Here is a 55529-nt window from a genome sequence, read left to right as displayed (position 1 = left end):
CTCGCGGGTATAGACCTTTCTTTCGTTCATGGAACCTCCAAGTTGGCGAAATCATATCGCCCTTAAGAGGTGTCCGGAATTATTAGGCCAGTTCAGTATTCCCCAATCGACTCGCTGGCACGGTCGAAGACCTCACCCTCATTCTCGCAGACGGTGCGCGTTTACCTTTGAACGAAATGCCCTACGAAGCAGAGATCGATCCCTCTGACATTCCGATCAGTCGGAATCCATCGTCATCGGGTCATCGCCCTGCTCCGACAAGCGATCAACACGGAGCTGAGGGCGTCCGGATGTCAGGTAAACATCCCTATCCAATACTCCTAGCGGCGGGCGCTGCGCTATTACTGGGAATACTGTTTGGAGTCAAACAAGCCAAACGCCTTCCTATTCGAAAGCTGAGGTAGTCGTCCTCCGTGAATTCCCTAGAGAAGCGCCCTTGGAAAGATCGGCGGTGAGAAAGTGCATCCTGTGACCCCTGACGGTCGTTACTTCGTTGTCAAAGGGCAGCTGTGGCGCTGTTCAAACCCGTCATTGGAAGAGGACGTGCGCCAGCGTCTTGTCGATGAGTTCATGGCAGCTCGACGCGAGGTGAAGAGAGCAAAGGATTCGGAAGACGAATCGCAGATGAAGCGCGCTCGGGAAAAGGTACAACTCGCCAAAGTAGCACTTGGTGAGCGGGGCCCTGTTTGGTGGGCTGATGGCAGTCCTGATTTCAATAGGTTCCGGGTCACTAACTCCCCTTATGCTGAATGGTTCAGCCTGCTTCATGAGTCTGATTAATCCTTGGCTCAAGGTAAATTTCCAGTAAATACTGCCGGCAGAAAACAAGACCTTCCAGGGCCCTTTTTCTACTTGAACCAATCTGTTCGCGCTTAAAACCTCGTCGAAAAAGCGGAAGCAAGACAAAGGATCCGCAGCGCCATTTATGCTCTGCGGCTGCTGCGTTTCGAGATTTGCGAAAGACGGAACGACTCAGACCATGTGCTTTCGAAAATTTGAGCGCTTCAAATTTCGAGGGTCGAGGAGAAATCTCATGACTGAAAAAAGCTCCGCTTCATCAAAAAAAAGCAAAGCGCTGGAGGATTCTGCCCTCGTCTCAGACGTGTCTGAAACAGGTTTAACAGATGACGAACGGGTCGTTAGGGAAGATAAGTTTCTTGGCGACGAACCACGTGTGGAACCCGGCCCAGCCGATTTGGAAAGACTTAAGGATTAACGTCAACTCCCTTGGTATTCGATGCGACCAATATTTCCAATAAGCGACATCCAGTACCTAAAATTTGCTTAATGGAGGTGTCACGTATGCGCCCGCAAACCTCATTCATATTTGATCTAGATGGCACGTTGACTGATAGCGTTTACCAGAATGTTTTCGCGTGGAAAACTGCGCTCGATTCAGAAGACATACCGTTAGCCATGTGGCGAATTCACAGAAAGATAGGTATGAGCGGTGGGCTAATGCTCAAGATGTTAGCCCGTGAGACCGGCCTGGAAATCAAACCCGACCAGGCAAAAAGGTTGAGCGATAAACATGATAAATCCTACAAAGATCTGCGGGGCCAGATTACCGCTCTCCCTGGCGCTGTAGAGCTTCTCGATACTCTAAACCGCGATCAGCTCAAGTGGTGTATTGCGACCAGCGGTGGCATGGACACTGCGGCGATAAATCTGAAGGCATTAGGACTGGATGTCGCGGAGGCCAATCTCATCACCCGTGATGACGTCAAGTATGGCAAGCCCGATCCAGACCTTTTCCTCGCCGCTGCAAGCAAACTCAATGTACCCATCGAAGATTGCTTGGTGATTGGCGACGCCATCTGGGACATGCTTGCCGCACGCCGCTGTAAGGCCACCGGTATAGGGCTGCTTTCTGGTGGCTACGATACAGGAGAGCTTGAACGCGCCGGTGCACTGCGTGTCTACGAGGATGCTCTGGCACTGCTGCGGCACCTGGACGAGGTGGCTTCCCGTCCGTGAGCAATCTGTAAGCACGCGGATAGAGTTAGTGTGCTCCCCGCTCGCGGCGACGTTCACGCATGCAGCCATGTCAGACGATTGATCGGGTAGTGCTCCAGTGTTCCTCAGAATCAACGATCCGAGGCATTGGACGCACCCGATACAACTGCGCCCCCACAAGGCACTCGTATACTTCGACAAGATTTACGCTGCGATAGAAAGTGGAAGCGCTTACAAGATCAGCCAGGCTCCACTGGCGCCGGCAGTGCCACTCTTGAACAGACAAAAAGCAGCATGCCTATCAGGATCAAGCCCCCTCCCCGCATCCATGTTTCCAGACTTTGCTGACTGAGCAGTACCAGGCACGAGACGATAGCAAGTACCGGAACCCACGTCGGCACCCGAAAGTGGTTTTCCGCAACCTCGTCACGGCGCAGGATTAACACGGACAAATTAGTGCTGAGAAACACAAACAGCAAGAGCAGGACGACGGTTTCGGCCAATGTAGCTAGCGTTCCCGTCAGCGTGAGTGCGATTGCTACAAGGGTGGTAGCGATGACTGCGATCCAAGGGGTGCGTCGCCGAGGCAGCACTTTGCTCAAGGCGGTCGGCAAAAGTCCTAGACAGGCCATACCATAAGTAAGGCGACTCGCCATTATCATGGTTAACAGCGCGCCGTTGGCTACCGCGATCAGTGCAATGAAGGCGAAGACTCGAGGCGGAATGTTTAAACCTGACGCCCGAACCACTTCAAGAAGAGGAGCCGACGTGGCCACAAGTTTTTCCATGGGCAGTACGGAAGATGCCGCGACGCCGACAGCCATGTAGACGACTCCGGCGGTTAGTAATGCGGCAAATAATGCGCGCGGATAAACTTTTCGTACGTTTCGAATTTCTTCCGCGAGATTGGCGGATGTTTCGAATCCTACGAAGGAATAGAACGCGATCAACGCGGCACCCAAAACCGCTAACATCGGGCTGATCCCCGGCTTGAACTCCAGGCTGCGACCCAAATCCGCTTCACCTGTACGGAAATACCAAGCAGCGGCAACAACGACCAAAAGAAGACCTGACAGCTCAATGACTGTCATGACTAGGTTAGCTCCTAAGGACTCTTTAATTCCCCTCGCATTTAGTAGCGCGATAACGAGAAGGAAAAGCAATGCTGCAATGTGAGACGGTACATCGATGAACGCCGCTAGGTAATCACCGGCAAACGCCAGCGATAACCCCGCCGCGCTTGTGACAGCTGCCGATAGCATGCAAAAGCCAACGAGAAACGAAATGAGCGGAGACCGGAACGCCTTCTCTGCGAAAACCGATGCGGCGCCCGCGTGAGGATATTTTGTCACCAACTCTGCGTAGGAACCTGCAGTAAGCATCGCGAAAAACAGAGCGATGAGCAGAGGCACCCATATTGTGCCACCTACCTCCCCAGCAATTGTCCCGGCGAGCGCATAAACGCCCGCCCCAAGAACATCGCCGAGAATAAATAGAAAAAGCATCGGGCCGGTAACGGCGCGGCGCAGCGAGTTCTTCGGCGGCGAGGTCTTCACGTACAACTTCCTGGCTTGAGAGTTCAACAGCGCATTCCCGGCTAGTAGCTAGGTGGCTTTACTTTCAAGCAATGGAAATTTGCGAGTGTCTAAAGTTCACATATCTTGGCAAAGTGTCGCGAAGAAAAAAGGCCCTCCCGGGGCCTTTTTTACTCAAACCGAAATCACTTGGTCAGCCAGGATTCGACGGTCGCGGAGCCGTGTTCAGCTTTCCAATCTTTCAACGTCTTGTGGTTGCCGCCCTTGGTTTCAACGACTTCGCCGGTGTGCGGATTTTTATAGACCTTCAACTGGCGAGGCTTGCGACTACCGGTTTTGGACTCGGCGGCTGGAGCGCGACGACCTGCTTGCGGATCAAGCAGGTTGATCACGTCCTTAAGGCTGTAGCCGTATTTTGCGAGCAAATCACGCAGCTTCGTTTCGAATTCGATTTCTTTCTTGAGGCCAGCGTCCCCCTTTAGGGCTTCTAGAGCCTGGAGCTGTTCGGCGAGATGTTTTTCAAGCTGGCGAAATTCGGCAAGTTTGGACATTGGAAATCTCTACGTGATGAGTTTCCTAACGTTACACCAAAACATCAATTCGCATGAAGTTGCGACGTTAAAGTTTTGAAGAATCGGAAATAGAACGTGGAATGCGATAGCGTCTCCTCTGATAAGTTTTGGGAGTAAATCGTTGGAGCTTCTCTCGGCGCCTTCTACAGCCCCAGATCTCGACTCAACTGATCCGCTTTCATTTCTTCGGTGGCCTGCCCCGCTCCCATTAGGTGCAATTGCAATTGGTCTCGCAAATGCATATTCAGACGAGACCTGAGCTCGACGTAGTCTGCGGTAGGGCCTGCATAGATATCACGACGTTTCAGGACGTCACGCAGTACTCTGATGCCATCCACGCCAATCCCTGAGGCGTGCAACCGCACGATAGGATCGAACCCAGGATCTCTTTTGAAACTACCGACCGCCTCTTCAAGCAGTCGCGCAAACGATATCTTGTTACATGCCTGCTGCGCCGAGCGCCAAACCTCAAACTCAATCTCGTCCTCCATCTACTCTCTCCAGTTGATCTACGGGCTGACTCGCACGAAGTTGTCCGACATGAGTATTTTTTAAAAAAATGACCCGTTGTTTGAAATCAAACTGGAAAGCAGCGGCTTACGCCGCACAGAGCCGATTTTGCTATGCCCATGGGGCAGTCGTACATCAGTGTCAGCAGGTTAATTCGCAGAAAAAAGCCAGAAGCAGAAGCACTGCAAGAGCAAAAACTTACACCGTTTTCCCCAGAAGGAACGGCGTAAGGAGGAGCGCCGAGATCGCTACTTTTCTGTTGTTCTCAAATATAAAGATCCGTTGCTGAAAAATTTTTTCAAGGGGCCTTCTGAAAAAATATTTTTGTTGACACAGCCCAGTAGGAATTCACGACTACTCGTTACTCGCTTTGCTCGAAGGGTGTGCGATGAGCGCATTCAAATTTAGGTGACCAGCAGCTTACAATTACACGTGCTGTAGAAACGCTTCGGTCGTCCAGGAAGATGGTGGATGAGCTTGATTCCACTCCTGCCGGTACGCGTTAGCAGGGAATGTGAATGTATTAAGGAAACTTTGATGGCGGTCGATTTGAAAAGCCTGTGGCAGCGCGAGCGTGCGAGACGTGCGGCTTTATGGGGTCTGGAGGAATTGCGACCCGGTGATGAACGCGCAAAATCTCACCTGAGCATTCTCGATGAGATTGATCAACAAGATCTCGAACAACCTCATGGGGAAGCTCAGGTCATGACAATTGAAGAGTTGAGAAATTCAGTGCCGGAAACGCCGTACGAAAGCAGCGACGGCCACCATTTCGTGATTGTTCTAGACCAGCACATTCCTCAAGTTTGGCGAACGAGATTCGAAGCAGCCAATGTACTCGCCGAACGTTTTTCGCAAGGAAGCTATGCCCACGATTGGCGTCGATTTCTGAGGGTCTGGATTCGAGACATGGAGCATCTCGTCGCCCACCGAGAGTGGCTTAAAATTGATTCGGTTTGATTTGAACGCAAACGCTGTGAGAGGTTGTTCAGACCTAGTGTGGCCACTGACGCAGTCAAGAACATGGGGAGGGTATACGCCAGAAACGAAAACCCCGGCTCTAGGCCGGGGCGGATGTTTCGTGGTCTTTGCAAAGAGTCGTAAGCTTTCGCTCATTGGAGCTCAGTGCCAACCGTAAATCGCAAATCTAGGATCAATGCTACAGATGGGTTGAAACTCGCGTCAACCCCCTTTATGCAGGCGCTTCCATACCGTGATTTCACCCATTAAAAAGCAATCCATTCAGACGACGATCCCGTGCTCAAGCCGGCCGATCAAATCAATCACGGCACGAGCGTCGCCCCCTGCATTAAGCATCTCCAGTGGTGCTTTCGAATTGAAAGCGCGCGATGGCGAACACAAGAAAACAGCTCCCGCCTGGACATCGCCCTCGAACAGCTCAACAGCTGACTGTACGACAGCAATCAACGCATCAAGGCGCGTGCTTTCGCGTACTGAAAAAAGCCCTGTCTTCGCCCTCTTCACCAACGTTTCAGCCGATATCCCCAGGTACATGCCAAGCGTTTTTTCATCCAGACACAGCAGGTCTGCCAAAGCTTGAAATGAAGAATGAGAAATCTGCCGGCGCGGGACATCATGATGTTCAGTGCCTGGCGAAGAAACACGTAAAACGGCCCAGATGTCTGTTCTCATGGGGGATGGTTGTCTACCTATAGATTCATCTTCCCTCGTCTGACAGTGACCAATTGATGTGGTCGGAACAACGTACACTCAGCCAACGTTCGCCTTCTAAAGTCCCGGCCTGCCCGCACACCTCGCAGGTCGACATCGACCGTTGTTCTGCAGCGGTAACCATTTCACGGCACGCCGAATCACCGCCAGAATAGTAGAAGCGCAATCCGCCAAACTTTTCCTTCACCTGACGCACCTGGATCTGACGCACCTCGGGGTGCGCATCCAAGTGAGCTTTCAGCGTGTGGCAGAGCTCATCGATTAAATTCAGCCAGCCTGGCAAACACCCAATCTCACGAAGCGGTGCGCTGGAAAAAAACTCCGGGTAGCGTTCACGCAAGATAGGTAATAAATTTTCAATCATAGGTTTCTTCTCCCTTTATTTGACCGGCTTGTATCGTAAAATTGGAACAACGTGGACAACTGCTCAACCAACGTAATTGCACTGACTTGACCATCCTTTCGCACTCGCCCTCAACAGTCATTTTCATCCGCTCTGACCACCGGCTGCATTCGACGTGACCATTTGGCTTGTGATCAATATCTGCGAACTTGGAAGTGGACCAATCACATCAACTTCCAACGACGAAACGTATCTTCCAGACGACTCAAAGGAATCATCGGCGCGCGCCAAGCTACCTGGGGGATCCCTAGATCCAGTAGCAAATCCGGCAACGCCAGCAGCAACCGAGCATCCGCCTGCAAGCGTTCAAACAGCCATTGCGGATCTGCCCTATGCGAGAAGCGAGCACACACAGCCTCCCAATCGACCGAACCTAATCGTTCAATCTGTGCTGGCCACCGGGTGATCCGCACTATGCCTTCAACATCCAGCAACATGGGTGCGAGGTCGTAAATGGGTGCAAAGCTCACTCGCTCTTTGCCCCGAAGGATCGAGAGATTTCCGCCATGATTGTCGGTGTTCCCGACAGCCTGGTTGATCAAATCCCGTCGCAAGTATTCGCTAATCATGTCCGGTATTTCAGACTCTTGGCCGGCAGCAATCCATGTTTCCGCTAGTCGATCCACGACGTCGAAATGATTCAAAAAACCACCTCGATCCCTGGCTCCGCATAATGAGTACATCGACTCGACTGCGATGCGCTCCACTCCTTGCGCAGAAAACTTACGATCGAATCTTTGCATCCAAATGCTAGGTATCTTCGATGCTTCGTATGCCAGCCCCTCGGCGGCGATCGTGTCGATCCTCAACTCGCCCAGCGCGCGGTAGAAGCAGTATTCGCTATGCAGGATGTCGCGATCTAATTGAGTGGCGGTGTTACGCGGAAATTTAACAAACCAGTGTTGGTACACATCAGCGTCGCGTAGCGCCCCCTCAGGATAAAGCTGCCCCGAAGGATCTTCGACCAGCAGCATTTTTGGAGCCACGCCACCGGCCCCGAGCGCGCCGATTATTGGACTTCCCGACTCCATGGCGCGGTCGAGAAAACCCATACCTTCCTGAACAACCTCTGCTCGCGTAGCCCCACCAGGTACTTTGGCTGCTGGATACAGCGGTTCGCCCGCGCTTTTTACGCGCATGTGTCCAATGGGAGCAGTTGCGAATTGCCGCAGCAGAAAGAGGTCAGTCGACATTCCTGGCGGTACTACCGCTCTAGCCAGTATGTGCCGACGTGCAGCACCAGCCGGGATGATATCGTGCAGAAAAGCTGGGGCAGGCTCACGCCGAATGTCCCATTCCAGTGGGAAGTTCGCACCGACGGCCGGCGCTTTAATCGTACCCAGCTGAATGGACTGATCGACAAGATATTCGGGCTGGTAGTGGATGTTGCACCGGCTCCGCAGGCTATCTCTAGGAGAATCGAAGCTGAGTACCAGTGCATCGCGCCAAAGGCCATCCGAGTGAATTTGAAGCGTTATGGATTCCATACTTCTCGGCAGATTACCGAAGCCTCACTGTGCCTGATCATTATGAGCCTGCAGAGCTACTTGGGGTGTTGCCGGTATCCCTAGACAGCGGCGGAATAGTTTCCCGATCAGCGTCCCTGATTCAATCCAAGGGCGAGCAAGACATTCCGCCTTTGCAGGGAGTTTCCCCAATCTTGCAAACCTAAACGGCGAGCTATGGTAAATTTGCATGCAGTGCTGCTCACGCCACTCGTTCATTAACGTCAGCATTTTTAAAAAGCACGTAACGCTTCAACAGCAGGCGCACTTACGTGCTTGCGCGCGCCACGGCCGGCCAGGATGTACAGCTTGTTTTTGCTTTCAAAAAAGCATCCGTGGAAGTCTTTCTGATAGCCAGTGACGAAACCATCGCTAGCTGGGACGCTGGCATCACTGTCGTACACAGCATGGCTGATGAAAAGTACAGTGGGCTGAAGTCCCTGCTTCCTCACTTCACGCTCCTGGGCCTCGGCGAGCATGACGTCGAGTAGCATCCAATTCCGGACAATGCAAAATGGCTGGCCCTCGAACTCCTCACGCGCCAGTTGAATGAGCTCACCGTCTTCAAGCTCAGAGCCACCTAGCATCTGGGCGGGGCCATACAGCACATCTTCAATCAAATCTGCTTGCACACTGTTGCCTTGTTTTCTAAAGATTTTCAAAGCGACACGGTTCCATACATCTAGACGCCGTGCATCGTGGGAGTTGGGTAGCCTTGGATGCCGACTGAAAAGCCTATAATTCGCTAGTGGATCATATTGATCTCGGGCATAGCGCCGTTCTCATGCCACCAGTGACAAACAACGTATCGGCTTCCGTTGTGAGTTTCACAAAGCTGATATTCCATAAGTTCGAACACCTTTACGAGCCTCGAAGTACGGATCTTTTTCCCGTCCTCAAACCGCCCGCGTGTTTCTGAAAAAACCACTCCGATCATGCAGGGAGGCTGGAACTCGGCGCAGCACAGGTAGCCTGTCACTTGTACGCCGAGATCAATTCTCTTGGCGTCCAAAACGCATGTTGGTAGAGCCATTTCTTTCTTTTCCTAAGCCTCTTTTATCGACCACGAGAAACCCACAAAGCACCTTAATGAACTCGATCGAAACGATCTAAAGCACCGTTCTGAAAAAGCCAGTGGGCAACGACAAAAATTCCACCATCGATTGTCGTAAAAACGTCGTAGCCTGCACGCTGGCTTTGATCTACAACGGGTAGTGCATGTATGGGTAAACCTTCCGGGTACCTTTGCGCTGGGTCACAGAACAGAAGACCTGTAATTTTTGGAGGGCGCTCCAGAGCGCACAAAAGGTACCCAACAACGTCTGGATCCGAGATTGCAACCTGTGCTCTCTCAATGACCGTTGGATACCTGTGAAACCTGAAGTCGGACAATTTTGCTCCGTACGTTTTGATCCAGTACATCCTGCCCCTCCTCCATCACCGATCAGATCTCTATCGTGAAATCCGAGATGAAGCCTGTGAATTCTTGGGGATAACCACGCGGATTTGAGATGAGCCGGCACCCGTCCAGTTCAATATCCACGGCACGGTGTGTATGCCCAAAAATCCAAACATCGGTCATCGGTCATCGGAAGCAGCGAGTGCCACCGGTTTGTATAAGCCGCACTCAAATGGTCAGCGTGCTTGTCCCCAGCCATTTCCGGGGTCGGAGAATTGCGTGACAACGACCTTTTTCCCCTCGAATGGATTGGCGAGTTCGCGACAAGAAATCAAAAGCCTCGTGGTTTCGTTCGATTACGTCCTACGGACGTAGCAGACGAAAGCGCTCCTCTGCTCTGATCACCTGAAAGTCATTCATCCACATACGCAGGTCACCATCGCTTCCACACCACGGGAATGGATGTCAATGTCACCGGCCAACACGACAATGTCTGCGTCAGTTAAAGGCGGCTCGAACGGGGCGAACTCGTTGTGTAGGTCTGAGTAAATCTGGATTTTCATGTCAAGCGACCAGTCTGGATTTGGCTGTATATTGAATACAGCTCTGTGGCATTGCGTGCGACCTATGGCCCCGCGTATGTGGCAAGAAAATTAGTCGCTTGCGTGATGCTACTGATTTGGCACATGAGCAGTTCTGCAAAATGGGCTGACTCTCGCAGCCAAAATCCCACACCGGAAATATATTACATGGATTGGGATTATTCAACGTGGCTTTATCCTTGAATTTGAGGATTTGTAATGCCGTTGAGAGATCCGCTCGCAGCTGTCATCCGCTTGGTAAGATCTGCGCGCGGGCTCGCGCGAGAAGATTTCCTTGGCCTTGTTGATGCCAGACACGTCTATAACGTAGAGAACGGCAAAATCAGCATCACACTGGATACGCTCGAAACACTCGCGTCCGGACTGAGCATTGACCCCATCGCTTTGCTCGTCATCGCGGCAAGCTATGAAAAGCAGCTTTCGCCCGAGGACTTTCTCAAACAGCTTGGGAAGGAAGCGAAGACTCTTCGGGAGTTGGGAGTCGTCGATGGGTTACCTAGCCAATTTAATAAGGGCGCTCTGGTACCGGGTATCGCCGGTCGACGTACCTCTGAAGAACAGATACAAGCAGTGCTCCGCTGCAAGGCTAACGGCATGACTCAGAAACAAGCAGCCGACACGTTGAGCATTTCAACGTCGACGGTGGGACGGATCTGGAAGCGGGAAAGCTGATGGAGGATCCGAAATTCGTCCTGAAATATCTGGCTTTGCCCTGCTGAATGATGATTTCGTCGATCTCTCATTTCCCCCATAATCCCCCTAAAATCACTCATATCCCATTGATTTATATCAATTTATATATGGAGTTCCAATATAGGCGGCTCTAGATAGAGCGTCTGAGGGTTGGTACAAAGCTTCAACGTTAAAGGAGTTGAGGTAAGTACCATGATTGAGTTAGCTCGCGAGATTGCTGGCATGGAACTTGGCAAAGTCATCGCCCTATTAGCATTTGCAGCTTTCGCCGTGGCTTGGAAAGCGTTGTCTGTCCTAGAAGCTCACTCCAAGAAGAAGGAGAAGGACAAATGAGGCCTTGGTCGCGGATGCCTGCCTGGTGGTCGAAGGAGATCGCAGACCTTCGCGGGGGAGCCGCGTCTGGACGATCCCAAGCGCTCCTGCGTGTAATGCTCGCGCTGGCAACAATGACTCCTAATGGCAAGTCGTATACCGTGATTTCTTCAGTCAGCGCATTGATGGATAAAACTGGTCTGAGCAGACCGATGGTGCGGCAGGCTATTGCTGATGCAACCCAACGCGGTTGGATACGCCATACCGCAGGCGGAGGCACTCTTAAATCGGAGTACACCTTGGTGTGTCCCCACTTCGAGGCGGAAGAAGACGGCTATTACTACAAAATCCCAAATTCCGAGGTAGTGAACCTGATCCCGAAGATTCCGCACCGTGGCGAGAAAGCTCTAGCTGCGTTGAAGATCTACATGATCCTGCTAATCGTCAGACCTAACCAATCACGGGTATCACTCATCAATGTGGAGAACTTGCGCGATCGGGCAGCTGTGCAGTGGCATTCGATGCGCGACGCGCTATCGATACTCGCAACTCAGGGCTTAATCATTGTTGATAAAGCGCCAGGCGATGAAGGATTCCAGGTGAAGAGCCAGTACATCATGCGCGGGAGGCTCGTGCGAGAAAGCATGCCGGCTTGAGTGCTGATAGCCTCCCACCTTTGTTGAGCCAGTAGCGGTTACTCTCGCAACCCACCACTAACAGCGCTCCGAGCTTGGTAGTCAATTCAACAAGTAGCCACGACTTAGGCTTCAATCGCAGTAGCTTGCCCATCAGCCTCATCCCAGACAGGGTAAGGCAAACCTTTCACTGACTTGTCCTCGACCACGAACGCCAGGCTATAACGAGCACGTGTAATCGCTACATACAACTTGTTTCGTGACGCCTCAGTTTTGTCCTTATCGAACACCTTGCTATCTCCACCGATAAATTTGAGATGTTTTTCTGGCGGAATGATGAGCACTCGATCAAAGCCTAGGCCTTTGCAGGAACCGAAGGTGTAACAGATAAGGTTACTTGGGAGGTACTTTGTACCAGTGGTCGACGACCAGCGCAGCACCTGAGGTTGAAAGGTTGCTAAATATTCGCTCACCTGAGACCGCTTCACGATGAATGCGCCATAGTGATGAGCCAACTCACCAGGTATCTCAGCAACGCCAGAGACGGTTTTTTCATACATCCCTGCATGGACAGTATCGGAAATATCGCAGATTTCCTGGATCGATCTGCGATTCTCTGGCATCGGATGCTTCTCGAATTTCATCTTACCCACGAAGTATTCGACCTTCTGCTGAGGCGTCTGCGGCGCCTTATGGCCAAAGGTCGTTGTATAGATTGTCTGCCGGAAATCGCCCACACAACAGATTGAGTCGACCATAACTTTGTTGAGCGATTTGATTACGTCGTAATCCCAACCGACCAAATCCTGCACTTCATCAAAAAAGACCCTCTGATAAATCTCCTTCAAACGCTTGGCCGGTGCATCTTTGGATAACTTCGCAATGAGGGTTGCGAGCTTTGCCAACAGTCCAGAGTAAGCCTTGGTTTTGCAGGGTGTCAGGTAGTGCAGCGGATTGATCGATCCGTCTTCCGATTTTTCAGACCGGCCTTCAATGTAGTAGGTCGTGCCTGGCATTAAGTGAGGGTTGTTCTCAGTGAACGAATTGGTCGTTATCCGATCTGGGAATACCTCGCTCTGATAGGGGCGCACCATGTCTTCAAGATAAAAAGAGAATAGTCCCTTGACGACGAAGTTCTCGCTGCTGGTGCCGTTGAGCTCGACAAACCGGGAGCGCAATTCCGCTTGGTTGTTGGTGGTATAGGTGACCACCAGTACCCGCCCACCGCCCTCGATGACCTTAATGGCGTCAGTGATGATCTTGTGCGTTTTGCCTGATCCAGCGCCAGCGATCCAGAGTTCGTTAGGCAAAGTCGAGCACCTCGTCCAAGAATGCTGGGTATTTGAAGTCCAGCAAACCATCAAAGAGCCTGATGGCCGAATCGACTTTGCGAGCGCCCTTGCCGTTGCCCTTTACGCTTTTAAACCACTGGATCAGATTCTCTCTTCTGTCTTCCAAGGTTACGTTTGCGTCGTACAGCTTGTAGGTCGCTGTCGATAAAACTTCTTTCGCAAACGCATCAAGGGTTTTGATATCGATCGCATTGGCATAAATCATCGCCGGCTCAAGCGAAAACTCTGCGTTGTTAACTGGAGAGAACAGTTTGACATTGGGGAACGCTGCGTACTCCAGACGTCGTTGCACAACGTTACCTTGATAGTCGCCGTCATTATCTTTGAGCACATGGATCTTCGTGCCGATCTCCTTGCCCACCTCAATGAATGTCTTGAACCCTACACCGTGCACCACGATGATATCGATCCCATCCTGCTCAGGCAGCCGGTTATGCTTTCGCTGGTAGATCTTCTTGAGAACCAATTCGTCCGACGGCCCCTCGACCAGAATGACCTTGCCAGACAATGCCACCCGCAAGGTATCGTAACCAGGGAGACGCTTGAGCGTCTTCACCACTTTGGGGTCTAGCGTGTGCAGCCTTTTGTAACCTGACTGCACAAGGCAAATCTTGTCGATGCTGAGCTTGTTCAGTACATAGGAGCTGTGGGTGGTTAGAAACAGCTGCTTGTCGCCCCGCTGACTTTCGACGTACTGCACCAGCTTGTTCAGATTGGTGTGAGACAGATGGTTTTCTGGCTCTTCCATCATCACCAGATCGATATCATGGGCCTTGTTCTGGATGGCCAGCTTGATCTGAACATTGCTTTGCTCCCCCTTACCGATGAAGTGAAACGGCACATCATCAACCTCAAGTTGCAATCCAGTCTGGATGGAGCCCGCTGGTAAAGTACTTGCCGCAATGGTGAGCTTGCTATCAGTGATGAGGTGGCCCGCATCAAGGTTGGCATTGACCGTCCTGACCTCTCCGGAGTTGTTAAACACTTGTAGGTTTTCACGATAATTGAGGGTCAGTTTTACCAACTCCTCCTTCGCCAGAGCAGTGTTAAGGATACTGGAAATGTACTGATTCTTTCCCATAGTGGGATGAATGCGTGTGGGATCTATGTACAGCGCCTTGAATTTTTTCGCGATCGATTTTATCGGGTTCCAACCGAAATCGAGCCAGTCCAGCTTGTAGAACTCAACCGGAATGCTGGTGATGTTGGGCTTGGTCAGCAGATAGCTCTCATATACCGCCTCCAACGACGCATCAAAACACGCTTGTACCACGACGCCCTGGGCGTCTGCCTTGAGGCTATTATTCGCGCCTCGGTACTCCGGTACACCTTCAATGTATGCCTCTATAATCAGGCTAGGCAGGTGCTTCGAGGACTTGTCGGAGGCGAGGAAAAGATTAACGGCATCCTGATTGAAAAGATCAGGTGAGAACTCCCCGTTGAAGGGCCGACCTCGGTGGTTGTAATTGAGCACAATTTCCAACGCTTCTAGGATCGTGCTTTTACCTGCGTTGTTATCGCCGACGAAGATATTTACGTCGTCGTTGAACTCAAGAAGTTCGTCACGAAATTTCTTGAAGTTGATCAGCTTGATCGATTTAACGTGCACTCTAAATCCCTCTAGACAGCGTTCCATGATGGCGCATCGCCAAGTCAATGGAACGGTACCTTGGGTAACGCCAACTGTCCATTTAACGAATTGCTAGCGGAGCTCAAACGCGGCATTTAAGCCTTAGGAGCTTGCGACCAATTACCACCTCCTGCCGTGCGCTGAATTTTTAGCCTTGCTCGGCTTGCAAGGTTGCAACCATTCGCCTGGTAGCCCCACACGCGTCGTACCAAGGCGTAACTTGATGTTGCCCAGTATGATCAGCGGGGGCTCGTCATCGCAACGCGGGACTCACATCAGTCGCGGCTTGCAAATACCCGTATGCTTTTCCAGAGCACGACCAATCCAGCGTGGAGGAATCGACATGTTGATCAAACTCGAACTGAACACGAATGACGCCGAAGCACTGCTGCGCCATTGCGATGCCTTTCAGCCTGGCTCCGGCGACTATCGAGAAGATGCTCGCTTGGCGGACGCCCTGGGGACTCTGGGATCTGCCATCACAGACGGCATGAACACGGAAGAGTCGATGGAGACGGTGGATCCGAGGGTGCTGGAAGCCGCGACCGCCCTGTTTGGTGACCCTGCAATCGCCATCGACTGGTTGTTCAAACCACTGCGGGCTCTCGGTGGCAAACGCCCGCTTGATGTCGATATCGAAGCAGCTCTGAACCTGATCGGAAGGCTTGAGCATGGATTTGGTGCCTGAAGACCTACCGACCTCGATAGGTCAGTAGACTTTCCAATGCCACCGGTCACTACGGGGCTGGCCGTACATCCACGGCCATGATCGCCCCGCCCTGTCTCTTACTGCAGCTCACTCACACTCGCGCCAGAGGCCTTCTGTATGGCACAGGCGAAGTTGTGCATCGAATGGTTTTTAACAATGTTGATACCACCCAGCAGGCTGTAGCGAACGCCTCGGATGGTGGGGTCGACCCCCGATGGCTCAACGAACAGGCTGGTGAACGATCGCAATAGCGCGAGAATCTCACCTCGCTCGTAGATCCTGTCGATGGACAGCCCCACACGATTCACGTCGCGGGTTGCCGGATCCACGCTGAAAAAACCCGTGACCGGGGATGGATCAAATGCGTAGACCTGAGTCACCTTCAAATGCCCGGGAGAAACAGGCAGGGCGTAGGCAAACTGCTGTGCGAGACCACCCCCTAAAGAGTGGCCTGTTGAAATGAGCGTTGCATCTTTCAACCACTGGCCCTGCTTGGATTGAGACCTCTTGGCAAACTCATCAACAAACGCGGGGCCGAACCCTCTCACCAGGAGGGTGTACTCATCGTCGACATTGAACGTGATCCAACGAATATTAGACATCCAATCCTTTCCGCTTTTGGCCTCAGTTCCACCGAACGCCACCACGACCTGTTTGAGCTCACGGTTCTCCCAAACTTCGGCACGCAGGTGGGATTCACGCATCACGTTGTCCAGATGACCATTCGCGATTGGAAAATCAGTCCAGCGCCTCCACCCATGGCTCGCCACGACTTTTTCCGCACTGGTTGCAGTACAGATGTCCTTGGACTCTCCATCGACAGCTCGCGCATAGGCGACGTCGGACAACCAGGCATACTGCCAATGGGTTTTAGCTTCGCTCTGATTGGGGAATGGCTTACCTAATAGTCGATGGCCCGGCTCGCGGACTACGACTTCATCGGGTGTCTGGTTGAACGCGGCACAGCCGCTCAGCACTATCGGTATCAGCAAAAAACGGCCAAGCATTAAAAGGCGGTGAATCCCCATCATCACTATCCCTATCGATGGTCAGAAGAATTCGAGCACTTCCCTGCTCTCGATGCAGATTGCTACAGATTATGGGCAATCAGATGTCACCCTTGGTAATTGAAGTTTTGTTGAGCGCGGACGCCTAACGTCCGCTTTTTGACGCCATCATCGTCAAACAGCCGACGCAGTTTGTGAAATAAACGACGACTGCGTGGATCAGAGTGGCCCCAACTTTCAGAGCATCCATGATCAAGACCGCAATTTCCCTGCGCCTTATACAAGACGTGATCTGAATGGGTGGGGCTCCGTCAACACGTAACGGCGAAGCCCTGAACACTACCCTCTGAACAACACCGAAAGATCCAGCTGGGCGTTGGCCAACTGACTGATCTTCCCGCCGATCTCAGCCTACTTTGCATCGCGGCCCTCTCCCCGTCACTAGCGAGCTGATCATCTGCGCTCGCGGCATCAGCCGCACCCTGAAGGCCCCTGGAGAGCTCCTGAATGGTGAGAGTCATCTGCTGCATGGCTGATGCCGACTCTTCAGTCTCAACAAGCTGACGTTCGAGCCTGGCGACCTGAGCCCGGGTAATTCCCAGAGAGTCGCTGGCATAACCCAGGAGAACCTTAGCATTGATCTGCGCCCGACCTGCCAACGTGCGCATCCTCACACCCAACTGATGAAGCGCGGCTTCCAGGATGGCGCCATGACGAGACTTGTCTACGTACACGTCAGCCAAGACCGGTGAAGGTACGAGTTCATCCAGTTGCGTAGCTGAGCTTGGTGCGCAGCTGCGCCCTCCAACCCATTGGGATACTACCGTCCAAGCTACACCGATGAGAAGTACAACACCCCACGTTGGATCAAGAGCTTTGACGGTCATCGCAAGGCCCGTTGACAGTCCAAGGGCGATCACCGGTAGGTACGAGAATAGCGCTGAAATACGTGGCAGCGAGCTGCCAGTGCCGCTGGGGCCTAGATTGTTATAGACCTTCTCCGCGCGGCGCTGCACCACGGGATCAAGCGGGTGATAAAGCGCGCCGAACGCAAAAATGTTGCCCGCTTTGACCAGGGGCATGAAGTACGCCTCACACCAGAAGGTTTGGCCGTCTTTCGACCTTCCACGAATGGGGGCGCAAAACGGCCTGCCACTGCACAACTGCTTGTAGCCCTCATCCATCAGTGCGCTTGGCATCAACTTGTCAAAGATCAATTGCTGGCTCTTCCCCATGACCTCGTCGCGGGAATACCCGCACATGGCGAAGTACTCATCGTTGCAATCGATGATCTCTCCCTGAAGGTTAATCCGGGAGAACGGCAGCACTCCCATTACGCTGATGTGTTCAGGCGCAGATCTTTTAACGTCCGGCACAGCCATTCCCCCAAAACTGTGGATAGCACATTGGCGACTCCTCTCATTTACATATGTCGCGGATGTCGTCAGCCATCACGCCGCTGCGAACTGGCAAGTCAGTCCTATGAAGATGACCGCCTAAGGGGACGTTCGCCCACCTGCATGTAGCCCGAGAGCTCACGGGATGCCTGATGATTAGACCGTTGCCGACGTGATGGGTCTATCCGGTTTGTTTGGGAAAACAAGCCATTAAATCAATGCGCCGAGCATCAGCGGGCCACACAGCACGCAAGGCACGGCGAGCTACATTGAGCTTGGGCAATTGGGATAAGGTTGTGATCGGTTCGCAGACAACCCGCTGTCTGTAGCTTCGCGACCCTGAGCCGGATACAGAAGAAAGGAAAAAAAGATGATGAACCCGGAACGAGGAGACCAACGAGTTCATCACCTAAAGGTCACAGGCTATTAATCAGCAAACATATGCCGGACATCGCATCCGCCCCAGAGGAGTTTGTGAAGTGCGATGGACGACAAAAACGGCGGCAAGTGTCTGGTACCACTCAACCTCGTTAACCGTCTGCTGATGCGGGGTAATTGGCCTACTTCCCAAGTATGTCGATTTCCTTCATGTGCTGCGTTGGCCAAGCACGAAGGGGGATTTCACCGAACACGAAGGGAGAATATCGGTACGGGTGATGATTGACCTGGCTTGGCCTCACCGTTGATTGTTCCGGGCCGTTTAGTCCAACTCCAGCAGTCGGCAAGCAAACGCCTTGGGCGTAGACTGCGCGATTTTGAGCACATGGACGTCGCGATTCCTGAAGATGATGGGTGTGCTAATAGAGGCGAACCCTGCGAGCCTCGCTACTTTCTCGGTTCCGCCACCTGACATGCCCGTTCCCATCACAAGATGAATGTACAAGCGCGAGGTCGCCAGGATTGGGCCTGAGCGATCGGGGTGCGTTCCGCTAGAGACATGGCTTCATGCCAGCACAAAGTGCCGCGAGATCTCAGTGCCTCATGGGTCGGGTTGGGTTCAAGCAGGCCTTCAGTCGAACCTCATCCCTTCAGCCATGACCGTTTGTCGGGTGCTTGTAATTTGCGGGATGCATCGAAACCTGCCAGCGCAATGGGCGACGGGTTATTAAAAATATTTACCAGCGGAGGTCTTTTGGTGTGCTCTTGAGGTCAGAAAGCGGTTGCAAGCAGGCTCGCTGACGATTGCGAGCAACGCGTAAGCGATCGGACAAGGCCACGGGAATACCGAGATAGGAAGAAGCTGCGCGCAAAAGCGCATTAAAATCGACCGCTTTAGCACTTTTTGCTATTTTAAATTTTACTTTACAGTCAATACCATCCGTTTCGCCAGATTAGAACACCTTACCGGAGACTTGTCAATATATGCGTAAATCGAAGATTGGGCACGGTCTGAAACAGTCAAAGCCAAAAGCGGCGACAAAAAAGCAGTCCGCTCCCGGCATCAGCATCGTGTCGATGAACAGCCTAACCCTGATTAAATCGGAGCCGCCCAGGCTATACGAAAACGCAACTGGTGCCCCACTGGGCTTCTACAACGACTTCTGCGAGCACCTCTGGGGTGAGATCGGCTTGCGCTATAAGCGCAACTCGGTACTCGGCATGGAAAAGGGTGGGCGTTTTTTCGCTGAGTTTCTCTACGAAACCGGCGCCCTCTCTGGCAGGCTCGACTCGGCCACAGCTTCGAAAACTATGCACCTCTTTTCATCCTACCTCGTTAAGGGCGATGAAGCGAAAGACGCGATTGTCCGTCAGGCATTCCTGCGGACAGGGCGGACAAAGATCAGTGCGAGTTCTGCCGGTCAGTACATTGCAGGAGCCAATCTCATGCTGACGGTCTGCAGCGAGATCACATTCGAGCAAGCTGAAATGATCTCCGTCCTGACCGACCTCAAGCCTCAGGTACCAATGAGTGCGCTCCCAGAACTGAAGCCCAGAGTGCGCAGCTCCCAAGAAATGGCTCAGATCCACGCAAATACGCTACAGGTCAAACCCAATCTCTCGCCGGCTGCTAAGACGAGCAGTGGCGGCTTGCGCCCTCCAAAAGCCGACAAAACCCGAACAACCAAACACATTGGCATTTCTCATATCCTCCCGATGCTTGAGCACGCTCCGACACCAGTCGATGGCTTGATCTGGGCCATGGGACTGGGCAGCCTCAGGCTCTCTGAATCGGTAGGGGTTCGTTTGGAGGACATTGACGTCACCAACAGGATCCTTCGCGTCCAAGATCCCCATGGCTTACGTGATACCACCAACAAGGAAAGCTTCGGATTCAAAGGCCGCAAGACTGCCGTCGTGACGATGTTCGAGCCGTTCAAGTCCAGGTTTTGGGAAAAACTGGGTGAATACATGGCTGTCCGCCCACATTCCGACAGTCCATGGCTATTGCTTTCACTCGATGCTGAAACCTACGGTATGCCCCTGTGCGAACTCAAATCCAGCAGCGTGAACCGAGCGATCAACCGGCGCATCCAGGCTACCCAACGCAAGCTTGACTTGCAGGCTCCCCAGGGCAACTACTCGTCCCATGACTTTCGTCATTCCTTTGGTATCTGGGCTCGCAACTACGTGACGATTCCGGGTCGGCCCAAGCCAGGGCTCGACCTCCCTGAGATCCAATTGCTAATGGGGCACGCCAGCCTCCAAAGCACAGAGATCTATGCCTCAGATTTGGGTATCCATACGCTCGTAGAAGTCGATGCGTCGAATGAACTCATCTACGACCTTGGTGCAGGCAAGGATATCAACTTCTACCGTGGCCAAGCCTATGCGCGCCTGGGCAAAGAGCTCTTGAACAAAGGGCCATTAGCGTGATCAATACCACCGATAACCCGATCCTTCACAGCGACGACGCCCTTGAGAGCGCTGTAACCTTTCTGCAGGAACTGGCTGATCAAGCGATGGCTTGCGAAGCCAACCCGGGGAAGGCCAATCCCGAGCTATTGAAGGATCGTCAGGCCAGGCATCGTCTGGCGACCTCTATTTTTTTGAGGGTTCGCAAAGGTCGTCCTTTGACGACCGATGAGCTCAATGCGATGCATGAGCTCTGCATCACGTCCGACGGCGAAAAGGAGGATCCAGAGCAGGCCAAGGATCTGTACACCGAGCTCACGGGCGAAGAGGAACCCGACATCATGGACGTCAGGGGACTTCGCGTCCCGCTTCGGGCCATGTTCGTGCGGTTGTGGGCGAAGGGGAAAGTCACCCTCCCACACAGCTTCCACGTAAACGGTGTTTGGGCTAAATATCCAAAGCTTAAGGAGGAGTCGGAATCGTTTATCTACAACGTGTCCCAATCCAAAACGGAATACATTCATCGCAGCACCCGGGCATTCCAATATCGTGTTAACTGGCATGACGCCCTAGACATGAGCTTTGCCGAACTTTGGGACTCTGCTCCTGCAGTTGTTGACAAACAGCGCAGCATCCGCAAAGAACGGGGAGGCAAAACAAACGATTTTGCGTACTTGGCATGGGTTCACTGTTTCGCAAAACAGTACCCTCTTATCGTAAGCCCGGAGCAAGCTCGGGTATTGGAAGGTTATCATACTCACTTGAGTATGATGTTGGTCGAAGTTTCCAGCGAAGAGCACAGGAAAACCTACAAACAGTTCGTAAAGTACTGGGGAAAGTTGGCAGACCAGGCATCAAGGGGCGAATACATTCGGCGCAATCGAATTCGCTATAATACAGGTATGGATGGCCGCAAGAGCAAGGCAGAAAAAAAGGCCGAAAAGAAAGCACGTCAAGAAGAAACCAATATCTGGAATGCGCTAAACGTCCTCTCCCCTGAAGAATATTCAAACTTGCCTGGGCGCAAGCGTCGCTCAAGAGACGACTATAACTGGCTCGTAGAGTACTACCGTTCGGAAGCTGACCCAGATATCGCCAAGAAACTAAGTCGATGGGTAAGGGTCGGCGAGCTACACCTGGCCCACGCGGAAGAAAGATCGAATATTGCCGCCCGCCGACAAGAAGTCGGCTATGTTCACATCTTGATGGACTACTTGGGGATCTACCTTCCAGCTTGGCTCAAAAAGCATCCCGAGAGCGCTGTTGAATTCCCCGAGTTCATCGAAAACTTCTACCGTTCCATATTTTGGCGACGCACCAAGAACCAAACGACATTCACCCACCCTCTTGAAAAAACAGAGGCGGTACTCCCTCTCACCTTGCTTCAGTTTTACGATCTCAAAAGGACGCAGAAGACCAGAGCTACCTTCATCAACGTTGTCTTGCGATTTTTCGAGGTCGCTATCCTTAATGCGTCTGAGATAATGCCAGACGGCGGAGTGCTGGTTGACAGCTTGTACAAGAATCCAGTGAATAAGAAGCTGGATTCAAATGGGAGTGGCCCTGCAGGAAAAAGCGACAAAATTCCTCTGCCTATTGATTCCATGCTGATGGTTGAGGCGTACATGCTGGCACTCGATGCCATCGGCGTTGAACTCCAAAACAACTGCCTCAACGGCACTTACACTCACAATCAAATAACGGAGATCAAAAATAGCACCTGGATCGACCTCAAACGCTTTGGCATTGCCTACACCCTGAAATTGTGGAGCCCAAGCGACACATCCGAATCGGTAGAGATCCCACTGGATAGGGTCATCAATGCCTATTCGTGGCGCAATGAAAAGTATCAGACGTCTCAGGATTATGTTTTTGTCCCCTGGCTTTCTCAGCTCAGGATGCTCACGATCGCGCTTTTCTCGGGACTAAGGTTGCAGAACTGCCAGTGGCTCGACGTCAGGGATTTTGACAAGTACTACGACCCATCCCTGAGAGGCAGCATCGGAAGCTGCATCCTATTTGTAAACACTGACAAAAGTGGCAACAGTCGGCCTATTACTCTGCCGTACAAAGTCATGGACATACTTCTTGAGGAGCGTAATTTCCAAATCAACCACTACCAATCCAAATACGACGGCATCTCCTACCAGAACGACCCTAAAAACCAAAGCAACTACGGCCTGATTCATCCCCTGTTTCGTAGCCCGTGGCTGGGAAGAGGCCTTCCTTTTTCCGACAGCTCATACCACCTCAAATGGATACTGATCCTGAGAGGGTTCCAGGATATCTACAACAGCTTTGTTCCCGCTGAGCGTCGACATACATTCGTCGAATGCGACACCAGCGGGGAGTGGTCGGCGGTGCACACACCGCATGCACTGCGTGCTACATGGATCACTCACCGTAGGCTATACGCCTTCCTGGACTACGCCATCATTGGCGGACAGGTCGGTCACGTCAATAAACATACCACCGCACATTACGTGGTTCCAACTTCCCAGGAAACGATCGCGCGCATCGATGCAGCCAACATGAGCGTGTCCGACCGCGCATTCGCTGCTCTCATGGGCCGACCTCCAGCTCCCTCTTCACCTGAGTCCGCATTGATGCAAGGCTGGGCGCAAAACAGGGAGGCTGTCATTCGCGACCAGCATCTGATCTCGGTGATCCCAGAGATCATGGATGTCGACGAAACGGGTGTCGACCTGATTGCGAGCGACAAAAACCGACGCATGAAGTTCATGGACTGCTGTATGTGTCCACGCGATGGCGACTGCCCTAAAAAGCTCTTGGATTTTACCAAAAGCACCCGAACATGCGGCATCTGCCCATACGCCGTATACGGGATCGATCACCTCCCAGGCCTGAACGCGAAAGTCCGTGACTTTGCGAATCGTGCCGACCAGTTCAAAGCCAGGCTTCAGAAGACCCATAGGCTTCAGCCCAAATCTCCGGAAATTGAGGTGATCCACGAAGACCTCTCCCTCTGCATGTTAGAGCAAGCTGGGTACCGACAAGCCATCCAAATCTTGGAGCAAAACTGGCGAGACGAGAAATTTCCGAACGGTTACATCACACGGCATCGCGATCTGGGGAACACCATCCGTCAAAGTGTTGATATGAATGACCCCAAACAACGAGTCGTTTCAATGTTGATCGATGGGTCACAGTTCCCTGGCTTCGCTTCAGAGCATTATCCGCTGATCTTGGATGAGCTAATACGTAACCCTGACTTTATGCATATCGCCAACCAACCGGTTGACGAAAGGGAAATCTACATTGGCCAAATATTGTCCATCATGGCTGGGACAGGGGTCTCCTTTGAAGAAATATCCGCATATGCGCTAAGCAAGCCCTCTTCACTACCCCGCCGGGTCGAAGCGATGGCAAGTCTCCACTGAAAATGAAGAGGAAAAGTCAGAAAACCAGCTTTAAGGAGCAACGAGGCGCCGCGCAGCTTAGGGCAACGATCAGCCGCATCAATGCCGCGTTGCAAATGCTGTCGGAGAACGGTGATCGATTCGAAAAAATCAGTCATCTGGCAGATGAGGTTTCGAGAATCTGCAACGTTCACCGCACCCTCCTGTTGAGGCAAGACAAGTCGTACAGGAAGTGTCTCGACAGTTTTCCCGCGCTGGTGGGCGACCTTTCCACCCCAGAGGCGACGTCATACGCGTCGCCACATAATCAGGAGATCGACCCGCTGCACCCCGTCATGATCCGCAATGCACAGCTGGAGCAGGAGAACGTCAAACTCCGAAACATTGTGGACGATCTATCGTTGAGGCCATCAGCGGCGGCGCTGCCTTCGGGAACCGCGCCTAGAGCCAGCGAAGCGCCTGAGTACCAGCGTGAGTTCGAATTGACTTGCCAGCTCGTCGATAAAATTCTCGATCACAAACGGGCCATTCGGGTGGTCGATGATGGTCTGTCCGACCTTTCGGATATCAGCGGGATCCCCAAACTGATTGCCGACTCCAAGCTCCTCGGCCCATTTCTCACATGGAAAGCCACGCGTGCACGAATCCATTAATGGCCCCTCCTCCAACGTCGCCTCCCTTGATGATTCAGATATTGAGTCATCACCGCTTGAGGTGCTTCGCGCCATGACACCTGAGCTGGAATCGGCAAAGAAGTTGCGCATTGTGGCCTTGGAGATCATTGAATTAGGGCAAGCGGTGACCATGCGAGGGAGCAAGATCAACCTTGCATGGCTGGCAGGGACAGTGGGGCTGACAAGGCAGGTTTTCTATCCAGGCCGTGGCGGACAGGAACTGTCGCGAATCGCTGACCTGCTGCTACAGCATGTGCGTGCTCGGCCCAGCTCAACCAAGACTCAAACACCGTACGACAAATCGCTGGCAAGCCTTCGAACCGAAATTCAACTGCTCAGAACTCAGCTAAGGGATGCCGACCGTGCCCTGTTTCGCGCCGCTTTTCGGGAGGAAATCGTTCGCTCGGGAAAGATCCTCACGTTCTGATCGGGTTCTCGGTTTCAGGGCTCTCTGGCATTGGCTTTGGGCTCTTTGGTTTTGGCTTTGGCTTTGGCTTTGGCTTTGGCTTTTGGGCCTTCGGGCAACGCGGGGAAGGAGACTTCAGGGCTTCCTAAGTGCGTTTTCGTTCTCTTTCATACTTGGCGAATACCCATGATCAAGCACTATTTCGTCCGTAAAGTCGCCCTGACCTTGAATGGCGACCGGCAAATCCATCTCTTAGCACTAAGCTCCGGAATCTCCTTCAAAGCGAAGCTGGATCAGGCTCTGATCTCTAAACCCGTGTTCCCTGGAATGACCTATCAAGCCACGATTGTGAAGCGCGGTAGAGGGCTGAAGATTGCCTCTCTAGAGTCAGCAGGTGATGCTGACTTTCTGGACTGCAAGGCACTGGCGAGTTTCGTCGGCACCCTTAATACACTGCCCCGGCACACCCCTTCTCCAAGCCTTGGCAGATTGCTAGAAGAGGCAGCGCTGCATGAGCGTTGCGCCGTGCGACAGCTGCTCGATCAGGACAGGAATCAGCACAACCGATACGTCCTTGGGGTATTTCTTGGCGAAGCCCACGCCGCTCACCTGCAGTTCGCATGGGAGGACTACATGGACTTCCAGAGATCGGTGATCAGCATCATGGCGCAGGGTTTCGACCAAACCACCGCTGAGAGGATGGTGAACTGTCTGCCAGAAAACGCGGCGCCACACCTCCTGTCCAACCCACTTCTGGCGCTGCCCTTTCTTGAAAAGGCTGACGGCGCATTTGCGGGGCATCCGGGGTTTGAAGCAGTACCTGCTTTAAAACCGGCCATGGCTCTGCTGCGTTATCTCGAAGAGCATTCATTCACGGGGAATACCCTTGTCGATGTGAGCGATGTCATGGTTGAGGTTGCTGCAGGTGTCGGAGGGGGTGGTGGGGGTGAAATTGATCCTGTCGAGGGTGGATATGGTGTCGAGGTCAGTGGGGGCTCGGCGGGCATTACGGAGGCCATCCAGTTCTGCGAAGCCCATGGTTGGATCGTGTCAAATGGGTGCTCACTACAGCTTGCTTCGAACCACCGCCTCCAGGGCGCAGTGCGCGATCACCTCACTCGAATTTGCGAACCTTTTCACACAACTTACAGCCAGAGAGAAATCGATCACGCATTCAATCGTCTGAGCGCGTTTACGCCTGACATGTTTACTTATGACATGGTGGATGAAGTTGCCCTAGCCATCAACTCACGGGTAGTTATAGTTCGCTACGACAACATCAAGGCGGCCATCGAATTCACCCAGCAGTACTGTGCTGTCTATGAACTCTTGACGAATGTTGTGCCTACTACAGTGACGGTCGCAAGGGCCAGATGCTTGGATTATTCGGATCAACTGGGCCACGAACATATCCCTTTCTTCGAAATCATCGACGGAGTGCATGAACAGGCAGTTCTATTTCAACAGTTCAATCAGATGCCCCTGTTTGAGATGCTCCAATTGCTGTCAAATCTAGGGCAGGTCATGAACCTGATAGCGTTGGTGGATACCACGTTGCCGAGTAACGCAGCCGTTGACCAGATGACCCGTTACTTTCCGACGATTGATATTCAGGTGCGTCAGCAAGGGTATTTGCCAATCCAGAAGTGCTTCCGAGCGTTAGGTGAGATTGAGGCGCGGATTGAAGTGGAGGATCTTCAGCGCATTGCAGTGATCTGTGATTGCCCGTATCTCTCGCAACAACTGAATCGGCGCTATTGCTCACTGCCGTCAGATACAAAAGTGCCGAGAAAAGGCGACCTCATCCGACTCTCGCCACGTGGTTTTAGGCAAGAGGATGATGCCCTGGTTCGCATCGTGAATGTCAAAGCAAGTGATCTGTTGGTGTCGCAGGCGCAAACCTATCGCACGATGAAGGCTGAAGAGTTTTCGAGGCACTCTTGGGACGCAGGGTTTGTCCTAAGTCCGCGAGAGGCGATTGGAGTTTCGCTCCCCCCAGTGTTGGTATTCACCTCGGAAAATTCAAACTCGGGCGAATCAACAAAAGGCTCGGCGCTAGTCAGAAATTTACAAGCTCAAGGGGTACGAGTGATTGAGCACTGTGTATATGAGATCGAGAGATCGCCGAAGCTATGTAGTCCAGGAACACTTCAACGGATCGTACCGTTAGTTGAATGAGTTATCGGGATGGTCGGTGGTGAAAGATAGAGTTGCAGGGATATGTGCGCGTGCTTCACAGTAAGAAATAACGCCGCGACCTGACCACTGCAGTGGATCGTCTGTGACGTTTAAGGCGGTCAGAGATGGGTCAAGCGGTAGAGACTGCGCCAGTCGGCACGGTTTTTGAGTGTCGCAGAAGGGCTTTCCGGGACGGCGGCTGATGCAGGTGTGGGGATGGTAATTCTGGAAATAGGCCGTCTTGCTTCAATCGCCTTGCTGCTGGGCGAGGATGGTCTAAGGTTCGAGCACGACGCTCCTCCGCGTCAGATGAAGGTCAAAAACGCTTCGGAGCGATCGTGCACCAAGGTGCACCGTGATGTCTGGGCTGGAGCGCCCGGATCGCCGGGGGTTGAGGGCAGAAGGGGACTACACGGATACACGCTTCCGGGTGTTCTTGACCAATAAGAGTTCGATTCCCTTCACCCGCTCCACTATTTTCAAGGCTTCCAGCGGTGTAGAAGCCTGACTGCTCAAGATTGGTGACAGTTTTGGTGACAGTTTGTCTGTTGTTACGTCTGAGCATAACGCTCACGCAGGCATACAGAGACCCGCCAGTTTTCGGGAAAGCCCTCAGAAACGAGTTAGATCGGTAAGACGCCCTCCGCCCAACTGTTCATCTCAGCTCTGCTCTGGCGGATTCGAGAACAGCTGAGGCATCGGATCGTTCCAGTGCATATATCGTCTGCATATTCCTCCTAGACACCGGCACTACCGGGTTCCACAGGCTGGAAGTTCAATACAACAATCGATGAATGTCGGCCAACAGTTTTGCCGAGACCTTGACCCCGTGAATCTGACTGCGCCGGCGCACCTCAAAGCGGCGCTGAGAAGGAAGTCGTGCGCCTTGATCAACGATGGCATCGAACATCCGTTCTGCCCTCTCAGCACCTTCCAAGCAATTCGCCCCACCAAGTAAGCTGGGATTGAGGGCGATAATTAGCTCGCCATGGCAAGGGGAGGCTCCCACACCTTGGTCGAAGGCAATCGAATCGCTACTTGTCAGATCGCCAATAAGCGCGCCGGACATTAGCTCGACCATTGCGGCCAGAGCCGATCCCTTGTGGCCGCCAAATGTCAGCATCGCTCCTGCCATGGCAGCAGTAGGGTCGGTGGTAGGCTGGCCATCAGCGTCGACTGCACAGCCAAGTGGGATGATCTTGCCTTCACGGCGATAGAGTTCAATGTCGCCACGCGCAATGGCACTGGTAGCGAAATCGAAAACGAAAGGTTCTCCGTGTGGCCGCGGCCAACTGAACGCGATCGGGTTGGTTCCGAACACCGGCTTGGTACCACCCGCTGGTGCTACCCAACTATGACTGGGTGTATGGAATGTCAGGTGCGCCCCGCAATAGACGACGATATAGCAGCGATTAGCCGTGTAGTGATCGCTGCTCTGCGTGAGTCAAATTCACAGGATTACTCACCTGACGTTATCGCTCAGGTTGAGCGGAGCTTTGCTACTGAAACCGTCAGCGCACTGCTCTATAAGCGCAAGGTTTTCGTAGCCTTGCTAGGGGAAAATATTACCGGCACTGCAAGCCTCGACGGTAATGTCGTTAGAAGCGTTTTCGTTGATCCTACGTACCAAGGTGGCGGTATTGGCCGGCAGTTAATGGATGTCATTCATGCTACTGCTGCCAGCGCTGGTGTTGGATCTTTGCGGGTGCCGTCGTCGATTACAGCGGAGGGGTTTTACGCTGTGTTGGGTTATCAGAAAATTCGCGACGAGTTCCATGGGGCTGAGCGCACAATCGTTATGGAAAAGCGGCTTGAGGATTAGTCCAGACCATTCACCCACTTATGTGGCAGCAATTTCGTGATTTCACTCGCCCGTTGCATCGGCAGACGAGTCAGCACATCTTTCAGATATGCATACGGATCATGCCCGTTCATACGCGCAGACTGGATCAAGCTCCTAATCGCCGCCGCCCGCTCTCCGCTGCGTAACGATCCGGCAAACAACCAGTTCGAGCGACCAGCCCACTGGTGTCTTTCAACTCTCCGACTTGCCCACCGCCAGTTTCAGTCTGGCCTACAGCTCGCTGGCGCTGCACTACATCAAGGATCTGCCGGGGTTGTTCGCCACTCTCCACGCGGCTCTGAAACCCGGTTCGCGCGTTGTGTTTTCCATCGAGCATCCGATGTTCATAGCGCCGTCCGGGTTGTCTGATCTACAGCGAGGGCCGCAAGCGTTGGCCGCTGGACAGTTATCAGCTGGAAGGTGAGCGAGTGACGAACTGGCTGGCCGAAGAGCGGGAGCAACCGATGATGATGTTGGTGGGCGTTCAGCGCTGGCGACTGGCCAGCGCAGATACCTTGATATTAGCGGGTCGCGACGATGAACAGTCGCGGGAACGGCAGCAGCACCGAACCATCGCTGAGCACCGGATACGCCTGCTCGATTGCGGCGTGATATTGCTTGAGGTATTGCGCCTTTTCCGTGTCATCGAGGGGTTCGAGAAATGGGCGTAACCCGCTGCCCTTGAACCACTCGACGATACCCGACGCACCGCCCGCCAGCGGGTGATGGTAGGTGGTGCGCCACACGTCGACGCGCGCACAGTGCGGTCGCAGCATCGAGTAGTAATCGCTCGCGCTGGCCATTTCAGTCCGTTGCCCGGCGGCGTCCGCCAACTTGCTGGCCCACGGGCCGTTGGCGGCCACTTCGCGCATCAGGCGATGGGAAGGTTCGTTGAGGTTGTCGGGCATCTGGATGGCCAGGCTCCCACCGTCGGCGAGTCGGCCGGCCAGCGAAGGCAGTAAGGTCGCGTGATCGGGGAGCCACTGCAACACCGCGTTGGCGAAGATCACGTCGAACGGGCTGCGGTCATTCCACGTGCCGATATCAACGGTGTCGAATTGCACCTGCGGCAAGCGCTTGCGGGCAGCTTCGATCATGTCGGTCGAACTGTCCACGCCACGCACCTTGGCGTCGCTGAAGCGCTCGACCAGCAACTCGGTCGAGTTGCCGGGGCCGCAACCAATGTCGATGGCCGAGCGCGCATCCACCGGAGGGATCGCGGCGAGCAGATCTCGCGCCGGGCGCGTGCGTTCATCTTCAAAAGCGACGTATTGCTTGGCGGACCAACTCATTGCGTTCTCCTGTCGATTCGTTGTCCGGGCCTGGGCCGACAACCGGTTCGCTACGATACCGCGAGCCGTGCGCCAACCCAATCCGACTAATGGATGTCGTTAGCCCAACCAACCACCGACTAGCAAGTGCCAGCCAACAAAAGCTGTGAGGCCTTGGGATACTCCGGCTGGCCGGTTAGAGCGGGACTGATGGACCAAAACAGGAAACCCATAAAAAACCGACCTACAAGGCCGGTTTCTTTCGCGCAGCGAAATGGTCAGTCGTAATACCCAACCGTTTTCTTCAGATGATCCGAATAGTCGTAAATATCGTCTATTGAATTGATCGCGTGCCGGGTTTCGTTCTTCTCCTCGTCAAATATGCCGATGTACTTCTGAGAGCGATTGAAATGCAGGCGGCAAATCGGTTTGCGGTTGTTGTCATCAAGCAGGATGCCAAAATAACTCTGCGTGTCGCGTTGAACAATCCGCTTGGCATCGACAACCGACCGAACCACCGCCCGGACGATGTGATAGCCCTCCAGTTCCTCCAACGTAGTAAGAACCTTGTCTTCCAATTCGTCTCGGGAATCCGTTTGCGTAGCACCTCCAGTGGAGACTGACAAAGAAGCTAACGCAGGTTGAATAGCCCCGCTCATTGCAGATTTCAGCCTCTCATTGATTTGATCATTCAGAAATTGCACCACAGCCTTTCGCGTTAGCTCATGGAACTGTTCACGGACTTTTTGGGTAATTACCCCATCGTAAACACGTGAAGCGAATACTTTTACAAAGTCGTCATCAGGTTTACTGACTTGTGAGGCGATTACCTTTTTGATCTGGCTAACGTACTTCAACTCGCCTGCGGCGCTGATGATCGAATCCACGTCGAACGCAGATTTCGTCAGCTTGACCAATTCAGGGACGGAATACTCGTCGATATCAAGAAGGTCGAGTTCAAGAAATGGTTTCTCATCCATCTTGTTGGGCGCATCCAGGTCAGTGAAAAATTTGTAGACCTGACCGTTGGTGAGAATAGAGATTCGAGCGCTGGTGACATGGAAATAGCGAAACAGCTGGGAGGCATGATTGATGTGTAGCGGCTCGCCGATTTTTTTGCACTCGATGAGGATCTGTACCTCGCCGCCTTTCATGATTGCGTAATCAATTTTTTCTCCCTTCTTCGTTCCGACATCACAAACGAATTCGGGAGTAACCTCCGTCGGGTCGAAGACGTCGTAGCCGAGGACCGTGCTGATGAAGGGCATGACAAAAGCGTTTTTAGTCGCTTCTTCCGTTTGAATTGCAGCGCTCTGCAAACGAACTTTGGCGGCTAAGCTTGCTAACTTTTCGAAGAATTCCATGAGTGGCCTCTTAACTGTTTTCAATCCGTGTGTTTGCATGCTGGCAAATTGACTGCCCTAGATACTAGACACAAACCGGCACAAAGAAAGATTCCGAAGAGGAATTACAATTTACAGAAATTTCCTTCAACCGCGTCCGCGCCAACCTGAGCACTCAACTGATCCCCAAAGGTGAGCAGAATTTTCATCCCGCCCGCGCTGTCACACATTCAGGCGCATCCCTATAAGGAACACGGCAATGAAATTCGCAAAAATCTCGCAAACCCTTGCGTTGTGGGCGGGCAGTCCCAAGACTTTTTTCGGGGCGATTATTCTGATTATTATCTGGGGGATGAGCGGTCCGATTTTCGGGTTCAACGACACGTGGCAGCTGATCATCAACACCTCGACCACCATCATTACCTTTCTGATGGTGTTCCTGATCCAGAACACGCAAAACCGTGACACAGACATTCTGCATTTGAAGATCGACGAGTTGATCCGCGCGACGAAGGAAGCGCAGAACGCAATGCTCGGGCTGGAATCGCTAGACCTGAAACAGCTCGAAGCGTTGCGCAAGCAGTACCGTTCAATGGGTGAGAGCGAAACCCTCGCGCTGGACGGCTTGGCCCCGCAGAGCAAAACGAAGCCGAACTGGAATCAGTGCTGAGCCCACATGAAAACGGCGCGAAATCGACATTTCGCGCCGTTTTTATTGACCGGGATTTGAATCAGCGACCGGCCTGCAACGCCTTGGCCATTTGCAGATGATTTTGCAGTTTCGGCAAGGTTTCTTCAGCGAACGCTTTGATCTGCGGAACATCGGTCGTCTGGGCTTCCTGTTGCAGTTGCTCGATGGCTTCCTGCGTCGTTTTCACCTGACTGGCCGCGTAGGCCTGGTCGAATGTCGCCCCATCCTTCACGTCCGGCATCAAGGTTTTGGCCTTGTCGACCACCTCTTCTCGCGGTGCTACCGGCAAGTCCAGTTGCTTGGCGATTTTCGCCAGGTGCTGGTTGGCAGTAGTGCGGTCGTTGATCACGACGATGGTGTAGTCCTTGACCTCTTTGGATTCGCTTTTCTGATGCGCCAAGCGGCTGGCTTCGATATCGGCCATGCCTTTGGCTGACGCATCGTTGATGAATTCGGCTGGCGACTGGGCGAAGGCGCTGTTAGCGAACAGGCCCAGCAACGTGGCAAAACTGGCAGTGCGTATACGGGTGGCCATCCGGTTCATGGTCGCGCCCTCCTCGATAAATTTAAACGGGAGCTTTCGCCCCCGTCTCTCAATCAAAACTACCTGCACCAACTATTTGGATTTCTGACCACCTTTGCGGCCCATATCTGGTTTCGCAGGGTCTTTATCGACAGTCGTGGTGGTAGTTTTCCCACCTTTGCGACCGGCTTCAGACGCCTTCGTTCGATCGTTGGCGAAGTTTCCCGAGTTCGAGTTTCTTGAATTAGGCATGATTCTCTACCTCTTGGTGGTGATCGCGGCGAGCTGTGGCCCGCATAGAATCTGAATTTGGATCAGCACAAAGGTTTAGAAAAATTGAAATCGCCGCGACGAACGGCACCGCAGTTTTCAGCGATCCGAACACAGAGGACGCCGACGTCTGGCTGCGTACGTGGCCCCGTTGGCAGCCTGAGCAGCAGCCACTCACGGAGCCATTCGCGGTTGGGCAATTGCATCCACTGGCCGTGTTGCGCCATGCGTTGCAGGGGCGCGTGAAATTGTTTGCGGTCGGCCTAGGGCCCTGCGCCAGGCTTCAGGCCTTGTGCGTGATCAAACCCGGCAACGCATGCGCCAAGGCGTTGATGGCAAACCCGATAAACATCACCCCACACAGCCGAGTGATCGCCAGCTCATGGCGCTGATACACGGTGCGGACCTGTCGCGCACCGACAATGCCAACAAGAATCGCGTAGGCGATCAGGCCACCGACGAAGCTCAAGACGATCAGCCACGGCAACATCGACCAATGCAGCAGTTCGGCGCGGCTCGACAACAGCGCCGTGAACGTCGCCACCGCCACCGGGTAGGCCTTGGGATTGGTCAGGCCGAACACAATGCCGTGCCAGAACGGTTGGCGAGCCGCGCCTTGTGGTGCCTCGACGCTGCTGCGTTTCACGCGCACCGCGCGTATACCGAGCCAGAACAGATAGAGCCCGCTGATCAGCCCCAACACATCAAACGCGGTGCTGCCGATTTCCCGGGCGCCGACAATCGCGATCAGCGCGGTGCTGCACCAGACCACGTCACCCAGCAAATGCCCGCACAAGAACCCCGCCCCTGCCCGCCGACCACGCGTCGCGCCAATGCCGAACACCGCCAATACGCCCGGCCCCGGCGTGATGCCGTAGATAAAGCCCGAGGCGAGAACAGCTATTAGCAGCGAAGGAGTCATCCGGAAACCTTTTGAACCGTTTGGTGAATGGGGGCGAGTTTATATCAGGTGCCAAGGTATCGACCAACGCGCATTGGCGCCGACAAGTGTGGATGAGTCGTCATGGCTACTATGCGCAAGAAGTTGCGCACCCCTCTTTGTAAAACGTCCCTTCGAAGCGCTAATCGCCCGGCCTGTCAGGCCTTCCAGCGCAGTGCGCAAGAAGTTGCGCAGTGGTGCGCAACTTCTTGCGCACATTCACCTGGATTTTTCGCAGAAAGACTTTCCAGTGATCTTAAAAACCAAACAACACTTTGTTTTATATGACTTTTATCGGTCATGGCACGGACCTTGATAACAGTCAGGCACCCACCGGGCGATATCGCCTCCCGGGCACCCTCACTTTCAGCAAGGAGCACATCCATGGCTACACCAGCGTACATGTCCGTCACTGGCGAAAAACAAGGTCTGATCACTGCCGGCGCGTTCACCGCCGACTCGGTTGGCAACACCTACCAGGAAGGCCACGAAGACCAGGTCATGGTTCAGGCTTTCAGCCACGACGTGATCATCCCGCGTGATCCGCAGTCCGGCCAGCCAACCGGCCAGCGCGTTCACAAGCCAGTGGTTATCACCAAGGTCTACGACAAGGCTTCGCCACTGCTGCAAGCTGCCCTGACCTCCGGCGAGCGCATGAGCGAAATCGTTATCCAGTGGTACCGCACTTCGGCTCAAGGTACCCAAGAGCATTACTACACCACCAAACTGGAAGACGCGATCATCGTCGCCATCAACAACAAAATGCACAACTGCCAGGACCCGTCGAACTCGCACTTCACGCACCTGGAAGAAGTGCAATTCACCTACCGCAAAATCACCTGGACCCACGAAGTATCCGGTACTTCGGGTTCCGATGACTGGCGTCTGCCGGTCGCCTGATTCAGGCCGACCGTCTCAAGCATCGGCCAGCTCTGCTGGTCGATGTTGTTTTCGCTCTTCCAGAATTTTTGCGTCTGCCGAGTCCTTTTCGGGCATTGGCGAACGCCGCAGCACTGCACGAGGAACAAGGGATGTTCGCGCCGGCCAATCAGACTCACTTTGCCCTGACCATCGAAGGCCTTTCCAGCGACTTTCAGGTGTTATCCCTGCAAGGTTGGGAAGCCATCAGCCAGCCTTTTGTGTTCGAGGTGGAACTGGTCAGTGAACAGCCGTCGCTGGACCTCGAAACCCTGCTGCACAAACCGGCCTTCTTGCAGCTTTCGCCAAACGGCAGCGGCATCCACGGCCAGATCTATCGCGCCGCCCAGGGTGAGTCCGGCAAACGCCTGACCCGCTACGCGGTGACCCTGCGCCCGCAACTGTCCTACCTGACGCACCGTATCAACCAGCGCATCTTCCAGAACCTGACCGTACCGAAAATCATCGGCTCGGTCCTCGAAGAGCATGGCATCCAAAGCAACGCCTACTCATTCAATGTCGGGGCGATTTATCCGGAGCGCATCTACTGCGTTCAATACGATGAATCGGACCTGCAATTCATCCAGCGCCTGTGCGAGGAAGAAGGTATTCACTACCACTTCCAGCACAGCGCCACGGCCCACAAGCTGGTGTTCGGCGATGACCAGACGGTGTTCCCGAAACTCGCGCCCGTGGCTTACCAGCAAGACTCCGGCATGGTCGCCAGCGACCCCGTGGTCAAGCGCTTCGACCTGCGCCTGGAAACCCGCACCAGCCGCACCACCCGCCGCGACTACGACTTCGAAAAACCACGCATCACCCTCGAAGCGGAACACCGTGGCGACGCCCTGCCCGACCTTGAAGACTACGACTACCCCGGCCGTTTCATCGACCGAGAGCGCGGCAAACACTTGGCCAAACGCAACCTCGAACGCCACCGCAGCGACTTTCAATTAGCGGAAGGCAAAAGCGACCAGCCGTTGCTGGTCAGCGGCCATTTCCTGGCCCTGACCCAACACCCGAAAGCCAAGTGGAACGACCTGTGGCTACTGACCGAGGTCCACCACGAAGGCAAACAGCCGCAAGTGCTGGAAGAGTCGATCACTAGTAGCACGACTAATCTCAAAGACGATTTCCACCAGGGTTATCGCAACCGCTTCCAGGCCACCCCGTGGGACGTGCCGAACCGCCCCGCGCTGACGCAAAAGAAGCCACGCATACTCGGCAGCCAAAGCGCCGTGGTCACCGGGCCCAAAGGTGAAGAAATCCACTGCGACCCATACGGTCGCGTCAAGGTCCAATTTCACTGGGATCGTGAAGGCCAGGCTGACGACAAAACCAGCTGCTGGTTGCGCGTCTCCTCCGCCTGGGCCGGCGCCCACTACGGCGGCATCGCCATCCCCCGCATCGGCATGGAAGTGCTCGTCACCTTCCTTGAAGGCGACCCCGACCAGCCATTGATCAGCGGCTGCCTGTACCACAAGGAAAACGTCGTCCCTTACGAGTTGCCGGCAAACAAGACCCGCAGCACCTTTAAAACCCTCAGCTCGCCCGGTGGCGGCGGCTTCAACGAACTGCGCATCGAAGACAAAAAAGGCCAGGAACAAATCTTCCTGCACGCCCAACGCGACTGGGACGAAAACGTCGAGCACGACCAGAAAATACGCGTCGGCAACGAACGCCACGACACCGTCGAACAAAACAGCTACAGCGAATTCAAGGCCGAAGAACACCACACCGTCTACGCCGACCGAAAAGTCGAAACCCGCGCCAACGACCACCTGACCGTCGGCGTCAATCAGCACGTCAAAATCGGCACCGGCCAATTCATCGAAGCCGGCCAGGAAATCCACCTGAGCAGCGGCATGAAAGTGGTGCTCGAAGCGGGCAGTGAATTGACCCTGATCGGTGGCGGCAGCTTCATCAAGATCGATGCCAGTGGCGTCACGTTGAGCGGGCCGGTGATCAACATGAACTCCGGGGGCGGTCCGGGCAGCGGGGCGGGGGCGGCGCCGTTGTTGCCGGGGGTGTTGAAGCAGGCGGATGCGGATAAGGCTGGGCAAGTAGTAGCGCCCTCACTCGGGTCATACAAGGCACAGGCAAAAACAGGGGTGTTGTTGCCGACGCCCTCATGCCACCTCGATGCCTCCGGCCATTGCCCCATTCACCAATCGAGCAAAACGGCATGATGGAGAGCATTTCCTCGCCGTTTGAACAACCGGCGGCACCGGGCACGATGTGCCTGATCCTCGACAGCAGTTTTGATGCGGATGTGCTGAAGCATCTTTTTCAGGGTGAAGAAGCGTCCCGCCCCCAGTGTATTCCGCTGTTTATCAACACCCCGTATGCCGAACTCCAACCGGCCGGACCTTACGTCGTCGTTTGCCCGACGAAAGGCCCCTCATTGGAATACGCGCGAGCGTTACTGGAACAATCCGACGCGGGATGCGTCGCCTGGCTGAACCACGAGCAACGTTTGGATAAGGGTGTTGAACACTGGCGTAGCTTGCTCACCGTACGCACCGATGACGAACTGCAACAAATGATGCGGTTTTTTGATCCGCGCTGGCTGGAACCCTTGCTGAACAGTCTGAATGCCGCCGACCGTGCCCAGTTTATCGGGCCATTCAACGGCTTGGCCTGGCGTAACGAAATGGGCTGGCGGTATTGCGCTCAAGCGCCAAACAGTCCTGCCACGGAACAGAAACCGCCGGCATGGCTGTACCTGAGCCCGGAGCACCAGGAATTGATTGAGCGAGGTCGATTGAGAGTGATTGCTGCGCGTTTCGCCGAAGACTATCGCGACGTGTTGCCGCTCGAAGACACGGTCGAGTTTGTGCATCGTCAATTACTGGCCGGACAGCAAGCGGGCTATGAACAAATGGCAGACCAGGAGCGCTGGCTGCGCCTCGCCGTGACCCGCGGTGATTCGTTTTGGGGGCGCTCACCGGACGTCGAACTTCTGGCTCGTAGCGACGTGGCGCTGGGTGAAAAATTGACCCAGCTGGAAAGCCTCTGAATTACAAGGACGATGAGCAATGAGCAGCACCTATACCGTTAAAAGTGGCGATACCCTCGGCAGCATTGCCAGCGCCAACAAGTGCTCGTCGGCAGACCTGCGGGCACTGAACCCGATCATTACCGACCCCAATCACATCAAGATCGGCTCGGTGTTGAAGGTGCCTGAGGCAAAAGTATTGCCGGCGCCCAAACATGCTGAAAATCAGAGCACCACGACGGTAAAGGGCGGCGCTGATTGCAAGGACGAACTGGTCGACGTGGTGCACATCACTGGCGAAGAACACTTCTATGTCTTGACGGAGAAAGAGTCAAAAGCACTCAAGACTCAGACAGACCTCGTCAAGACACTCATGGACGAATTGCACCAAAACCTGGCCAAAGCGACCGAAGCGAGCAAATGCGCCAAGACGAGCAACACTCAGGCCAGTTGTACGTGCACTCGTTGTGTCAAAGACGCGTGGAACCTCAAGGCTGAAGGCGCTGGACTGGTGCAGCGCTCAGAGCCACCGCCAGAGAAAAAGACTGCGCCAGTCATTACGCGCAAACAGGATTTGCAGGGACAACTGGCGACCGTGCAACAGGCGCGTGACTGGTACCAGCGGCATGAACCCAAGGCTGCATTTGAAGGCAATTACCTGGAGAGCAACTGGAGGCCGTTGCAAACCAAGAAAGTGGCTGAGCTGGATGCGGAAATTGGCTCATTGCGCACTCAGATTGCAGCTCAGGGCAAGGCGGAAGCCGGCGACAGCTCAACCAGTGCCAACAGCGCCGCACCGGACATCAAGCACGGCAAGGGGAAAACCACCGAAAGCCAAAAGGGTCGCCAGGTCAAAACGGGCATTACCGTCATCGAGGTCATCTCGTTCAGTGACCCGAGCCGCCGTCATTACATCCCGGCGAGCTACAGAGAACAGCTCGACTGGAGGGTGAAGGTCAGCACGAAGGTGATGCAGGGCAAGCCACTCGACAAGAACCTCGCCAAAGAACTATTCAAAGACATCAAGTCCGCCGTCAATGAAAGCCGTAAAACCAGCCCTCTGGGCAGTCTGGAAGCCAAGTTCACAAGCTGGACGAGCAAGGATGACAACCTGCTCAATGCGCTGCACAAGGAATGCTCCTGGACCTCCAATCAAGCAGACTCCGCTAAATACGCTGTGTCCGCCGAAGCTCACGCCTTCCGGTTTGCCGCCACTGCAAGCGCCGGCATCAACAGCTGGGAACCCGGCAAAGGCAACATTGAAGTGGGCGTCAAGGGCAGCGCAGCCATCTCGCTGGCGGAAGGTTCGGTCGCGCTCAAAAGCTTCTTCCCCGATCAGGGCGGTTATGTGGTGCGGATGCCTTACCGCAATGCCGAAGGCACGGAAGTGGTCAGCGACATCGGCATCTTCCGACTCGACGGCAAGGTCGAACTGTCATGTTTCTCCGGGGCGACGGCACAAGGTCAGGCCGGCGTTAAGGCCCAATACAAACCCAAGGAAGTCGAAGCTTCGGGGGCTACAGCACTGCTCAGTACGCCGAGCATGGCGGTGGACAAAAAGCGCGGCGGCAGCGTTGGCTTGAAGGGCAACGCCTTCGCCGGCGTGCAAGGTGGCGGCACCGTGACCGGCACGTTGAAGTGGCTTGATCCGGCCAAGCAAGGGGGCGGCAAGATTGTCGCGGGCCAGGCGAATGATAGTGGGAGCACGGATTGGGCGAGTTTGGTTGAGGTCAAGGCTGAGGGGAATGTGGCGCTTGGTATTGGGGCGAGTTTTGATTTCGGTATTGAAATCAACGCAGACCGTTTGGCAATCAACTGCAAGGCGAGCCTGGTATTTGGCCCGGGGGCCGGTGGTGGTTTTGGCACGGCAGTGGATCTAGAGCAGGTTGGGAATCTCGCCTTTATTTTTTGCAGTGCTTTGTCAAAAGCGGATTTTCATTACCAATTGGCGGTGACGGAAGAAGCCTTTAGCTATATGGCAAGTGGACTATTTCAAATTGCAACCCACCCAGGACAAGTAGTCGGTAAAGCATTTGCTACAAGTGCCGGGAACATGCGGCGCTGGTGGTCAAAGCGCGAGGCTACAAAGCAAGAGGCTCAAAATCTCGCGAAATATCTGCTAGCCAATCAATCGATAAACGTAAATGGGAAAATCATTCCGCTCAATATACTACCCCCTGAAACTATAGGTCCTATGCTGTACTTGCTAAGCGAGAGTTTTGTCGAAAGCTGGGCGGAAGACCAAGAAAAAGCTGTTGTTCTTCTGTTATCTCACTTACGCAGCTGGCGACATCTTATCGAAGTACTTGAACATTGCTCTGAACAAGGTAAAAAGGTTAGCGCCATGGACAGCCTAAATAGGTTAAATTCCTTGCTCGATGGTAACGAACAAAGAGAATTCAACCGCTTTATCGGAACTTTGGCAATCAATAGTGATTCATCAGCCCGACAAATGGGCATGCTTGCCTGGACTCCGGGTCTACCTTGGAGAAAAGAAACTACTCTAATCGCTGCAAGGCACAGCAGTCTATTCGATGGACTGGCCTAAGATAGTAACGATGGGCACCACTGGCGCCCAATTATATTTTTTACAATCTTCGCTCTGTTTGTATTGCGCAGCGAAAGCTTGTATCACCTAAATAGTCAGTCCCGACAGGATCTGCCGCCCATCTGCGCACCATGGGAGCGGCAGATAGTGAAGCGTCTAGGATAGTTGAACCACGTCGAATTTTTTTTGTACCAGATACTGGACCCTGCGGATTCTCCAACGGGGAGTTTTTATAATACTCTTTGTCATACCAGTCATTTACCCAATCGGTGGCATTACCTGAAAGTCCGTAAATACCCAGAGGATTTGGAGCAAAGCGGGTTATAGAAAAATTGTCTTGCTCATTCTCAACAGGGAAATTTTTTCCATACTTAAGGCTGCCGTTATCGGTAGGAAACAACAAATGTTGCCCTCGACTGCGGGCTGCATATTCCCACTGAGCCTCTGTCGGAAGATCTACCGAATAACCACTTAGACGAGCCACCCACTGGCAATAATCTTTAGCCTCTTGCCAGCTTTTCGTAGGTGCTGGCAGGTCAGGCTTATAAAGAAATTTTAGATCTTCACGCCCTCGCTCTTTAGCATCAAATATTGGCCTCCCCTCTGCTCCGAAATAGATATCAAAGTCGCCAAGCGTCGTTTGATATCTAGAAATATAGTAACTGCTTAGTTTTACGGGATGCACAAAGTCATCGTCACCGTTTGAACTAATATTACAAAGCTGCTCAGGATCTTGCCCGCAAGGCCAAGTACACACATCCTTTTCGTCGTACTCACAAACCCAACCGAAGTCACCCATATCAAACTGGCCGCCTTCGACAAATACCATATTATCGATGGACTGCACGACCGTATTAAGCACCTTGCCACGGAGTTCGCTGGAAAGATCGGGGTATTTATTGTCAATGGTGGCTGCAATCGCAGCGACTTTTTCGGGCGTGAGGCTCTTACTGCTCGGCAAAGGGCCGGTTTCCGCCTCGCAACCAACCAAGAACATCATTGCTGGCAGGGCAAGTACAAACTGACGTAGCACTGGCAATATCCTTATAAAATTCGACAAAGGCCGTACATTAACATCCTCCGCTTGCATAACAAAGCCTCAGACAGAGTCCATTGGCTTTTTTGATGATGCATCGGCGCTTTGGAAGATCGAAAAATAAAAGATAATAAATCTGCCTCTTTTTATTCCCTTCTGTTTTGTTTGTTTTTAGCTAACTAAAAAGCTTGCCCGACTGAACAGCGCAGCGAAAGCCAATTCCCGGATAGTGTGCATCTTTTGACGGAGCATCCGCCCAGCGCCTAACAACTGGAGCTGCACCTATGGGCCCCTCTGGATAACTTGACCCGCGCCTGACCCTTTGAGTACCAGATTCAGGTCCCGGTGGATTATCCACTGGAGACTGCCGGTAATAATCCTTTCCATACCAGTCGTTAACCCAATCTGTGGCATTCCCAGACAAATTGTAAATGCCTAGCGGATTGGGAAGAAAACTATCAACAGCAAATGTATTATTTCCTCCACTCTTCGAAGGAAAATTGCGCCCAAAGTTCAAACTACCATTATCTGTAGGATAGAGTACATGTTGGCCACGACTACGGGCCGCATATTCCCATTGCGCTTCTGTTGGCAAATCAACCGGGTATCCACTCAACTGGCCTATCCATAGACAATAATCTTTCGCTTCTTGCCAGCTCTTCGTGGGGGCAGGAAGATTGGGGGCAAAGAGAAACTTTAGATCTTCGCGCTCTCTATCCTCAGAATCAAACATCGGCTGCCCTAACACAGCAAAATACAAATCAAAATCACCCAGCCTGGTCTGATACTTGGAAAGATAGTAACTACTCAGTTTCACTGCATGTACGAAATCGTCATTCCCATCTCGGCTTATATTACAAAGCTGCTCAGGATCTTGCCCGCAAGGCCAGGTACACACATCCTTTTCATCGAACTCACAAATCCAGCCGAAGTCGCCCATATCAAACTGGCCGCCTTCGACAAATACCATATTGTCGATTGACTGCACGACTGCATTAAGCACCTTGCCATGGAGTTCGCTGGAAAGATCGGGGTATTTTTTGTCAATGGTGGCCGCAATCTCAGCGACTTTTTTGGGTGTGACGCTCTTGCTGCTTGGCAAAGGGCGGGATTCCGCCTCGCAACCACCCAAGAGCATCATGACTGACAGGACAAATACGAACTGACATAGCACTGGCAACATCCTTATAAAATTCGATAAAGACCGTACATCAACATCCGCCGCTTGCATAACAAAGCCTGAAGTAGAGCCCATTGGTTTTTTTGATGATGGCTCGGCAGTTTGGAAGATCGAAAAATAAAAGATAATAAATCCGTCCCTTTTTTAGTCCTAAGACCACGTTGAATCGGGGAAGTAGGGGCGCCATCGGAGCCCCTTTCATTGCTTCGTTTACAGCGTTTTATCCGATTGAATAGCGCAGCGAAAGCCAGTGCCTGGATAATATGCGTCTTTAACAGGCTTATCAGCCCAGCGTCTTACAATGGAGGCAGCTGATAGAGGTGCTTCAGGATAATTCGAACCGCGCTTGACTTTCTCTTTACCCTCCATCGGCCCTTGCGGATTATCCACAGGTGAATGTTGATAATAATTTTTTTCATACCAATCGTTGACCCAATCAGTGGCATTACCTGACATATTGTAAATCCCTAGCGGATTTGGATTAAAACGATTGACCGCAAACGTCTTGCCTTCACCCTCTACTGGAAAATTTTTACCATAGTTTAAGCTACCGTTATCTGTCGGAAACAATACATGTAAACCACGACTGCGCGCGGCGTACTCCCATTGCGCCTCCGTCGGCAAATCTACCGCATAGCCACTAAGTTGACCAACCCAGCCACAATAATCTTTAGCCTCCTGCCATGTTTTAGTGAATGCAGGCAAACTCGCGTTATATCGAAACTGTAAGTCCTCGCGCTTACGCTTCTCAAGATCAAACAATGGCTTTCCGGTTGCAGTGAAAAAAAGATCAAAATCCCCTAAAGATGTTTGAAATTTCGAAAAATAGTAGCTACTTAATTTTACGGAATGAACAAAATCATCATTACCATCTGGGCTTATATTACAAAGCTGCGCAGGATCTATCCCACAAGGCCACGCACACACATCCTTTTCGTCATACTCACAAACCCAGCCGAAGTCGCCCATATCAAACTGGCCGCCTTCGACAAAAACCATATTGTCGATGGACTGCACGACCGTATTAAGCACTTGGCCGCGGAGTTCGCTAGAAAGATCGGGGTATTTTTTGTCAATGGTGGCCGCAATCGCAGCGACTTTTTCGGGTGCGAGGCTCTTGCTGCTTGGCAAAGATCCGGATTCCGCTTCGCAGCCCACCAACATCATGATAGCTGGCAGGGCAATTATGAACTGACGTAGCACTGGCAATATCCTTATAAAATTCGACAAAGACCGTACATCAACATCCTTCGCCTGCATAACAAAACCTGAGGTAGAGCCCATCGGTTTTTTTGATGATGGTTCGGCGGTTTGGAAGATCGAAAAACAAGATAATAAATCCGTCCCTTTTTAGTCCTTAATGCGGTCGGAAGGGATACTTGCGAGAAACCCTGGTCTTCCATGCAGTACGCTAATGTCTTAATTTTTCTGAAAACCGGAGTAGTTTATTTGGCGATTTTGCTTAATAAGTGTCACTAGTAGACGCCCCTGCGATTACGCTGCTTTAAAGCGGCTGATCCGACTGAATAGAGCATCGGAAGCTGTTACCTTGATAGTGACCATCTTGAATTGGTTCTTCAGCCCAACGTCGGACTATAGGGGCGGCAAACAAAGGTGCCTCCGAATAATTTGATCCCCTTTTTATTCTTTTAGTACCGTTATCTGGTCCTTTCGGATTTTCTAAGGGAGAGTTCTGATAATAATCTTTGCCATACCAATCGTTGACCCAATCAGTAGCATTGCCTGACATATCGTAAAGACCCAAAGGGTTGGGAGTGAAACGTTTTACAGCAAAAGTGGCTGTTTCTGACTCCATTGGAAAATTTTTCCCATAACTTAGACTCCCCGTATCGGTCGGAAACAGCACATGTTCGCCTCGACTGCGGGCGGCATACTCCCATTGAGCCTCAGTGGGAAGGTCCACGGGGTAACCACTTAGTTGTCCAATCCACTGGCAGTAATCTTTGGCCTCCTGCCAGCTTTGAGTGGGAGCAGGTAGCGCTGAATTATAAAGTTTGTCTTTCAGATCTTCTCTATTTCGATATTCAGTGTCGAATAGAGGTTTTCCGTTCGCGACAAAAAAAAGATCGAACTGCTCTAGCGTCGCCTGAAGTTTCGATAGGTAGTAACTACTCAGCTTTACCGGGTGTACAAAATCATCATCACCATCAGGACTAATGTTGCACATTTGCTCAGGATCTTGCCCGCAAGGCCAAGTACATACATCCTTTTCGTCGTATTCACAAACCCAGCCGAAGTCGCCCATATCAAACTGCCCGCCTTCGACAAACACCATATTATCGATGGACTGCACGACCGTATTAAGCACCTTGCCACGGAGTTCACTGCGAAGATCGGGGTACTTTTTGTCAATGGTCGCGGCGATAGCAGCGACTTTCTCGGGCGCAAGTCTCTTGCTACTTGGCAAGGAGCCGTATTCTGCCTCACAACCAACCGATAACATCATGGCTGGCAGGGTAAGTACGAACTGACGCAGCACTGGCAATATCCTTATAACATGCGACAAAGACCGAACATTAACATCCTCTGCCCGCATAACAAAGCCCGAGGAGGACCTCTCAGCTTTTTTGATGAGCGCTCGGCGGTTTCCAAGACCGACAAGTGAAGGAGTATAAATCAGCCCCCTTTTGTCGTTCAAAAATAGCCTGCTCCAGTTATAGGGATCGATCTGATTGAATAGCACAGCGAAAACTAGTGCCACCTGAATGGCGACTGTGGACGGGGTTCACTGCCCAGCGACGGACTATGGGAGCTGCAGATAGTGGACTTTCCAATACCGTTGATCCCCGTCTAATTTTTTCCGTCCCGAAATTTGGCCCTTGCGGATCGTCCAGAGGGGAATTTTTATAATAATCCGTGCCATACCAGTCGTTCACCCAATCAGTTGAATTCCCTGAGAGACCGTAAATACCTAATGGATTAGGAGCAAATCGACCGACAGGAAAGTTATTTTCCTCGTCATCAATCGGGAAGTTTTTACCATAAAGAAGACTTCCATTATTGGTAGGAAAAAGTAGATGCTGGCCACGACTACGGGCTGCATATTCCCACTGAGCCTCAGTAGGCAAGTCCACTGCGTAACCACTCAGTTTGCCAACCCATTTGCAATAATCTTTAGCTTCTTCCCAGCTTTGGGTTGGGGCAGGCAAGTCTGGCTGATAGCGAAACTGCAAGTCTTTTCGTTTTCGATATTGCTCATCAAACAGAGGCTTGTCATTCGCAACAAAGAACAAATCAAAGTCAGCTAACGTCGTCTGAAATTTTGATAAGTAATAGCCGCTCAACTTCACGGAGTGTACAAAATCATCATTACTATCTGAACTAATATTACAAAGCTGCTCCGGCTCTTCCCCACAAGGCCAGGCACACACATCCTTTTCGTCATACTCACAAACCCAGCCGAAGTCGCCCATATCAAACTGCCCGCCTTCGACAAAAACCATATTGTCGATGGACTGCACGACTGTATTAAGTACCTTGCCACGGAGTTCGCTGGAAAGATCGGGGTATTTCTTGTCAATGGTGGCCGCAATCGCAGCTACTTTTTCGGGCGTGAGGCTCTTGCTGCTTGGCAAAGATCCGGATTCCGCTTCGCAGCCCACCAAGAACATGATGGCTGGCAGGGCAAGTACGAACTGACGTAGCACTGAAAATATCCTTATAAGATGCACGAAGACCGAACCTTAACATTCTCTATCCGCACAACAGAATCCGAGTAAACCTTTGAATAATCCAAGACTATGTTGCCGCCCCATGCTCTGTCACTTCCGCGCAATAAATAATCCAAATCCATACCGCAAATAACATTCGATCTACCTCCCGCCAAAGAACTCCATCCCCGCATAAGGCTGCTCCCGACAAGTGGCCAACCGCGACGCCAGATCGCCAACGTGGGCTTCAAGTTTGTGACCGTCCGGGTCGAGGAAGTAGCAGGATTCGCCTTCGCTGCGGTTATCGCGCCACTGCGCTACATCGGCAGATTGCAGGCGCGCGACGAAGATCGGGAATGCCGAAGCGTCGACGCTGAACGCGTAATGGGTGTAATCGGCAGCGGGTTCGGGCTTGCGCGACGGGTCAAGGGACAGGCACAACCAGAAGCCCGGCAGCGAGAGGTAGGCGCCGGTGTCCCAGGTCGCTTCGAGGCGCAGTTGTAAGAGGTCGTGGTAGAACATGACGCTGCGGTTCAGGTCAGTGACGGCGAGTGTCAGGTGGTTGAGTCCGGTCAGCAATGCAATTAACCCCAGAAAATAGTGGTGGCGCGTTTGTCGACTATCCCTTGCGCCATCTGCCTGTTCAACCCGCTCAACACCTGCCCCCTCTCGCCGCTTGCGACAGGAATAGGAAACCAATGCGGCAGACTGATTGCGGTTCGGCTAAGTCCGCAGGATAGTCCGGTTTTGCCCGACACCCTCACCGCCATCGCCCTACACATAAATGGCTTGTAACACTCAACCGAACCGGAATCGGCCGATTCAGCGTCAGCGTCACACTCTGTAAAGTCTGGAAACACACAAGGACGGCAACATCACTCAAGGACAGGCACCTCAAATGGACCAGACAGCGCACGCGGTAAACGCTTTCACCAATTATCGAAAACTGATCTCCCTGGCCAATCACGACTGGGAGACCGCCGAAGCCGGGAAAGTCGCAGGGCTCAATGTCGACATCAGAAGCAGCAATCGCATGGTCGACCAGTTCGGGCGGGCGTTTCATCACTTCTGCACCACCTCTTACCTGGGCCTGGACCACCACCCCGATCTGCTCGAAGGCGCCATGACCACGTTGTGGGAAACCGGCACCCTGCGCATCGCCAATTCAAGGAATCGCTGCAAACTGGCGATCCTCGAACAGTACGAAAACGAACTGTCGCAGTTGTTCGGCACGACGTGCCTCAGCACCTTGTCCTGTAGCGCGGCGAGTGCCGGGATTCTGCCGTTGCTGGCAAGCGGCGTATTCACCGAAAGCCGCCCTCCGGTCATGGTGTTTGACCGGTTGGCGCACTATTCGATGAGTTACCTCAAAGCCGCTTGCGCGGACGAAACGCGGGTCGTGACCAGTGCGCACAACGACATGGATTTTCTGGAAACCCAATGCCAGCAAAACGCCAGGGTCGCCTACATAGCCGACGGCGCCTACAGCATGGGCGGGGTCGCCGACCTGAATAGCCTGTTGTACTTGAAGGACCGCTACGGGCTGTTCCTCTACCTTGACGATTCCCACGCGCTGTCCGCCGTCGGCACACTCGGCGCGGGGCTGGTGCGGCCCAGGTTGCAGGCTCTCGACGATGACGTACTGATCGTCGCCTCACTGGCCAAGTCGTTTGGCGCCAGCGGCGGGCTGGTGATGCTGGGCAATCAGCGGCAAAAGAAGCTGATCGAGCGTTACGGCGGCCCCAGCAACTGGTCGCAAAGCCTGAACAGCGCCGCCATTGGCGCGGGGCGTGCCTCCATTCAATTGCACCGCACACCGGCATTCGCGGCATTGCAGGAAAAACTTCAGGTTAATCTCCGGCTCTTTGACAGCCTGATTCACACCGGCCAACACGGCAGTAACATGGCCATCCGGCTGATTCATTGTGGCGAAGCAGCGTTGGCCAACCGCATTGCCAGCGGTTTGGCCAACCTGGGTTTCTTCACCTCGGCGGTGTTTTTCCCCGTGGTGCCACAAGGCAAAGCAGCCATCAGGATTACCTTGCGGGCCGATATGGAGCCAGCGCTGATCCGCCACTTTTGTGATCGGGTCACCGAGCTATTACATGAGTACGCCAGGGTCGCCGGCCACTGAAAACAGGGAAACCCCATGCAGAGCCGCACCACCCTCCTCGTCACTTGCAGCACGGTTTTTCTTGCGCAGTTAGACATGATGCTCTGCGTGATGCGCGCGCCCGGACGCAAGCGCGCTTAGAAGGCGCTGCGGAAAATCTCTTCGATCTGGCGCTGATCCGCCGCCCGTGGGTTGGTCAGGCCACAAGCGTCTTTCAAGGCATTGGTGGCGAGGGTCGGGATGTCGTTGAGCCTGGCGCCCAGTTGACGCAAACCGGCAGGGATTTCCACATCCCGGGCCAGACTGCGGATCGCCGCAATCGCCGCCTGTGCGCCCTCTTCCGGGCTGAAACCGCGGATGTCGGCGCCCATCGCATGCGCCACGTCGGTCAAACGAGCGGCGCACACCAAGGCGTTGAAACTCTGTACGTGGGGCAGCAACACCGCGTTGCACACGCCATGTGGCAAGTCGTAGAAACCGCCCAACTGGTGCGCCATGGCATGCACAAAACCCAGCGAGGCATTGTTGAACGCCATGCCCGCCAGGAACTGCGCGTACGCCATGTTTTCACGCGCGACCAGATCGCTGCCGTCGCGCACGGCCAGGCGCAGGTTGTTGCTGATCAAGGTGATCGCCTTCAACGCGCAGGCATCGGTGATCGGGTTGGCGGCCGTGGACACGTAGGCTTCGATGGCGTGGGTCAGCGCGTCCATGCCTGTGGCGGCGGTCAGGCTTTTGGGCATGGCGACCATCAGCGCCGGGTCGTTGACCGATAGCAGTGGCGTGACGTTGCGGTCGACGATGGCCATTTTCACGTGGCGCAGTTCGTCGGTGATGATGCAGAAACGGGTCATTTCGCTGGCGGTGCCGGCGGTGGTATTGATCGCAATCAGTGGCAGCTGCGGTTTGCTCGATTGATCGACACCTTCGTAATCGCTGATCTGCCCGCCGTTGGTCGCGCACAAGGCGATACCTTTGGCGCAGTCATGGGGCGAGCCGCCGCCCAGCGACACCACGAAATCACAGCGACTTTCCTTGAGCAGGCCCAAACCCAGTTCGACGTTGGCGATGCTCGGGTTCGCCCTGGCGCCGTCGAAAATCACCGAGTCGATGTCCTGCAGCGCCAGTTTCCCGGCAATCATGCTGGCCACGCCGGCTTTGGCCAGCCCCGTGTCGGTGACGATCAACGCCTTGCGAAAACCGTACTTGCGAATCGCGTCCATGGCTTCGTCGAGGCAACCGTTGCCCATGATGTTCACGGCCGGAATGAAAAACGTGCTGCTCATGAGCGAATCTCCTGACTGAAGCCGAACCGGCGGTGCCGATCAACGGACAGTCACAGGATCGCCCCATCGATCACGCCGGATGTTGATCTGGCTCAACGCCCGGTCGTGATAAAGTCGCCGCCCATCCGACCTTTTGCTTCGAGACGACCACCGCAATGACCGATTTCCAGAATGTTGATGCCCAACTTGAAGACTGGAACGCCTTGCGCGCCACCGCCTCGTTCAGCGGCTTGCTGGTCGGCAACGGTGCCAGCCGCGCCGTGTGGGACGATTTCGGCTATGACTCGCTGTTCGAAAACGCCCGCACGGTCGAAGAGAAACCCCTGAGTCAGTCCGAGCTGAGCGTGTTCGACGCGATGCAGACCCGCAGCTTCGAGCAGGTGCTGAGCGCGCTGAAAATCACCAGCCGGGTGAACAAGGCACTGGCCGTCAGCTCCGCCGCGCCGCGCAATCGCTACTACGCGATCAAGGAAGCGCTGATCAACACCGTGCACGCGGTGCACATTCCGTGGCGGCTGGTAGTGCCCGCGACGCTGGCGACCATCGCCCAGGAACTGGGCAACCATCGAACGGTGTTCACCACCAACTATGACTTGCTTAACTACTGGGCGATTCAGCACCAGCCAGACGCGATCACCGACCTGTTCCACGGCGCTGAACCGGGCTTTGACTTGAGCGCCACCGCGACCGATAAAACCCGCCTGCTGTACCTGCACGGCGGTCTGCATCTGGTGCGCAATCAGGACGGCACGGCGCGCAAACTGATGTCGACCGAGGGCACGTTGCTCGGCAGTTTCGCGATCAACAACACGATCAAGACGCTGGACGACGTACCACTCTTCGTCAACGAAGGGCCGAGCGCCGACAAGCTCAAGACCATTCGCAGTTCGGATTATCTGTCGTTCTGTTATGACCAGTTGCTGGGCCACGGCGACGGCTTGTGCATCTTTGGCCATGCGCTGGGTGAGCAGGACAGCCACATCGTTCATGCGTTGCGCCAGGCGAAACCGAAGGTGGTGGCGATCTCGATCAATCCGCGCAGCAAGGCGTTCATCCAGCATCAGAAGCGGCATTACGCGAAGGTGTTCGAGGGGACCGGGAGCGAGTTGCGGTTTTTTGACTCGAAGACGCACGCGCTGGGCAGCCCGAAGCTGACCGTGCCCGTCGAGGTTTAGTAGCGACTCGGCTGTCGCCCTCGTCAGAACGCCGTCTGGAGCGAGCGTGCTCCCACCATTGGAAGGCGTTCTCCTGGGGGAGCGAGCTTGCTCGCGATGGCGGAGTGTCCGTCGAGGTCAACGTTGAATGAAACAGCGCCTTCGCGAGCACGCTCGCTCCCACAAAAGATTTGTATTGAAGCTCAAAGCACCGGCAAGGTCTTGTCCTTGATCACCGTCGTCGGTCCGTTGGCCTTCACGCTGGCAATGCCTTTCTCCCGCGCGGCCTCAGACGAATACGCCTCGCTGCTGCCGACGATTTCGTGATTACCGGCCTTGAGATTGAAGTAAGGATGACCATCCTTGGTGGTCTTTTTTTCGTAGCGTTCGTCCAGCGGGCTATTCTTCTGCACAGCGGCAATGCCGTTATCGGCCGCGCTGCGGGTGGTGTAGTGCTCGCTGGCCAGAATGGTTTCGGCATTGGCGGCCTTCAGCACAAACCGAAACTGGCCGTTGCTGGTTTTGCTCACTTCGTACCATCCGGACATGCTCGTTCTCCTTGGCAATTGAGAGGGTTCGCGCCAAAGAGTAAAGACCACCTCAGGATTGTTGTCGCCTGGGCCGTCCCATCGCGAGCAAGCCCGCTTGCACAGGTGCCTCGCTGAACCTGTGGGAGCGGGCTTGCTCGCGAAGGAGACGACCCGGATTTGCGCCCTACTTCGCAGCCGTGCGTACCACCGACAATTCCGGCGCCGCCACCCGCCGCTGTGCCAGATAGCGCATGCAACTCACGCGCAAGAACGACGCGAAATTCACCACCTCCCCGCGATAGTCCATCACCTCCTCGTACAGCTTGGCGATCAACTGGTTGGTGCTCATGCCATCGACTTCCGCGATGTCGCTGAGGATGTCCCAGAACTGATTTTCCAGGCGCAACGTGGTGACCACCCCGCAGATGCGCAGTGAGCGGGAGCGCGATTCGTAGAGAATCGGATCGGCTTTGACGTAGAGCTCGCACATGGCGACGTCCTCGTTACAGAGTGATTCTGGTGCCCAGCAACCCGAGGAAACCGGCCAGCCATTTTGGGTGCGCCGGCCAGGCAGGCGCAGTGGCCAGATTGCCTTGAACGTGACCGTCGGTCACCGGGATATCGATGAACGTACCGCCGGCCAGGCGAACTTCCGGGGCACAGGCGGGATAAGCACTGCACTCGCGACCTTCAAGAATGCCGGCCGCCGCGAGCAATTGCGCACCGTGGCACACGGCAGCGATCGGCTTGCCAGCCTTGTCGAAGGCGCGCACCAGCGCCAGCACTTTCTCGTTCAGGCGCAAGTATTCCGGCGCACGACCGCCGGGGATCAGCAGCGCGTCGTAGTCGGCTTCGGCGACCTTGGCGAAATCAAAGTTCAGCGCAAACAGGTGGCCGGGTTTTTCGCTGTAGGTCTGGTCGCCCTCGAAGTCGTGGATCGCCGTGCGCACGGTCTGGCCGGCGGCTTTGTCCGGACAAACGGCGTGCACCGTGTGACCGACCATCAGCAGCGCCTGGAACGGCACCATCACTTCGTAGTCTTCGACGTAATCGCCGACCAGCATCAGGATTTTCTTGGCAGCCATGAAGAGGACTCCTCTGGGGGATGAGTATTGAAGGTAGTCCTTATCCACAGGGGTGGGTAATAACCGGTTACTACCTGATGGACCGCGTTATCGTTCTTCGCGAGCAAGCCCGCTCCCACAATTGACCGCATTCTGATGGGCGACTCGGTCCACTGTGGGAGCGGGCTTGCTCGCGAAGGCGTCCTGAAACTGTACGGATAACTCTGCGCCTAGCTGTAACACCGCAGACCGCGCGGTTTATGGCTAGATGAAGGCACTTCCCGCCACTCTGAATTCTGGTTACCCCTCATGTCCTCGCGCGAAAACACCGGCATGGCCCTCGGCCTGTTGGGCGTTGTGATCTTCAGCCTCACCCTGCCCTTCACACGGATCGTCGTGCAGGAAATCCACCCGCTGCTCAACGGCCTCGGTCGGGCGTTGTTCGCGGCGGTGCCGGCGGCGTTGCTGTTGCTGTGGCGGCGGGAGAAATGGCCCTCCTGGAAGCAGATCAAAGGCCTGACGCTGGTGATCGCCGGGGTCATTCTTGGCTTCCCGGTGCTATCGGCCTGGGCCATGCAAACCTTGCCGGCGTCCCACGGTGCATTGGTCAACGGCCTGCAACCGCTGTGCGTCGCGCTGTACGCCGCGTGGTTGTCCCACGAGCGACCGTCGAAAGCCTTCTGGGCGTGCGCGGCGCTGGGCAGTGCGTTGGTGCTCGGTTATGCGTTGATCAGCGGCGCCGGCAGTATTCAGGCCGGTGATTTGCTGATGCTCGGCGCGATTGCCGTGGGCGGGCTGGGTTACGCCGAGGGCGGCCGGTTGGCCAAGGAAATGGGCGGTTGGCAAGTGATCTGCTGGGCGCTGGTACTGTCGACGCCGCTGCTGATTGGACCGGTGGCGTATCTGGCGCTGCAACACCAGGGCGAGATTTCGGCCAAGACCTGGTGGGCGTTTGGCTACGTCTCGCTGTTTTCGCAGTTCCTGGGGTTTTTTGCCTGGTACGCCGGGTTGGCGATGGGCGGGATTGCGCGGGTCAGTCAGATCCAGTTGCTGCAGATCTTCTTCACCATCGCATTCTCGGCGTTGTTCTTCGGTGAACACATCGAGCCGATCACCTGGCTGTTTGCCGCCGGGGTGATCGTGACCGTGATGCTGGGCCGCAAGACCGCGGTCAAACCTGCTGTGGGAGCGAGTCTGCTCGCGAAGGGGCCGTAACAGTCAACATAGATGTTGAATGTCGGTCCGCCATCGCGAGCAAGCTCGCTCCCACAGGGGAATCAGAGCAGGCCGTCAGCGCGCAGCAGGGTTTCGAGGCAGTGTTCGGTTATCTGATAGAACGCTTTCAGTTCCTGAATCTTCACCAGCAACTGAGCCGGGTCCACAGGCTCGGCGCGTTTGACCGCCAGGATCATCTTGTTCTTGTTGGTGTGGTCCAGTGAGATGAACTCGAACACCTTGGTTTCATAACCGCAGGCTTCGAGGAACAGCGCACGCAAACTGTCGGTGACCATTTCCGCCTGCTGGCCCAGGTGCAAACCGTATTGCAGCATCGGCTTGAGCAGCGCCGGGCTCTGGATTTGCAGGCGGATCTGTTTGTGGCAGCACGGCGAGCACATGATGATCGAGGCGCCGGAGCGGATGCCGGTGTGAATCGCGTAGTCGGTGGCGATGTCGCAGGCGTGCAGCGCGATCATCACGTCCAGCTCGCTCGGCGCGACGCTGCGCACATCACCGCATTTGAACACCAGCCCCGGATGCTCAAGCTTCGCGGCGGCGGTGTTGCACAGGTTGACCATTTCTTCGCGCAGCTCGACGCCGGTGACCACACCTTCGGCGTTCAGGGTATTGCGCAGGTAATCGTGAATCGCAAACGTCAGGTAACCCTTGCCCGAGCCGAAATCCGCCACTTGCACCGGTTTGTCCAGCGCCAGCGGCGAGGTGGTGAGTGCATGGCTGAACACTTCGATGAACTTGTTGATCTGCTTCCACTTGCGCGACATCGCCGGGATCAGCTCGTGCTTGCTGTTGGTCACCCCCAGGTCGGCGAGGAACGGTCGATTCAGGTCGAGGAAGCGGTTTTTCTCGCGGTTGTGCTCGGCGGACGGCACTTCGCGCAATTGTTGAGGTTTGCTCCTGAACAGCGAAGACTTGCCCTTTTTGCTGTATTCGAGCTGGGCTTCGTCCGTCAGCGACAGTAAATGCGCGTTTTTGAACGAGGCTGGTAACAGCGCAGCGATGTTGGCCACGCCCTCTTCCAGCGGCAGGTTTTTAGTGATGTCGCGGGTTTTATAGCGATAGACGAAGGACAGGCAAGGCTGATCCTTGACCGTCAGTTGCTTGATGATCAACCGCTGTAAATCGACCTCGGCGCCGACGTACTTGGCCAGCACCAGTTTGATGAAGGCGTTGGCGTCGAGGCTGGTTTGCAGCAGGTCGATGAACTGGGCGTGATGATCCGGCGCGAGGCTGGCGGGAGTGGCGGTGACAGACATGGAAAAAACGGCCTCGGGCGGAGCGAATCGGGGAATGGCGGGTATTTTAGGGGGGATGGCCGTTCGGGACACGCAGTTATTTACCGAACGGCACGAATCCTGGGGCAAATGAGGTCCACTGTGGTTAAGGGTTTGACAGTGCCGAGGGGGCTTTTGTGGTGAGAGGTTTTTGTGGTGAGGGGGCTTTTGTGGCGAGGGGGCTTGCCCCCGTTGGGTCGCGCAGTGAACTGGTCAAGTAATCTTGGACACCGATTAAGGTTTCACGCCGCCAACTTCTCCCTGGCGACTGGTGACCGATAGTCGTTGTAGCTATGCGGC

50 protein-coding genes and 4 pseudogenes are annotated in these 55529 nt (G+C 54.1%); 23 read left to right on the top strand and 31 right to left on the bottom strand.

Going from position 1 to position 55529, the window contains the following annotated elements; translation table 11 throughout:
- The first annotated feature begins 459 nt into the window (after positions 1-459).
- The 3 genes from ACQKP4_RS13230 (at position 460) to ACQKP4_RS13220 (ending at position 1977) form a co-directional block, all read left to right on the top strand.
- Positions 460-780, top strand: coding sequence for a hypothetical protein (locus tag ACQKP4_RS13230; protein ID WP_427633734.1), 321 nt, complete (start codon positions 460-462; stop codon positions 778-780).
- Between the two features lie 253 nt (positions 781-1033).
- Positions 1034-1216 (top strand): hypothetical protein, encoded by a 183-nt coding sequence (locus tag ACQKP4_RS13225; RefSeq protein WP_158828889.1) that lies wholly within the window; start codon positions 1034-1036, stop codon positions 1214-1216.
- Between the two features lie 86 nt (positions 1217-1302).
- Positions 1303-1977 carry an HAD family hydrolase gene (locus ACQKP4_RS13220; protein WP_427633732.1) on the top strand — a complete coding sequence of 225 codons (675 nt, stop codon included), beginning with the start codon at positions 1303-1305 and terminating at the stop codon, positions 1975-1977.
- A 218-nt stretch (positions 1978-2195) separates the two neighbouring features.
- Here ACQKP4_RS13220 and ACQKP4_RS13215 read toward each other — a convergent pair whose 3' ends face one another.
- From ACQKP4_RS13215 to ACQKP4_RS13205, 3 genes are all read right to left on the bottom strand, one after another.
- Positions 2196-3461 carry an APC family permease gene (locus tag ACQKP4_RS13215; RefSeq protein ID WP_427633738.1) on the bottom strand — a complete coding sequence of 422 codons (1266 nt, stop codon included), beginning with the start codon at positions 3459-3461 and terminating at the stop codon, positions 2196-2198.
- Between the two features lie 215 nt (positions 3462-3676).
- The gene (locus ACQKP4_RS13210) at positions 3677-4042 is read right to left on the bottom strand and encodes a histone-like nucleoid-structuring protein, MvaT/MvaU family (RefSeq protein WP_150750562.1); all 366 of its coding nucleotides are present in this window, start codon (positions 4040-4042) and stop codon (positions 3677-3679) included.
- A gap of 164 nt (positions 4043-4206) precedes the next feature.
- Positions 4207-4554, bottom strand: a complete 348-nt coding sequence (locus tag ACQKP4_RS13205) for a hypothetical protein (protein ID WP_427633730.1) — start codon at positions 4552-4554, stop codon at positions 4207-4209.
- Positions 4555-5044: 490 nt separating this feature from the next.
- Between ACQKP4_RS13205 and ACQKP4_RS13200 the strand changes: the two genes are divergently transcribed.
- Positions 5045-5533: a hypothetical protein gene (locus tag ACQKP4_RS13200; protein ID WP_427633729.1), complete on the top strand. Its 489-nt coding sequence runs from the start codon at positions 5045-5047 to the stop codon at positions 5531-5533.
- Positions 5534-5815: 282 nt separating this feature from the next.
- Here ACQKP4_RS13200 and ACQKP4_RS13195 read toward each other — a convergent pair whose 3' ends face one another.
- From ACQKP4_RS13195 to ACQKP4_RS13175, 5 genes and pseudogenes are all read right to left on the bottom strand, one after another.
- Entirely contained in the window at positions 5816-6226 is a 411-nt protein-coding gene (locus tag ACQKP4_RS13195) for an antitoxin Xre/MbcA/ParS toxin-binding domain-containing protein (protein ID WP_427633727.1), read from the bottom strand.
- Positions 6227-6251: 25 nt separating this feature from the next.
- A complete protein-coding gene (locus ACQKP4_RS13190; protein WP_427633725.1) occupies positions 6252-6629 on the bottom strand; it encodes a hypothetical protein in 378 nt (125 codons plus the stop codon).
- Positions 6630-6832: 203 nt separating this feature from the next.
- Entirely contained in the window at positions 6833-8155 is a 1323-nt protein-coding gene (locus ACQKP4_RS13185; RefSeq protein WP_427633723.1) for a HipA domain-containing protein, read from the bottom strand.
- Positions 8156-8406: 251 nt separating this feature from the next.
- The gene (locus tag ACQKP4_RS13180) at positions 8407-8835 is read right to left on the bottom strand and encodes a DUF6957 family protein (RefSeq protein WP_427633721.1); all 429 of its coding nucleotides are present in this window, start codon (positions 8833-8835) and stop codon (positions 8407-8409) included.
- A 782-nt stretch (positions 8836-9617) separates the two neighbouring features.
- Positions 9618-10135: pseudogene (locus tag ACQKP4_RS13175) on the bottom strand (phosphoesterase).
- Positions 10136-10372: 237 nt separating this feature from the next.
- Between ACQKP4_RS13175 and ACQKP4_RS13170 the strand changes: the two are divergent.
- The 3 genes from ACQKP4_RS13170 to ACQKP4_RS13160 all read left to right on the top strand — a co-directional run bounded on the left by ACQKP4_RS13170 (position 10373) and on the right by ACQKP4_RS13160 (position 11835).
- Complete coding sequence (locus ACQKP4_RS13170) at positions 10373-10846, top strand: XRE family transcriptional regulator (protein WP_427633719.1); 474 nt, start codon at positions 10373-10375, stop codon at positions 10844-10846.
- 213 nt (positions 10847-11059) lie between these two features.
- Positions 11060-11200, top strand: a complete 141-nt coding sequence (locus ACQKP4_RS13165) for a hypothetical protein (protein WP_427633717.1) — start codon at positions 11060-11062, stop codon at positions 11198-11200.
- A gap of 95 nt (positions 11201-11295) precedes the next feature.
- Positions 11296-11835, top strand: a complete 540-nt coding sequence (locus ACQKP4_RS13160; RefSeq protein ID WP_427633715.1) for a hypothetical protein — start codon at positions 11296-11298, stop codon at positions 11833-11835.
- 104 nt (positions 11836-11939) lie between these two features.
- On the opposite strand, the gene ACQKP4_RS13155 is transcribed toward ACQKP4_RS13160, so the two are convergent.
- Positions 11940-13124, bottom strand: coding sequence for a UvrD-helicase domain-containing protein (locus tag ACQKP4_RS13155; RefSeq protein WP_427633713.1), 1185 nt, complete (start codon positions 13122-13124; stop codon positions 11940-11942).
- Positions 13117-14775 (bottom strand): ATP-dependent nuclease, encoded by a 1659-nt coding sequence (locus tag ACQKP4_RS13150; protein ID WP_427633711.1) that lies wholly within the window; start codon positions 14773-14775, stop codon positions 13117-13119. The genes ACQKP4_RS13155 and ACQKP4_RS13150 overlap by 8 nt, the downstream gene beginning before the upstream one ends.
- Before the next feature lie 364 nt (positions 14776-15139).
- Between ACQKP4_RS13150 and ACQKP4_RS13145 the strand changes: the two genes are divergently transcribed.
- Entirely contained in the window at positions 15140-15484 is a 345-nt protein-coding gene (locus ACQKP4_RS13145) for an antitoxin Xre/MbcA/ParS toxin-binding domain-containing protein (RefSeq protein ID WP_427633709.1), read from the top strand.
- Positions 15485-15582: 98 nt separating this feature from the next.
- On the opposite strand, the gene ACQKP4_RS13140 is transcribed toward ACQKP4_RS13145, so the two are convergent.
- Together ACQKP4_RS13140 and ACQKP4_RS13135 are read right to left on the bottom strand one after the other, a co-directional pair.
- A complete protein-coding gene (locus ACQKP4_RS13140) occupies positions 15583-16536 on the bottom strand; it encodes a hypothetical protein (RefSeq protein ID WP_427633707.1) in 954 nt (317 codons plus the stop codon).
- Positions 16537-16823: 287 nt separating this feature from the next.
- Positions 16824-17894 carry a PAS domain-containing protein gene (locus tag ACQKP4_RS13135; protein ID WP_427633706.1) on the bottom strand — a complete coding sequence of 357 codons (1071 nt, stop codon included), beginning with the start codon at positions 17892-17894 and terminating at the stop codon, positions 16824-16826.
- 1377 nt (positions 17895-19271) lie between these two features.
- Between ACQKP4_RS13135 and ACQKP4_RS13130 the strand changes: the two genes are divergently transcribed.
- The 5 genes from ACQKP4_RS13130 (at position 19272) to ACQKP4_RS13110 (ending at position 27340) form a co-directional block, all read left to right on the top strand.
- Positions 19272-20723 carry a tyrosine-type recombinase/integrase gene (locus tag ACQKP4_RS13130; protein WP_427633704.1) on the top strand — a complete coding sequence of 484 codons (1452 nt, stop codon included), beginning with the start codon at positions 19272-19274 and terminating at the stop codon, positions 20721-20723.
- Positions 20720-24103, top strand: a complete 3384-nt coding sequence (locus tag ACQKP4_RS13125; protein ID WP_427633702.1) for a site-specific integrase — start codon at positions 20720-20722, stop codon at positions 24101-24103. The genes ACQKP4_RS13130 and ACQKP4_RS13125 overlap by 4 nt, the downstream gene beginning before the upstream one ends.
- Positions 24104-24105: 2 nt before the next feature.
- Complete coding sequence (locus tag ACQKP4_RS13120) at positions 24106-24735, top strand: hypothetical protein (protein WP_427633701.1); 630 nt, start codon at positions 24106-24108, stop codon at positions 24733-24735.
- Positions 24736-24808: 73 nt separating this feature from the next.
- Entirely contained in the window at positions 24809-25183 is a 375-nt protein-coding gene (locus tag ACQKP4_RS13115; RefSeq protein ID WP_427633736.1) for a hypothetical protein, read from the top strand.
- A 165-nt stretch (positions 25184-25348) separates the two neighbouring features.
- Entirely contained in the window at positions 25349-27340 is a 1992-nt protein-coding gene (locus ACQKP4_RS13110; RefSeq protein WP_427633699.1) for a hypothetical protein, read from the top strand.
- Between the two features lie 775 nt (positions 27341-28115).
- Here the strand turns inward: ACQKP4_RS13110 and ACQKP4_RS13105 are convergent.
- Positions 28116-28703, bottom strand: a pseudogene (locus ACQKP4_RS13105) (Ldh family oxidoreductase); the annotation flags it as partial.
- Between the two features lie 3 nt (positions 28704-28706).
- Between ACQKP4_RS13105 and ACQKP4_RS13100 the strand changes: the two are divergent.
- Complete coding sequence (locus ACQKP4_RS13100; protein WP_427633698.1) at positions 28707-29162, top strand: GNAT family N-acetyltransferase; 456 nt, start codon at positions 28707-28709, stop codon at positions 29160-29162.
- Here the strand turns inward: ACQKP4_RS13100 and ACQKP4_RS13095 are convergent.
- A pseudogene (locus tag ACQKP4_RS13095) lies at positions 29159-29365 on the bottom strand (transposase domain-containing protein); the annotation flags it as partial. The gene ACQKP4_RS13100 and the pseudogene ACQKP4_RS13095 overlap by 4 nt on opposite strands.
- Positions 29366-29385: 20 nt before the next feature.
- On the opposite strand from ACQKP4_RS13095, the pseudogene ACQKP4_RS13090 reads away from it, so the two are divergent.
- A pseudogene (locus ACQKP4_RS13090) lies at positions 29386-29674 on the top strand (class I SAM-dependent methyltransferase); the annotation flags it as partial.
- A gap of 30 nt (positions 29675-29704) precedes the next feature.
- Here the strand turns inward: ACQKP4_RS13090 and tam are convergent.
- Both tam and ACQKP4_RS13080 read right to left on the bottom strand, forming a co-directional pair.
- A complete protein-coding gene (gene tam / locus ACQKP4_RS13085) occupies positions 29705-30475 on the bottom strand; it encodes a trans-aconitate 2-methyltransferase (RefSeq protein WP_427633697.1) in 771 nt (256 codons plus the stop codon).
- A 257-nt stretch (positions 30476-30732) separates the two neighbouring features.
- Positions 30733-31818: a type I restriction endonuclease gene (locus ACQKP4_RS13080; RefSeq protein WP_427633695.1), complete on the bottom strand. Its 1086-nt coding sequence runs from the start codon at positions 31816-31818 to the stop codon at positions 30733-30735.
- A gap of 238 nt (positions 31819-32056) precedes the next feature.
- Between ACQKP4_RS13080 and ACQKP4_RS13075 the strand changes: the two genes are divergently transcribed.
- Positions 32057-32467, top strand: coding sequence for a low affinity iron permease family protein (locus tag ACQKP4_RS13075; protein WP_427633693.1), 411 nt, complete (start codon positions 32057-32059; stop codon positions 32465-32467).
- Between the two features lie 61 nt (positions 32468-32528).
- On the opposite strand, the gene ACQKP4_RS13070 is transcribed toward ACQKP4_RS13075, so the two are convergent.
- The 4 genes from ACQKP4_RS13070 to ACQKP4_RS13055 all read right to left on the bottom strand — a co-directional run bounded on the left by ACQKP4_RS13070 (position 32529) and on the right by ACQKP4_RS13055 (position 34607).
- Entirely contained in the window at positions 32529-33032 is a 504-nt protein-coding gene (locus ACQKP4_RS13070) for a DUF4142 domain-containing protein (protein WP_427633691.1), read from the bottom strand.
- 72 nt (positions 33033-33104) lie between these two features.
- Positions 33105-33263 carry a KGG domain-containing protein gene (locus ACQKP4_RS13065; protein WP_010462447.1) on the bottom strand — a complete coding sequence of 53 codons (159 nt, stop codon included), beginning with the start codon at positions 33261-33263 and terminating at the stop codon, positions 33105-33107.
- A 301-nt stretch (positions 33264-33564) separates the two neighbouring features.
- Entirely contained in the window at positions 33565-34203 is a 639-nt protein-coding gene (locus ACQKP4_RS13060; protein WP_427633689.1) for a LysE family translocator, read from the bottom strand.
- Between the two features lie 176 nt (positions 34204-34379).
- The gene (locus tag ACQKP4_RS13055) at positions 34380-34607 is read right to left on the bottom strand and encodes a hypothetical protein (RefSeq protein ID WP_427633688.1); all 228 of its coding nucleotides are present in this window, start codon (positions 34605-34607) and stop codon (positions 34380-34382) included.
- On the opposite strand from ACQKP4_RS13055, the gene ACQKP4_RS13050 reads away from it, so the two are divergent.
- The 4 genes from ACQKP4_RS13050 to ACQKP4_RS13035 all read left to right on the top strand — a co-directional run bounded on the left by ACQKP4_RS13050 (position 34606) and on the right by ACQKP4_RS13035 (position 40685).
- Positions 34606-35121 (top strand): Hcp family type VI secretion system effector, encoded by a 516-nt coding sequence (locus tag ACQKP4_RS13050; protein ID WP_033058787.1) that lies wholly within the window; start codon positions 34606-34608, stop codon positions 35119-35121. The genes ACQKP4_RS13055 and ACQKP4_RS13050 overlap by 2 nt on opposite strands.
- Before the next feature lie 131 nt (positions 35122-35252).
- Positions 35253-37328, top strand: coding sequence for a type VI secretion system tip protein TssI/VgrG (gene tssI, locus ACQKP4_RS13045; RefSeq protein ID WP_427633686.1), 2076 nt, complete (start codon positions 35253-35255; stop codon positions 37326-37328).
- 47 nt (positions 37329-37375) lie between these two features.
- Positions 37376-38158, top strand: coding sequence for a DUF4123 domain-containing protein (locus tag ACQKP4_RS13040; RefSeq protein WP_427633684.1), 783 nt, complete (start codon positions 37376-37378; stop codon positions 38156-38158).
- A gap of 19 nt (positions 38159-38177) precedes the next feature.
- Complete coding sequence (locus ACQKP4_RS13035; RefSeq protein ID WP_427633682.1) at positions 38178-40685, top strand: LysM peptidoglycan-binding domain-containing protein; 2508 nt, start codon at positions 38178-38180, stop codon at positions 40683-40685.
- Between the two features lie 40 nt (positions 40686-40725).
- On the opposite strand, the gene ACQKP4_RS13030 is transcribed toward ACQKP4_RS13035, so the two are convergent.
- The 6 genes from ACQKP4_RS13030 to fos form a co-directional block, all read right to left on the bottom strand.
- Entirely contained in the window at positions 40726-41718 is a 993-nt protein-coding gene (locus ACQKP4_RS13030) for a formylglycine-generating enzyme family protein (RefSeq protein WP_427633680.1), read from the bottom strand.
- A gap of 178 nt (positions 41719-41896) precedes the next feature.
- Positions 41897-42952, bottom strand: a complete 1056-nt coding sequence (locus ACQKP4_RS13025; protein WP_427633678.1) for a formylglycine-generating enzyme family protein — start codon at positions 42950-42952, stop codon at positions 41897-41899.
- 159 nt (positions 42953-43111) lie between these two features.
- Complete coding sequence (locus ACQKP4_RS13020; protein ID WP_427633676.1) at positions 43112-44104, bottom strand: formylglycine-generating enzyme family protein; 993 nt, start codon at positions 44102-44104, stop codon at positions 43112-43114.
- 301 nt (positions 44105-44405) lie between these two features.
- Positions 44406-45401, bottom strand: a complete 996-nt coding sequence (locus ACQKP4_RS13015; protein ID WP_427633674.1) for a formylglycine-generating enzyme family protein — start codon at positions 45399-45401, stop codon at positions 44406-44408.
- Between the two features lie 175 nt (positions 45402-45576).
- On the bottom strand, positions 45577-46569 hold the full coding sequence (locus tag ACQKP4_RS13010; RefSeq protein WP_427633672.1) for a formylglycine-generating enzyme family protein: 993 nt from the start codon (positions 46567-46569) through the stop codon (positions 45577-45579).
- 165 nt (positions 46570-46734) lie between these two features.
- Positions 46735-47151 carry a fosfomycin resistance glutathione transferase gene (gene fos / locus ACQKP4_RS13005; RefSeq protein WP_427633670.1) on the bottom strand — a complete coding sequence of 139 codons (417 nt, stop codon included), beginning with the start codon at positions 47149-47151 and terminating at the stop codon, positions 46735-46737.
- A gap of 319 nt (positions 47152-47470) precedes the next feature.
- Here fos and ACQKP4_RS13000 point away from each other — a divergent pair, with 319 nt between their 5' ends.
- The gene (locus ACQKP4_RS13000) at positions 47471-48706 is read left to right on the top strand and encodes an aminotransferase class I/II-fold pyridoxal phosphate-dependent enzyme (protein WP_427633669.1); all 1236 of its coding nucleotides are present in this window, start codon (positions 47471-47473) and stop codon (positions 48704-48706) included.
- A 116-nt stretch (positions 48707-48822) separates the two neighbouring features.
- On the opposite strand, the gene yiaY is transcribed toward ACQKP4_RS13000, so the two are convergent.
- Positions 48823-49971, bottom strand: coding sequence for an L-threonine dehydrogenase (yiaY, locus tag ACQKP4_RS12995; protein WP_427633667.1), 1149 nt, complete (start codon positions 49969-49971; stop codon positions 48823-48825).
- A gap of 155 nt (positions 49972-50126) precedes the next feature.
- Here yiaY and ACQKP4_RS12990 point away from each other — a divergent pair, with 155 nt between their 5' ends.
- Entirely contained in the window at positions 50127-51146 is a 1020-nt protein-coding gene (locus tag ACQKP4_RS12990; protein WP_427633665.1) for a DUF4917 family protein, read from the top strand.
- Positions 51147-51328: 182 nt separating this feature from the next.
- On the opposite strand, the gene ACQKP4_RS12985 is transcribed toward ACQKP4_RS12990, so the two are convergent.
- The 3 genes from ACQKP4_RS12985 to ACQKP4_RS12975 all read right to left on the bottom strand — a co-directional run bounded on the left by ACQKP4_RS12985 (position 51329) and on the right by ACQKP4_RS12975 (position 52740).
- Positions 51329-51673, bottom strand: a complete 345-nt coding sequence (locus ACQKP4_RS12985) for a YegP family protein (RefSeq protein WP_427633664.1) — start codon at positions 51671-51673, stop codon at positions 51329-51331.
- Between the two features lie 166 nt (positions 51674-51839).
- Complete coding sequence (locus tag ACQKP4_RS12980) at positions 51840-52145, bottom strand: ribbon-helix-helix domain-containing protein (RefSeq protein WP_427633663.1); 306 nt, start codon at positions 52143-52145, stop codon at positions 51840-51842.
- A 13-nt stretch (positions 52146-52158) separates the two neighbouring features.
- Complete coding sequence (locus ACQKP4_RS12975; RefSeq protein WP_427633661.1) at positions 52159-52740, bottom strand: DJ-1/PfpI family protein; 582 nt, start codon at positions 52738-52740, stop codon at positions 52159-52161.
- A gap of 288 nt (positions 52741-53028) precedes the next feature.
- On the opposite strand from ACQKP4_RS12975, the gene ACQKP4_RS12970 reads away from it, so the two are divergent.
- On the top strand, positions 53029-53934 hold the full coding sequence (locus ACQKP4_RS12970; RefSeq protein ID WP_427633659.1) for a DMT family transporter: 906 nt from the start codon (positions 53029-53031) through the stop codon (positions 53932-53934).
- A gap of 62 nt (positions 53935-53996) precedes the next feature.
- Here the strand turns inward: ACQKP4_RS12970 and ACQKP4_RS12965 are convergent, their stop codons facing one another.
- Positions 53997-55211, bottom strand: coding sequence for a class I SAM-dependent methyltransferase (locus ACQKP4_RS12965; RefSeq protein WP_427633657.1), 1215 nt, complete (start codon positions 55209-55211; stop codon positions 53997-53999).
- Between the last annotated feature and the right edge of the window lie 318 nt (positions 55212-55529).

This window comes from Pseudomonas sp. NPDC086278, from assembly GCF_050280905.1.
Lineage (GTDB): Bacteria > Pseudomonadota > Gammaproteobacteria > Pseudomonadales > Pseudomonadaceae > Aquipseudomonas.
This window is presented reverse-complemented; position numbering and strand designations above follow the sequence as displayed.

Bases quoted from the DNA above. Each gene is read 5' to 3' on its own strand.
- tam (WP_427633697.1), bottom strand. From the start codon at position 30,475: ATGAGTTGGTCCGCCAAGCAATACGTCGCTTTTGAAGATGAACGCACG.
- ACQKP4_RS12970 (WP_427633659.1), top strand. From the start codon at position 53,029: ATGTCCTCGCGCGAAAACACCGGCATGGCCCTCGGCCTGTTGGGCGTT.
- ACQKP4_RS13160 (WP_427633715.1), top strand. From the start codon at position 11,296: ATGCTCGCGCTGGCAACAATGACTCCTAATGGCAAGTCGTATACCGTG.
- ACQKP4_RS13135 (WP_427633706.1), bottom strand. From the start codon at position 17,894: ATGGCTGTGCCGGACGTTAAAAGATCTGCGCCTGAACACATCAGCGTA.
- ACQKP4_RS13220 (WP_427633732.1), top strand. From the start codon at position 1,303: ATGCGCCCGCAAACCTCATTCATATTTGATCTAGATGGCACGTTGACT.
- ACQKP4_RS13205 (WP_427633730.1), bottom strand. From the start codon at position 4,554: ATGGAGGACGAGATTGAGTTTGAGGTTTGGCGCTCGGCGCAGCAGGCA.
- ACQKP4_RS13000 (WP_427633669.1), top strand. From the start codon at position 47,471: ATGGACCAGACAGCGCACGCGGTAAACGCTTTCACCAATTATCGAAAA.
- ACQKP4_RS13170 (WP_427633719.1), top strand. From the start codon at position 10,373: ATGCCGTTGAGAGATCCGCTCGCAGCTGTCATCCGCTTGGTAAGATCT.
- ACQKP4_RS13190 (WP_427633725.1), bottom strand. From the start codon at position 6,629: ATGATTGAAAATTTATTACCTATCTTGCGTGAACGCTACCCGGAGTTT.
- ACQKP4_RS13130 (WP_427633704.1), top strand. From the start codon at position 19,272: ATGCGTAAATCGAAGATTGGGCACGGTCTGAAACAGTCAAAGCCAAAA.
- ACQKP4_RS13195 (WP_427633727.1), bottom strand. From the start codon at position 6,226: ATGAGAACAGACATCTGGGCCGTTTTACGTGTTTCTTCGCCAGGCACT.
- tssI (WP_427633686.1), top strand. From the start codon at position 35,253: ATGTTCGCGCCGGCCAATCAGACTCACTTTGCCCTGACCATCGAAGGC.
- ACQKP4_RS13210 (WP_150750562.1), bottom strand. From the start codon at position 4,042: ATGTCCAAACTTGCCGAATTTCGCCAGCTTGAAAAACATCTCGCCGAA.
- ACQKP4_RS13050 (WP_033058787.1), top strand. From the start codon at position 34,606: ATGGCTACACCAGCGTACATGTCCGTCACTGGCGAAAAACAAGGTCTG.
- ACQKP4_RS13185 (WP_427633723.1), bottom strand. From the start codon at position 8,155: ATGGAATCCATAACGCTTCAAATTCACTCGGATGGCCTTTGGCGCGAT.
- ACQKP4_RS13060 (WP_427633689.1), bottom strand. From the start codon at position 34,203: ATGACTCCTTCGCTGCTAATAGCTGTTCTCGCCTCGGGCTTTATCTAC.
- ACQKP4_RS13070 (WP_427633691.1), bottom strand. From the start codon at position 33,032: ATGAACCGGATGGCCACCCGTATACGCACTGCCAGTTTTGCCACGTTG.
- ACQKP4_RS13025 (WP_427633678.1), bottom strand. From the start codon at position 42,952: ATGCAAGCGGCGGATGTTGATGTACGGTCTTTATCGAATTTTATAAGG.
- ACQKP4_RS13100 (WP_427633698.1), top strand. From the start codon at position 28,707: ATGGAATGTCAGGTGCGCCCCGCAATAGACGACGATATAGCAGCGATT.
- ACQKP4_RS12985 (WP_427633664.1), bottom strand. From the start codon at position 51,673: ATGTCCGGATGGTACGAAGTGAGCAAAACCAGCAACGGCCAGTTTCGG.
- ACQKP4_RS13040 (WP_427633684.1), top strand. From the start codon at position 37,376: ATGTGCCTGATCCTCGACAGCAGTTTTGATGCGGATGTGCTGAAGCAT.
- ACQKP4_RS13080 (WP_427633695.1), bottom strand. From the start codon at position 31,818: ATGGAATTCTTCGAAAAGTTAGCAAGCTTAGCCGCCAAAGTTCGTTTG.
- ACQKP4_RS13165 (WP_427633717.1), top strand. From the start codon at position 11,060: ATGATTGAGTTAGCTCGCGAGATTGCTGGCATGGAACTTGGCAAAGTC.
- ACQKP4_RS13065 (WP_010462447.1), bottom strand. From the start codon at position 33,263: ATGCCTAATTCAAGAAACTCGAACTCGGGAAACTTCGCCAACGATCGA.
- ACQKP4_RS13115 (WP_427633736.1), top strand. From the start codon at position 24,809: ATGACACCTGAGCTGGAATCGGCAAAGAAGTTGCGCATTGTGGCCTTG.
- ACQKP4_RS13075 (WP_427633693.1), top strand. From the start codon at position 32,057: ATGAAATTCGCAAAAATCTCGCAAACCCTTGCGTTGTGGGCGGGCAGT.
- ACQKP4_RS13140 (WP_427633707.1), bottom strand. From the start codon at position 16,536: ATGATGGGGATTCACCGCCTTTTAATGCTTGGCCGTTTTTTGCTGATA.
- ACQKP4_RS13110 (WP_427633699.1), top strand. From the start codon at position 25,349: ATGATCAAGCACTATTTCGTCCGTAAAGTCGCCCTGACCTTGAATGGC.
- ACQKP4_RS13215 (WP_427633738.1), bottom strand. From the start codon at position 3,461: ATGCTTTTTCTATTTATTCTCGGCGATGTTCTTGGGGCGGGCGTTTAT.
- ACQKP4_RS13120 (WP_427633701.1), top strand. From the start codon at position 24,106: ATGAAGAGGAAAAGTCAGAAAACCAGCTTTAAGGAGCAACGAGGCGCC.
- ACQKP4_RS13035 (WP_427633682.1), top strand. From the start codon at position 38,178: ATGAGCAGCACCTATACCGTTAAAAGTGGCGATACCCTCGGCAGCATT.
- ACQKP4_RS12990 (WP_427633665.1), top strand. From the start codon at position 50,127: ATGACCGATTTCCAGAATGTTGATGCCCAACTTGAAGACTGGAACGCC.
- ACQKP4_RS13055 (WP_427633688.1), bottom strand. From the start codon at position 34,607: ATGGATGTGCTCCTTGCTGAAAGTGAGGGTGCCCGGGAGGCGATATCG.
- ACQKP4_RS12965 (WP_427633657.1), bottom strand. From the start codon at position 55,211: ATGTCTGTCACCGCCACTCCCGCCAGCCTCGCGCCGGATCATCACGCC.
- ACQKP4_RS12980 (WP_427633663.1), bottom strand. From the start codon at position 52,145: ATGTGCGAGCTCTACGTCAAAGCCGATCCGATTCTCTACGAATCGCGC.
- ACQKP4_RS13225 (WP_158828889.1), top strand. From the start codon at position 1,034: ATGACTGAAAAAAGCTCCGCTTCATCAAAAAAAAGCAAAGCGCTGGAG.
- ACQKP4_RS13145 (WP_427633709.1), top strand. From the start codon at position 15,140: ATGTTGATCAAACTCGAACTGAACACGAATGACGCCGAAGCACTGCTG.
- ACQKP4_RS13200 (WP_427633729.1), top strand. From the start codon at position 5,045: ATGAGCTTGATTCCACTCCTGCCGGTACGCGTTAGCAGGGAATGTGAA.
- yiaY (WP_427633667.1), bottom strand. From the start codon at position 49,971: ATGAGCAGCACGTTTTTCATTCCGGCCGTGAACATCATGGGCAACGGT.
- ACQKP4_RS12975 (WP_427633661.1), bottom strand. From the start codon at position 52,740: ATGGCTGCCAAGAAAATCCTGATGCTGGTCGGCGATTACGTCGAAGAC.